Here is a 57671-nt window from a genome sequence, read left to right as displayed (position 1 = left end):
TGCCGGTCGTGGCGCCGCCGAAGCCGTGCCCCTGCGTCATCCACGTGTCCACGGTGACCGGTGAACAGCTCACCGTGGACGCGCCGTTCACGGTCACAGGACACCCCACCGCGCCGCTGCCCGCGCGGACCGGCACCGGCAGGCTCGCCGTACTGACCGCGCGGCTGCGCGGCGGCGGCGGACTGCTCACCTGGTTCGGCGCGCCCGCGCACCGCACGCTCGTGTTCACCGTCGGCAATCTGGGCTCGGGCGCCGTCAAGGACCCGGCCTTCGACATCGGCGCCTCGCACGGCGTCTACGCACCCCAGTGGGACCGCCAGCAGTGGCACGGCACGGTCGCGCCCGGCGGGAAACAGCGGATCGGCTTCCCGGTGGAGCTGGGCTCCGGCGCGCACGGCGCGTACACCGTACAGATGCGCTACGGCGGAAAGGTGCTGGTCACCGAGGCGTGGTCGGTCGGGCGGCCGTGGGGCGTCACCCTCTTCTGGATCCTGCTCTTCCTGGTCGTCCCGGCCGCCGTCTTCCGGCTCGGGATGCTGGCGGTCGACCGGCTCAGGCCCGGCGCGGTGGCCGCCGTGCCCGGCGGGCGGCCCGCGTGGCACCCGGCGACCGTACTGGCCCACCTGCCGCTGAAGGCCGCCGTCCCGCGCGGACGCCACGCGCCGCCCGGACCGCCGCCACCCGCCTCCGCGCCCCCGCGGCCCTCGTACGCGCCGGACGCGGGCCCGCTGCCCTGGTTCACCCACGGCGCCCTGCCCGCCCTGCGCGGCTCCGTGCCGCCGCGCTCTTCCGACTCCGGCTCCGGGCCCGGGTCCGGCTCCGGCTCCGGGTCCGGGCCCGGCTCCGACGAGAGCCCCGCCCCGAGCCCCCCTTCGAAAGGAAGCCCGTGACCATACGACGAAGCGCGTCCGCGGCCGTGGCCGCCCTGCTGCTCGGCGGCGGATCGGTGCTGATGACCGCGGGGGCCGCGCACGCCGCGGAATCCGACTTCGCGACCAGGTGCGTGCCCCCGGCCGCGTCAGGACTCGGCCCCATCGACGGCACCACCAAGGCCGACATCACCGCACCCGCCACCGCCAAGGTCGGCGACACGGTCACCGTCACCTGGAAGACCGTCCAGGCCGCCTCCAAGAACCCCGACATCATCGACCTGCCCGCCGACAAGGTGCAGCCGTCCGGCAAGGTCACCCTCGGCGGCGCCCAGACCGGCACCCTCGACGTCCAGGGACCGCGCCGGAATCCGGCCATCCCCAAGAACAGCGAAATGAAGCTCTCCGACATGACCGGCACCCTCAAGCTCACCAAGGCCGGTGACATCACCTTCTCCCCGGGCGCCTACACCATCAACGTCAGCTACCCGATCTCCACCGACACCGTCTGCACCCCCACGGCCGCCGTGCCGGTCGCCACCACGATCAAGGTGACGGAGGGGGACGCGACTTCCGGCGGTACGACGACGGGCGGCACGACGACCTCGGGCGGTACGACCACCGGGGGCACGTCCGGCAGCACGTCCGGCAGCACGTCCGGCAGCACGTCCGGCAGCACGTCCGGCAGCACGTCCGGTGGGACAGGCGGCGGGACGGGCGGCACCTCGTTCAAGGGGACGTCCGTGGACGTGCCGTACGCCTGCAAGACGCTGATCGGTGACAAGTCGGCCACCTCGAAGGTCGAGATCGACGCGGCGAAGGCGTCCTCCGGCTACGACCTCACCGTGAAGTTCGGCAACAGCGTGATGGACAGCCCGAGTCCGATCAGCAAGGGCATGATCACACCGAGTATCACCGTGCTGCTCAGCGGTGCCCAGACCGGCTCCCTCACGCTCACCGGCTCCCCGAACAGCACCGCCTTCGCCCAGAACGCGCCCATCACCATCGACGACATCAAGGGCCGCTTCGTGCCCGGCAAAACCGGCAAGGTCGGGCTGAGCCCCGGCACTCTCGTCATCAAACTCACCGACGGCGGCACCGCCGTCGCCACCTGCACGCCCACGAAGGCCGCCCCGGTCTCCCTCACCCTCGACACCACCGCCGCCCCCGGCGGCGGCACGACCGGCTCCACGACCACCGGCTCCACGACCGGCGGTTCGAGCACGACCGGCTCCACCACGGGCGGCGACCTCGCCGCCACCGGCTCCGACGCCAACGGCCCCCTCCGCGCCCTCGGTTACGTCGCCGCCACCGCCCTCCTCCTCGGCGCCGCCGTCCTTACCTTCACCCCCTGGCGCCGCTTCCTCCGCCGCTGACCCGCGCAGGACAGGCCGCGACACCAGCCGGGCGACGGGCTGTTGTCGCGGCCCGCGGGATCACGTAGCGTCGGCCGACGTGAACACCGGACCGGCGCTACGGGCGGCTGTGTGAGTGCGCCGTCGAGTACGACTTCAGCGGCGAGGGTGTCGCAGGCGGTGCTCGAACAGCTGGGAACACGACTGTGCCGACACGTCGTCGAACGATCCGGCCGATTCGGTTGTGACTGCCCGTCAAGCGAGGTTCCGCGGGAGCGCCCGCTGGAGTTTTCGTCCCGGTCAGGTGGGATCAAGCAGTCCTTCGGCTCTGGCCCACTCGATGAAGTCCGAGCCGTCGCACGGCAGAAACGCCTCCGCGTCCCGTAACGCGTCGACGACCGCGCAGGCTTGGTGCTCCGTGAGGAGGCCGCCGCGCAGGCCGTGGCAGATCAGTTGGAGCGTAGTCGAAACCGGTACCCCATGGGCGATCGCGACGTTCCGACCGGCCCGGTCGTCGATGACGGCGGTGCACCCGTGTAATTGGGCGTAAGCGAGAGTGGCTGCTTCACCAAGGTCCTTGGTGTCTCCCGTGCCGCCGCCGAGACGGTTGTGGAACGCACTGAACAATGCGAGGAATTCCAGCGAGTCGTCGTTGGATTCGGTCAGCCACGCCTGGGCTCCCACCAGGTGCAGACGGCTGTGGCGGGCGGCTCCGCGCCGGATCTCGTGCGCGACGGCGTTGGTCAGCAGGCAGGTTCGGCCTTCGACGAGTTTGGCCAGCACCTCCAGTTGACCGGAACGGGCGAAATAGTTCAGCGGCGAGCTGTCGAACACCAGGCTCGTGTCCGTCATGGCAGGAAGGCTCCGACTTCCCCGCGCAGCGCCTCCAGCGGAACCGGGTGGGGCTGGCCGAGGTCTTCCCTGTGCAGTTGCTTGTCCCGGATGATCTCAAGGGAGCGGGTGGCGGAGATCTTGTAGGTCCGGTAGGCGTGCACGGCTGCCGCTCTGACACCGGTGGGCACATGGCCCTCGGGCAGTTCTTCCACGACCTGTATCCCCGCCTCCATGTAGTCGGCGCGCGTGGGTGAGCTTCGATCGAGGCTGCGGTACTCGTCGCTGTCGATCGCTTCGTAGCCGCGCAGTTGGCGCAGGGCCACGGACCAACTCACCCGGTACTCGGCTGCCAGGACGATGACGGCCGGACGCAGTCTGTGCTCCTCGCGCAGTTGCCGGTAGCGGTCGGTGGCACCAGGCGGGAAGAGGAGGGCTGCGGCGAAAGCGTCGATGGCACGTTCGTGGTCGCTGGTGTCGACGCCCCAGTCGGCGGAGTAGGCGTCGGCGAGGATGTGGTGCCCGAATTCATGGGCCAGGGTGCTGCGTCGTCGGCCCGCGTCCAGGGTGCTGTTGATGACGGCGACTCCGAGGTCGCCCAGGGCCGCGTAGCACCCATCGACCCCCTGCGGCCCGATCGGGGCGGACCAGGCGTAAAGACCTGTCCGCTCCACACAGTTGGCCAGGTTCAAAAGCGGCTTGCCGGGGTCTGCTCCCAGCCGGGACCGGGCATCGCTCGCGGCCGCGAGGACGGCCGGGGCGTCGTCGGCGGTGAAGGGATCGACCGGTTCACCGCGGCTGGCCGTCCCGAGGGCCGCGGCGTCGACCAGCGTACGCAGATCACGCAGACAGTCCTCCAGTTCGTACTCGCCTGCTCTGTCGTCCCGCTGCGTCGGCTGGGCACGCCTGCTGGCCACGACCGGCGGGGGTGGAGTGACGAACCATGACAGGGGCCGGTCCAGCGCGGTACCGATGGCCGCCAGTTCAAGCGAGTTCAGCTTTCTCCCGCCGACTTCGATCTTCGCGATGGCGGACCGGTCCATGCCGGTGGTCTCCGCCAGTTGTTCCTGGCTGAAGCCACGGACGGACCGTGCCTCTGCGACTCTCGCGCCTACGTCGGCCCACGTCCACTCATCCATTGTTCCAATATCGCACAACGCGAAGGGCTGAAACCAGCGGGCGAGGCCCACCGGCCGGGAGCGCCGGCCCTTTCCGATGTGATGCGGTCCCGCTCGCGCGTTCCTCTGCCGTCTTCGCCCCTCGTCGTAAACCCTCCTGCGGCCCCCGGAATCCGGCCGCCGCAGGGGGCGCGGCGGGTGGCGTGGGGCGGCTCTTCGTACCACCGCCTCCCCGGCGCCCGGTGCGGACTACCATCAAGCCCATGACCCGCGTACTTCTCGCCGAGGACGACGCATCCATCTCGGAACCGCTCGCGCGCGCACTGCGCCGAGAGGGCTACGAGGTCGAGGTGCGCGAGGACGGACCCACCGCTCTGGAGACGGCACTGCTCGGCGCCGTCGATCTGGTGGTGCTCGACCTGGGCCTGCCCGGCATGGACGGCCTCGATGTGTGCCGCAGGATCCGTACCGAGGGACACACCTTCCCGGTGCTGGTCCTCACCGCGCGGGCCGACGAGGTCGACACCGTCGTCGGCCTGGACGCCGGCGCGGACGACTACGTCACCAAGCCGTTCCGCCTGGCGGAGCTGCTGGCCCGGGTGCGGGCGCTGCTGCGCCGCGGCACCACCGAGTCCACCCAGCCCGCCACCCACGGCGTCCGGATCGACGTCGAGTCGCACCGGGCGTGGATGGGCGACGACGAGCTCCAGCTCACCGCCAAGGAGTTCGACCTGCTGCGCGTGCTCGTACGTGACGCGGGCCGGGTCGTCACGCGGGAGCAGCTCATGCGCGAGGTCTGGGACACCACCTGGTGGTCCTCGACCAAGACGCTGGACATGCACATCTCGTGGCTGCGCAAGAAGCTCGGCGACGACGCGGCCAGCCCCCGCTACATCTCCACCGTGCGCGGCGTCGGCTTCCGGTTCGAGAAGAACTGACACGCTGGCTCCATGCGCCGCCGTCTGATCTCCTCCACGCTGGCCGTGGTGCTCGTCGTGATCGCCGTCTTCGGGATCTCGCTGGTCATCGTGGAGACCCGGACGATCGAGAGCAGCGCCCAGGAGAGCGTGGACTCCGAGGCGGTGCGCCTGGTCGGCATCGTGGAGAACCGCATCCTTGCGGGGGAGAGCATCACCGCCAAGGGCCTGGACCGGCAGATCGCCGCCGACCGTTACGCGGTGGTGCAGGTGCCCGGCCACCCCGAGGTGACGCTCGGCGACAAGCCCAAGGGGCGGGTGCTGGCGTCCCGGCAGTCCGGCGGCCACGGCGAGAAGGTGCTGGTCGAGGAGCCGCGCTCCAAGGTCAGCCAGGAGATCGGCCGCACCCTGCTGGTGATCCTGGCGGTCGCGCTGCTCGCGGTGCTGGCCGCCGTGATACTGGCCGTCCTCCAGGCCCGCCGGCTGGTCAGCCCGCTCACCGATCTCGCCGAGACCGCCGAGCGGCTCGGCTCCGGCGACCCGCGCCCCCGGCACCGCCGCTACGGCGTCCCGGAACTGGACCGGATCGCCGACGTCCTGGACGCAAGCGCCGACCGGATCGGCCGGATGCTCACCGCGGAACGACGGCTCGCGGCCGACGCCTCCCACCAGCTCCGTACGCCGCTGACCGCGCTGTCCATGCGGCTGGAGGAGATCGTGGCGACCGCCGACGACCAGGAGGCAGTCAAGGAGGAGGCGACGATCGCGCTCGGCCAGGTCGAGCGGCTCACCGATGTCGTGCAGCGGCTGCTGACCAACGCCCGCGACCCGCGCAGCGGCTCCGCCGTCGACTTCGACCTCGACGAGGTGATCAAGCAGCAGGTCGAGGAGTGGCGGCCCGCGTACCAGAACGAGAACCGGACCATCGCGCGCTCCGGCACCCGGGGGCTGCGCGCGGTCGGCACCCCCGGCGCGGTCGCGCAGGTGCTCGCCACGCTGATCGAGAACTCGCTGATGCACGGCGCGGGCACCGTCACCCTGCACACCCGCGTCACCGGCAACCAGGCCGTCGTGGAGGTCACCGACGACGGGCAGGGCGTGCCGCCGGACCTCGGCGGGCGGGTCTTCGAGCGGACGGTCAGCGGGCGCAACTCCACCGGGCTCGGCCTCGCGGTCGCCCGCGACCTGGCGGAGGCGGACGGCGGACGGTTGGAACTGCTCCAGCAGCGGCCCCCGGTCTTCGCGCTCTTCCTGTCCCGCGAGATCCCGTCACCGCCGCCCCGCGCGGACGTCGTGAGCTGAGGACGTCGTGAGCTGAGGACGTCGTGAGCTGAGGACGTCGTGAGCTGAGGACGCCGTGAGCTGAGGCGGCCGGAAGAGAAGCGGCCCGGTCGAGCGGGACGAGATGCGGCTCGCCGGAAGAGAAGCGGCTCAGTTGAAGCGGTCGTCTTCCCTGGCCGCCGCGGCCTGCCGGGCCCTGACAGCGGCGCTGGCGGTCGCACCGGACGCCTTCGGCCCCTTGCCGTCGGCCAGGAACGCCTCGGCCTGCTCCACGGCCTCGCGCGCGGGCAGCGCCCGGAAGACCCAGGTCCGGTAGGACCAGAAGCGGAAGAGCGTGGCCACGCCGATGCCGACGAATTTGAAGATGTTGGCCTGGAGCGAGCTGTCCCAGCCGAAGCCGTACACCGCCGTGTAGAGCACGCCGTTCTCGATCACCAGGCCGATGGCGCTGAAGAAGAGAAAGAGGCTGAGCTCCTTCGTGCGGCCCGCCTTGTCGCGGTCACGGTAGGTGAAGTACCGGAAGCCCACGTAGTTGAAGGCGATGGACACCACGGTCGCCAGGATGCTGGCCCGTACGGTCTGGAGCTCGGTGCTGTGCCGCACCAGGTTGAACACCCCGATGTTGACCAGCACACCGGCGGCGCCGACGACCCCGAACTTCGCGATCTCGCGGTACAACAGCCGCAGTCGGGAACGCAGCTCTCGCAGTCCGCTCATGGTGATCGCTCGGCCCTGTCTGTGGAAGGTGGGGGGCGGGTGCCGTCATGGGTGGGAACGGGGTGGAATCCGCTGAGAAACCGGGTGCCGAGGGGGCACGGTCGGTGCCCCTGCGTGTCGCCCCGTGTCTCCGTGTTGTCTCCACCACATGTTAACCGTGCCGTACGGAGCTACGTCGATCGGAGCCGGTCATTCGTGTCCCCGCGTGGCGGATACCCTGGTGGCACCCCCTAGGAGTACCAGCCCGCGCACCTCCGGCAGGAAAAAACGTGACATTCCCGGTAGTCGGCATGATCGGCGGCGGCCAGCTCGCCCGCATGACCCACGAGGCGGGCATCCCGCTCGGCGTCAGGTTCAGGATTCTCAGCGACACCCCTCAGGACTCGGCGGCCCAGGTGGTCGCCGACGTGACCGTGGGTGACTACCGGGACCTCGCGACCCTGCGGGCCTTCGCCCAGGGGTGCGACGTGCTGACCTTTGACCACGAGCACGTGCCGGCCGAGCACCTGCGCGCCCTGGAGGCGGACGGCGTCGTCGTACGCCCGGGGCCCGACGCGCTGGTGCACGCCCAGGACAAGGGCGTCATGCGCGCCCGCCTCGCCGAGATCGGCGTGCCCTGCCCGGTCAACCGCATCGTCACCGACCCCGCCGACGTCACCCGGTTCGCCGAGGAGCAGGCCGGGGGCTACCCCGTGGTCCTGAAGACCGTGCGCGGCGGCTACGACGGCAAGGGCGTGTGGATCGCCCGCTCCGAGGCCGACGCCGCCGAGCCCTTCCGCGCGGGCGTCCCGGTGCTCGCCGAGGAGAAGGTGGACTTCGTACGGGAGCTGGCCGCCAATGTCGTCAGGTCGCCGCACGGCCAGGCCGTCGCGTACCCGGTCGTGGAGTCCGTCCAGGTCGGCGGGGTGTGCGACACCGTGATCGCGCCCGCGCCCGGCCTGTCCGACGCCCTGTCCGCGCGGGCCCAGCAGCTCGCGCTGACCGTCGCGCGCGAGCTGGGCGTGGTCGGCCACCTCGCCGTGGAGCTGTTCGAGACCCGCGCGGCCGACGGCAGCTCCGCCATCCTGGTGAACGAGCTGGCGATGCGCCCGCACAACAGCGGCCACTGGACCATGGACGGCGCCGTCACCTCACAGTTCGCCAACCACCTGCGCGCCGTCCTCGACCTGCCGCTCGGCGACCCGCGCCCGCGCGCCCGCTGGACGGTCATGGCCAACGTGCTCGGCGGCGACTTCCCCGACATGTACGCGGCCTACCTGCACTGCATGGCCCGCGACCCGGGTCTGAAGATCCACATGTACGGCAAGGACGTGAAGCCCGGCCGTAAGGTCGGCCACGTCAACACCTACGGCGACGACCTGGCGGACGTGCGCGAGCGCGCCCGGCACGCGGCCGACTATCTGCGAGGAACGATCGATGAGTAACCCCGCCGCTTCCGCCGGGAGCCCGCTGGTCGGCGTCGTGATGGGCTCGGACTCCGACTGGGAGGTCATGGAGGCCGCCGCGCAGATCCTCGACGAGTTCGAGGTGCCCTACGAGGTCGACGTGGTCTCCGCGCACCGCATGCCGCGCGAGATGATCGCGTACGGCGAGCAGGCCGACGGCCGCGGCCTGAAGACCATCATTGCGGGCGCGGGCGGCGCCGCCCACCTGCCCGGCATGCTCGCCTCCGTCACCCCGCTGCCGGTCATCGGCGTGCCCGTGCCGCTGAAGTACCTCGACGGCATGGACTCGCTGCTGTCCATCGTCCAGATGCCCGCGGGCGTCCCGGTCGCCACCGTCTCGGTCGCGGGCGCCCGCAACGCCGGGCTGCTCGCCATCCGCATCCTCGCCGCCCACGACCCCGAACTCCTCACCCGGATGCGGGAGTTCCAGCAGTCGCTCAACGAGCAGGCGACGGAGAAGGGCAAGCGGCTGCGCGCGAAGGCGAAGGGCGCGGGCGGCTTCGGCTTCTGACCCGCAAGGCGCGTAAGCCCGTAGGCCCGTAGCCCCGCAAGGCGCGCCGCCCTCGGCTCCCGGCCGCCGACGCCAACACCCGCTCCCCACCCGGAGGTACGACGTGGACCACCTGACGCACGCCCGCGAACTGCTCGCCGCCCACCCCGTGGTGGACGGGCACAACGACCTGCCGTGGGCGCTGCGCGAACAGGTGGCGTACGACCTCGACCGGCTCGACATCGCCGCCGACCAGAGCGACCGGCTGCACACCGACATCCCGCGGCTGCGGGCGGGCGGCGTCGGCGCGCAGTTCTGGTCGGTGTACGTGTCGGTGGAGCTGACCGGCGGCGAGGCCGTCACCGCGACGCTCGAACAGATCGACGTCGTACGGCGGTTGGCCGACCGCTACCCGGCCGACCTGCGGCTCGCGCTGACCGCCGACGACATGGAGACCGCCCGTACCGAGGGCAGGATCGCCTCCCTGATGGGCGCCGAGGGCGGCCACTCCATCGACTGCTCGCTGGGGACGCTGCGCGGCCTGTACGACCTCGGCGTCCGCTACATGACGCTCACGCACAACGACAACACCCCGTGGGCGGACTCGGCGACCGACAAGCCCGTCGCGGGCGGTCTCACCGCCTTCGGCGAGGAGGTCGTGCGCGAGATGAACCGGCTCGGGATGCTGGTGGACCTCTCCCACGTCTCGCCCGACACCATGCGCGCCGCGCTGCGGGTCGCCGAGGCCCCGGTGCTCTTCTCGCACTCCTCGTCCCGCGCCGTCTGCGACCACGTGCGCAACATCCCCGACGACGTCCTGGCCGCGCTGCCCGCCAACGGCGGTGTCGCGATGGCGACCTTCGTGCCCAAGTTCATCCTGCCCGCCGCCATCGAGTGGACCGCGGCGGCCGACGAGAACATGCGCGCCCACGGCCTGCACCACCTCGACACCACCCCGGACGGCATGGCCGTGCAGCGCGCGTACGAGGCCGCCCACCCGCGCCCGGTCGCCACGGCGGCCACCGTCGCCGACCACCTCGACCACATGCGGGCCGTCGCGGGCGTCGACCACATCGGCATCGGCGGCGACTACGACGGCACGGCCTTCACCCCCGACGGCCTCGCCGACGTCTCCGGCTACCCGCACCTGATCGCCGAACTGCTCACCCGCGGCTGGTCCGACCCGGACATCGCCAAGCTGACCTGGCAGAACGCGGTACGGGTGCTGCGCGAGGCCGAGTCGGCCGCCGCGTCGATCCGCGCCCGGCGCGGCCCCTCGACGGCGACGATCGCGGCCCTGGACGGCCCGCGCGCCTGACCCCGTGGACGCGAAGGCGCCCGCTCAGAGCACCTTGCGCCGCACCAGCGCGCCCAGCGTCAGCGCGGCGGGCACCAGCGGCAGCCAGACCGTGACGATGCGGTAGCCGAGCACGGCGGAGGCGGCGGCGGTCGTCGAGGCGCCCGCCGCCACCAGGGCCAGGGCGAGCGCCGCGTCGACCGACCCGATCCCGCCGGGCGTCGGCACGGCTGCCGCCAGACACGTGGCGAGCAGATACGCGAGCGCGACGTGCGCGGCGGAGACCGGTATCCCCAGCGCGAGCGTGACCGCGGCGAGACCGGCGGCCTGGAGCGCGGGGAAGGCCAGCGAGCCGCCCCACAGCGCGAGCGCGCGGGACGGCCGGGTGTGCAGCGTGCGGGCGTCGGTGAGCGCCGCCGCCAGGAAGTCGCGGATCGTACGGCGCAGCGGCCGGAGCAGCGCCAGCGCGAGCGCCGCCGCGCCGAGCACGAGAACGGCCAGCAGCCCGAGGAGCAGCAGCGCGTTGCCGTCGGGCAGCAGGCCGCGCAGGTGCAGCGCGTGCGGGAAGAGCGCGAGCAGCACCAGCAGCAGCGTCACCCGGCCGACGGACTCCGCCAGCGAGTACAGCGCGAGGGCGGCCGACGAGCGGAGCAGCGGAAGCCCCTGGGTGCGCAGGAAGCGCAGATTGACCGCGCTCGCGCCGATCCCGGCGGGGGCGAGCTGTCCCGCGGCCGACGCGGCGAACTGCGTGGCCAACAGGCGGGCGGGCGGCAGCGGTTCGAGCACCGTGCCCTGCCGGGCCACGGCGTTGGCGACCCAGCCGAGGCCGGTCGCCGCGAGCGCGGCCAGCAGCCAGCCACGGTTGGCGGCCAGCAGGTCACGGCAGCCGGTCTCGATCAGCGACCAGTGCTGCGACACCCAGCCGCCGACGAGCAGCACGGGTATGAGCCCGGCGAGGGTGCGCCACGGCACCCGCGTACGCCGGCGGGCCGGTCGCCCGGCCGCTTCCCCGGCGTCCCCCTCGTCGCCGTCCCCCTCGTCGCCGTCCCCCTCTTCCCGCCCCTCGTCCCCCTGATGTATTCGTTCTCGCTGCTCCAGTGGTGCGGCTTCCCCCGGTGGTCGTCGCAGGGATGCCCGCAGCCGCAGTGGAGTTCGGAGCATGGCCACCGCTCTCGGTCGTCCCCGCCAGTCACGCGCCTACCGGATCGTAGTACCGCGAGCAGGATGCGACGGCCGGAATACGGCCGGGCGTCGGACGGCCGATGACCAGGGGGCGGAGCGGTGACCGCGCGGCGACGGCGGCGGGGCCGCCGGGGGACGGCGGCCGTTCAGCAGGCGCAGAGGCAGAACGGGTGCCCGGCGGGGTCCGCGTACACGCGCCAGTTGCGCGCGCCGTCCAGGTCGCCCTCCAGGAGCGTCGCGCCCAGCGCGAGCACCTGCTTCTCCGCGCTGTCCATCGCGGCGCGCTCCACGGCGATGTCGAGGTGGAACTGCTGGGGGCGCTCGGGGTCGGGCCAGCGGGGCGCCCGGTGGGCCGGGGCGAGCTGGAAGGACAGGCGCTGGCCGTCCTCGCGGTTGAGGTCGACCCAGTCGTCCTCCGACGCGTCGACCGTGCCGCCGACCAGCTCGGCGTAGAAGGCGGCCAGCGCGCGCGGGTCGGGACAGTCCAGGACGACCGCGCCCAAGGTGCCGATCATGACGGATTCCTCTCGTGTGGGCTGCCGTGCCACCGGCCGGTGCCGTGGTCGCAGGACAGCGGTGACCAGTACAGCGGTTACCAGTACAGCGGTCTCAGCCGGTAACGGTTACTTCATCATGGCGGAGTGGCGGTAACGTTTCAAGGGTGGAGCAGCCCGGAGAACGCAGTCCCGCGCCTGGACCGCTGCGGCTGGTCCAGGACCTGGTCAACACCGTCGACCTGGAGAGCGGCGACGACGCGCTGCGCACCCCGGCGGAGCTGGCCGCCTGGGCGGGGGAGCGCGGCATCGAGGGGCCCGGCTTCGGCCCCGGAGGGCTCGCCGACGTCCTGGTCCTGCGCGAGGCGCTGCGCGACGTCTGCCAGGCCCACGCGGGCGTCGACGTACCGCCCGCCACCCTGGAGGCGCTGGAACGCCTGCTGTCCCGCGCGCCGCTGCGTCTGACCGTCGATACCGAGGGCGCCGCCGCCGTACGCCCCGCCCCCGGCCTGACCGGACCCCCGGCCCTCACCGCCCGCGTCGCCGCCGCCGTCGTCTCGGCCGTCGCGGACGGCACCTGGCCCCGCCTCAAGGCGTGCGCGGCCGACACCTGCCGGTGGGTCTACTACGACCGCAGCCCCTCGGGCCGCAGCCGCTGGTGCACGATGGCGATCTGCGGCAGCCGCGCCAAGATGCGGGCGTACCGCAGCCGTACGCGCTGAGGCGCGTGCCGCCCGGCCGTTCCCTTCCGGTACGACGGGCCCGTACGGCGGCCCGTACGGCCGGTCATCCACGTGCACACGCACGAGGCACGTGCGCACGTACGAGGGCCCGTACGCGGTGGTGTCGCGTACGGGCCCCGCGGGTGTCGTCGGTTACGCGGAGGGGCGGCCCATCGCGCGGTAGGTCCAGCCGGCCTTGCGCCAGACCGCGGGGTCGAGCGCGTTGCGGCCGTCGAGGATGTGCCGCTCGCGGGCCACGTCGGCGAGGGCGGCGGTGTCCAGCTCGCGGAATTCCCGCCACTCGGTCAGGTGCAGTACGAGGTCGGCGCCGCGGACGGCGTCCAGCGGCGTGGGGGCGTAACGCAGGGTCGGGAAGAGCCGCTTGGCGTTCTCCATGCCCTTCGGGTCGTAGACCGTGACCTGGCCGCCCTGGAGGTGTATCTGGCCCGCCACATTGAGGGCGGGGGAGTCGCGGACGTCGTCGGAGTCCGGCTTGAAGGTGGCGCCCAGGACGGCGATCCGGCGGCCGAGCAGGCTCCCGCCGACCGCCTCGCGGGCCATCTCCACCATGCTGGTGCGGCGCCGCATATTGATGGAGTCGACCTCGCGCAGGAACGTCAGCGCCTGGTCGGCGCCCAGCTCACCGGCGCGCGCCATGAACGCGCGGATGTCCTTGGGCAGACAGCCGCCGCCGAAGCCGATCCCGGCCCTGAGGAATTTGTGGCCGATCCGGTCGTCGTGCCCGATCGCCTCGGCGAGCTTGGCGACATCGCCGCCCGCCGCCTCGCTGACCTCGGCCATGGCGTTGATGAAGGAGATCTTGGTGGCGAGGAAGGCGTTGGCCGCGGTCTTGACGAGTTCGGCCGTCGGGTAGTCCGTGACGATGAACGGCGTGCCTTCTGCGAGCGGTCCGGCGTAAACCTCCCGAAGGAGTGACTCGGCGCGCTCGCTGGTCACGCCGATCACGATCCGGTCCGGGTGCAGCGTGTCCTGCACCGCGAAGCCCTCGCGCAGGAACTCCGGGTTCCACGCCAGCTCCGCGTCCGCGCCCGCCGGGGCCGTCTCGCGCAGCCGCTCCGCCAGCCCGGCCGCGCTGCCCACCGGCACGGTGGACTTGCCGACCACCAGCGCGGGGCGCCGCAGATGCGGGGCCAGCGAGGAGAAGGCGTTCTCCACGTAGCTCATGTCGCAGGCGTACTCGCCGTGCTTCTGCGGGGTGTTCACGCAGACGAAGTGGACGTCGCCGAACTCGGCGACCTCCTCCCAGGAGGTGGTGAAGCGCAGCCGCCCGCTGGAGCCCTCGATCCCGGCCACATGTCTCGCGAGCAGTTCCTCCAGGCCCGGCTCGTACATGGGGACGCGCCCCTGCGACAGCATCTCGATCTTGCTCGGCACGATGTCGAGGCCGAGCACTTCGAAACCGAGCTCGGCCATCGCGGCGGCATGGGTGGCGCCGAGATAACCGGTGCCGATGACGGTGAGCTTCAGAGGCATGCGCAGAGCATAGTAGGGACCGCGCGGACCAAATAGTGGGTGGTCGGGGGGCCGGGGGTCCACAATGCGTGCAGATATCCAAGGGGTGGGTCGAGGGGTGGGGTGCAATCGTGGGTGACGCGAGCGGCAGAGGCGGCGGGACGGACGAGGGGACGGTCCCGACCGGAACGGACGTGACGACGCCGGATCAGCGGCGGGACCGGGGGCCGGACGAGGGGCGGTCGCCGGAACCGGAGGGGATACCGGGGCGGATACCGGGGCGGATATCGGCCGTCAAGCGCGAGCCGGGGTCAGAGCGGGGGTCCGAGCCGGAGCCGGAGCCGGGACTTGAGCCGGATGCGGAGGACGGCCTCGCGCCCGACGGTCCTGACGGCCCCGACAGCCCGGCGCGCACGACCCGGCGGCGCCGCCGTACCCGCCGCGTGCTGTACGCGGCCGTGATCCTGCTCTGCACCGGTGTGCTGCTGGTGGTCGGCACCGCCTACTGGGCCTTCCAGCACTACACCGGCCGCGTCGAGCGCATCCCGAACGCCTTCCCGACCGACGTACCGGCCGCCGCGCAGCCGCAGGCGTCCAAGAGCGGCAGCCAGACCTTCCTGCTGGTCGGCCTGGACGCCAGGTCCGACCTGCCGACCACCGGCAAGAACGCCAAGGCGCCGGAGTGGAAGCCGGGCGCCCAGCGCAGCGACACGATGATGCTCGTGCACCTGCCCGCCGACCACAAACACGCGTACGTCGTCTCGCTGCCGCGCGACTCCTGGGTGAGCATCCCCGGCCACGGCCAGGCGAAGCTGAACGCGGCCTTCTCCTGGGGCGGCCCGCCGCTGCTGATCGACACCGTGCAGCGGCTCACCAAGGTGAAGGTCGACCACCTCGCGGTGATCGACTGGAGCGGTTTCAAGAATCTGACCAACGCGGTCGGCGGCGTGGACATCACCGTCGACAAGACGGTCGACCGCCGCAACGGCCCCGGCGGGGTCTGGACGGCCGGCCCCCACCACATGAACGGCGACGACGCCCTCGACTACGTACGCGAGCGCTACGGCCTGCCGCGCGGCGACCTGGACCGTACGCACCGGCAGCAGAATTTCCTGCGGGCCGTGCTGTCCAAGATGCTCTCCGGCGGCACCTTCTCCAACCCGCTCAAGCTGAAGCGGACCCTGGACCAGGTGACGTCCGTGGTGAGCGTGGACGACAAGTTGTCCAACGGCGATCTGCGCGACCTGGTGTGGAACATGCGCGATGTGCGCTCCTCGGACATGGTGTTCATGAACGCGCCGATCTCCGGCTTCGACACCATCAAGAAGCAGTCCGTGGTGCTGCTGGACGCCAACGGCTCCTCCGAGCTGTGGCAGGCGCTCCGCAACGACACGATGAGCGACTACCTCGCGAACAACACCGTCGACCGGCTCGGCGACAAGGTGTCGTGAGGCGTTGCCGGGCGTCGGAGGGCGTCGGAGGGTGTCGTGAGGTGTTCCGCGGGTGTCATGAACGTCACGTAGGTGGCGCCGCGGGCGCGGGCCTAGGATCATTGGGTTACTTAACGGTAGTTAGCGCTGCACTCGGGGAGTGAGACACCTTGGCCGGATCCTCCGACTTCGACCTTTTCCGTACGTCCGAGGAGCACGACATGCTCCGGGACGCGGTCCGCTCCCTCGCGGAGGCGAAGATCGCGCCGTTCGCGGCCGAGGTGGACGAGCAGGGCCGCTTCCCGCAGGAGGCCCGTGACGCGCTGGAGGCCAACGACCTGCACGCGATCCACGTCCCCGAGGCGTACGACGGCCCGGGCGCGGACGCGCTGTCCACGGTCATCGTGATCGAGGAGGTGGCGCGGGTCTGCGCCTCCTCCTCCCTCATCCCCGCGGTCAACAAGCTCGGCTCGCTGCCCGTACAGCTCTCCGGCTCCGAGGAGCTGAAGACGAGGTACCTCGGCGCCCTGGCGCGCAAGGAGGGCATGTTCTCGTACGCGCTGTCCGAGCCCGAGGCCGGCTCGGACGCGGCGGGCATGAAGACCCGCGCGGTACGCGACGGCGACACCTTCGTCCTCAACGGCGTCAAGCGCTGGATCACCAACGCGGGCGTCTCCGAGTTCTACACGGTCATGGCCGTCACCGACCCCGACAAGCGCTCCAAGGGCATCTCCGCGTTCGTGGTCGAGAAGGGCGACGAGGGCGTCTCCTTCGGCGCCCCCGAGAAGAAGCTCGGCATCAAGGGCTCCCCGACCCGCGAGGTCTACTTCGACAACGTCCGCATCCCCGCCGACCGCATGATCGGCGCCGAGGGCACCGGCTTCGCCACCGCCATGAAGACCCTCGACCACACCCGCGTCACCATCGCCGCCCAGGCCATCGGCATCGCCCAGGGCGCCCTCGACTACGCCAAGGGCTACGTCAAGGAGCGCCAGCAGTTCGGCAAGGCCATCGCCGAATTCCAGGGCATCCAGTTCATGCTCGCCGACATGGCCATGAAGCTCGAAGCCGCCCGCCAGCTCACCTACGCCGCCGCCGCCAGGTCAGAACGCGTCTCGGCCGGCGGCAAAGAGGAAGACCTCACCTTCTTCGGCGCCGCCGCCAAGTGCTACGCCTCCGACGTCGCCATGGACATCACCACCGACGCCGTCCAACTCCTCGGCGGCTACGGCTACACCCGTGACTACCCCGTCGAGCGCATGATGCGCGACGCCAAAATCACCCAAATCTACGAGGGCACCAACCAGGTCCAGCGCATCGTGATGGCGCGAAACCTCCCCTAGGGCGGGGGGTGGTGATAGGCGGGTGACGGGGGTGAAGTGGGTGACGGGGGAGGGCGGTTCGGGGGGTTCAGTACAACGATCGGGGGAAGATCGCTATGTCCGACTATCCGGTGTAGTCCGGTGGTTCGGGCGGGGGGGATCGTCACCCGGCGCCGTTTAGCGGGCGGTTTGCGATCAATTGACAAGCGGACGCGGCGGCTTGTAGAGGTTTGAGGGCCACAGGTGGCGCGGGAGTTCGATCCCGCCCCTTGTGTGCCCTTTCCGCGCTTGTGATCCGATCCCGTGAAGGGAAGACGTGTCCATATCCCGCCGTACCGCAATCGCGGTGCGTACCATCGGCGTTGCCTCCGCCGCAGCCGCGCTCGCGCTGGGCGTTGCAGGCAACGCGTTCGCTTGCAACATCTCCGAGTTCTCCGCCCAAGCCTCGTGCGACAACGGCAAGGGCTCGATCGACGTCACCAACAAGGACTACTCCCACACGCTGGTGAACATCACCGTGTCGCAGGGGCAGACCGAGGTCGGTCACCAGGAGAACCTGACCGGGACGCGCCAGGGCGTCACCGTCAACTTCCCGGTCGACTGGTCGCCGTCCACGACGTACACGGTCACCGTCGTGAAGGCTTCCGGCCAGAAGGTCGGCACCACGGACGTGAAGACGCCGGAGACCGCGTGCAAGGTCGACACCCCGACCACGCCCGCGACCGACACGCCGACCACGCCGGCCACCGACACTCCGTCGGACACGCCGACCACGCCGGCGACCGAAACGCCGTCGACGGCCCCGTCCGACACCCCCACCGCGACGCCGAGCACCAGCGGCGCGGCGGCGGTTGACGACACCAACGCTCCCTCGCCCGCGGCCGGTGGCACCACCGACCTGGCCGAGACCGGCGGCGGCAGCAACACGGGCATGATCGCCGGTGTCGCCGGCGCGCTCGTGGTGGTCGGCGGCGGCGCCGTCTACGGCCTGCGTCGTCGTACGGCCGGTGCGCGTCACTAAGGTCACGATCCGGCCAACTACGCGTCGCTGAGGTCTCGTTCGTCACTGGCGTGTATCAATGCAAACCCTGCGCGTACCTGACAGGCAGCAGGCGATACGCTGCGACGCCGTCGTCATCCGACGGCGTCGCGGCAATCGTCCACACACCTGAAGCAGGGGGACCCTTTATGGCCATTCGCAAGTCCACGATGCAGGAGCAGGTGGCTCAGGCCATCGCGGAGATCAACCCGAGCGACCGTCCGATCGCCACGATCCACACGGTCACCGGACCGAGCCCGTGGCTGATCAACTCGCTCGGCCTGATCGCCCAGGCATTCGTGAAGTACTACTTCGTCACGGTCACCGAGCAGGCCGTGGTCTTCCACAAGGCGGGCCGCATGAGCTCCCGCCCGAAGGAGCTCGTCGCCGCGATACCGCGCGCCGAGGCCGCGGGCCTGGTGTCCGAGGTCAAGCGGAACGCCCTGTGGAGCTCGCTGAAGTTCCAGCTCCCCGGTGAGCCCAAGCCGACCCGGCTGAACGTGGCCCGTTACTGGCGCACCGAGCTCGACCAGTGGGTGCCCGCCGTGACCGGAGCCCCGGCCGCCGTCTGAGCCCGAGGCGTCCAGCCCGAGGCATCTGAGCCCGAGGTGTCAGACCCCGAGGTGTCAGACCTTCGAGGATCAGACCCCGAGGCAGCAGACTCCGTACCGTCACCAAAGGCCCCGGCCCCCGCAGCGACGATTCGCCGCGGGGGCCGGGGCCTTCGGTGTGTGCCGTCCCGTCGGCGCCCACCCGGCACCTACTTGGTGGCGGTCACCTTCTGGTCGTTCTTCAGCTCGTCGAAGAGCGTCTTCGCCTTCGTCATGTCCCACTTCACGGCGTCGCCGTCATTGGGCGTCATGTAGTTGGCGTTGCCGATCGGGACCGTGACGGAGTTGCCGTCGCCGCCCGTGACGCCCTTCATGGCCCAGAACATCGAGGCCAGGTTCATCAGGCTCATCTTCTTGTCGACGATGAGCGTGTCGAGCCCGGAGCCGATCACCGGGTAGAGCTTGAACGGGTTGAGGATCGTCGTCGGCGAGGCCGCCTGGTGGGCCAGCGTCGACAGGAACTTCTGCTGGTTGCGCATCCGGCCGAGGTCCTGGTCGGCCTCCTGGTGCCGCTGCCGGACGAAGGCCAGCGACTGCTTGCCGTTGAGCTTCTGGCAGCCCGCCGCGAAGTCGGCGCCCGACGCCTTGTCCTTCAGCGGCTTGTCCAGGCACATGTTGACACCGCCGAGCGCGTTCACCAGGTTCACGAACCCGGAGAAGCCGATCTCCGCGTAGTGGTCGATGTGCAGGCCGGTGTTGTACTCGATGGTGCGGGTCAGCAGCTCGGGGCCGCCGTCGGAGTACGCGCGGTTCAGCTTGTGCGTGGAGGCCGCGTACCGCTTGCCCGACTTCTGGCCGGTGAAGGCCGGGATCGTGACGTACGAGTCGCGCGGCAGGCTCATCATGGTGGTCCCGTTGCCGCCGGTGTGCAGGATCATCATGGAGTCGGTGCGCTGGCCGTCCGCGGCGCCGGTGTGCAGGTCCTTCTCGTCCTGCTTGGTCAGCCCCTCACGGCTGTCCGAACCGACGATCAGATAGTTGGTGCCCTTGCCCGTCGGCGGCCGGTCCTCGACCTTGCTCAGGTCGACCTCGCGGCGCACCTTGGAGTCGGCCCAGAAGTACGTGGAGACGGACACCACCAGCAGCGCCACGACCAGACCGAGCGCCGTGATGCCGATCTTCTTGCGGGTGCTCCAGCGGGGCCTGCGGGGGCCGGTGGCGGTCCCGCCGGGCGGGGGCGGGCCGAAGCCGCCTCCGCCCTGGCCGCCTCGGCCGGGGCCCGCGGGTCCCGCGGGGCCGGGACGTCGGACGGGCTGCGGCGGTACCCCGCCCGCCGCGGCGGCGGCCCGGCGCGGCGACAGTTCAGGGGGCAGCGGCGGCTCGGCGCCGCGGCGCTGCTCGGTGTCATCGCTCCAACCGTTCATGGTGGAAAGTGTGCCCGGCCTCGGGCGACGACCGGGAATCCACGGCGGTTCTGTAGCAGACCCGATGCATTCGGCCACCGGCCGCGACCGTTTCGCAACGGACATAAGGTTGCTGTCATGATCGATCGCCCCACCCCCGAGAGCCCGGCAGTCCCCGAGAGCCCAGCCGCCCCCGAAGCCCCGGCCACGCCTGAGGCCCTGGCGGCGCCTGAGGCCCTGGGGGCACCTGAGGCCCTGGCCACGTCCGATGTCCCCGCTCCCGACGGCGCGGCGCTCCCGGGCAAGCCGACCTCGGCGTCCCGCATCACGCTCTCGCACATCATGAGCGCGCACGACACCAATCTGCTGGGCACCGTCCACGGCGGCGTCGTCATGAAGCTGGTGGACGACGCGGCGGGCGCCGTCGCGGGACGGCACTCGGGCGGCCCCGCCGTCACCGGCGCGATGGACGAGATGATCTTCCTCGAACCGGTCAGGGTCGGTGACCTCCTCGCCGTGAAGGCCCAGGTCAACTGGACCGGCCGCACCTCCATGGAGGTCGGCGTCCGCGTCATGGCCGAGCGCTGGAACGAGTCGGGCGTCGCCAAGCAGGTCGCCAGCGCCTACCTCGTCTTCGTCGCGGTCGACGTCGAGGGCAAGCCCCGGCACGTACCGCCCGTCCTGCCCGAGACCGACCGCGACCGCCGCCGCTGGCAGGAGGCCCAGATCCGCCGCACCCACCGCCTGGCCCGCCGCCGCGCGATCGTGGAGCTGCGCCGCCGCCGCGCGGCCGAGGGCCTGGACGACCAGGGCGTGTCCTGAACGGTTCGGAAAGACGGCCGGGGGCCCCGGGGACGCACCCCGAGACCCCCGGCCGTCCGGCCCTCAGGCCGTTGAGCAGCCGATCCGGTCAGCAGCGGATCAGTTGAGCAGCCGGTCAGTTGAGCAACCGGTCCGATCAGCACCCCATCCGATCAGCGTCAGGTCCGGTCAGCGCCTCATCCGGTCAGCGCCCGGTCCGATCGGCACCTCATCCGGTCAGCACCCGACCTCGTCACCCGTCAGCGCGGAGTCCATCGTTCCCGACGCCCCGCCGTCGTCCGCCGTCACCGGCGTGACCGCCTTGTAGTCGGAGCCGAGGACCACCTTCATCGTCTTGCCCTGGCCGGGCACGGCCACCAGCTCGGAGCCGGGCAGCGCGGTGGCGAGGGACTGCGCGGAGCGGTCCCAACGGGGGTCGTAGCGGATCACGGTCCGCGCGCTGGGGTGCTCGGACGTCCCGGGGGTGCCGACGGTCGCGAAACCGGTGGCGGCCAGCGCCTTCTGCGCGGCGGCGGCCAGCCCGCTGGTGTCGGTGCCGTTCTGGACCGAGACCCTGATGGTCGCGGGGTCGACGTCCACCTTGACGCCCTTGTGCTTCCTGGCCGTCTTGTGGTGCACCGCCAGGGGCCGGTCCGCGCGGATCGCCGCCCACATCTTCCCGGCCTTGGCGGTGTCCCACTTCACGGTGGAGCCGACGCCCGGGACGGAGTAGTCCGTGTCGCTCAGCGGCACGGAGCCGAACTCCGACGAGCTGGCCGTGAGGCCCTTCATGCCCTCCGCGAGCGCGATCAGGTCACCCGCCTTGAGGTTCTGGTCGGCGCGCACCGACCCGAGCACGGTCGAGGCGACCCGGCTCAGCTCCAGCGGGTTGGCCAGCGTCCCGCCGCTGGTGATCTTGTGGATGACCTGGGCCACGAACCGCTGCTGCCGCTGCATCCGCCCCAGATCCGCCGCCGCGTCCAGATGCCGGGCGCGTACGTACTGGAGCGCCTGTCCGCCGTCCAGCTTCGTGGTGCCGACCGGCAGGTCGAGGCCGGTGTAGGAGTCCTTCAGCGGGCGCGTCGTGCAGACCGGGACGCCGCCGATGACGTCGACCGTCTTCATGAAGCTCGTGAAGTCGACCTCCAGGTAGTGGTCGATGTGCACACCGGTGATCTGCTCGACGGTACGGACGGTCAGCTTCGGGCCGCCGTCCGCGTACGCCTGGTTGATCTTCGCCGGGTGGGTGTCCGCCTGGACCTCGGCGGCGGGCGCGGCACCCGCCGTACCGGAGGCCGTGCCGGACGGCGTGGCCGAGGGTGCGGCGGACGGCGTGCCGGGCGGTGACGCGCTCGCCGGAGGGGACCCGGAGGACGACGCGTCCGCCGACGGCTGGTCCGGCAGGCGTACGTACGTATCGCGCGGGATGCTCACGATGCTCGCGTGCGAACGGTCCTCCGACAGGTGCACCAGCATGATCGTGTCGGTGCAGTGACAGGGCGCGCCGCCCAGGTGGTACGCCTTCCTCGTCGCCGGGTCCAGGCCGTCGCGGCCGTCCGTGCCGACCAGCAGGAAGTTGGTGCCCTTGGACCCGTCGGGACGCCCCTCCATCCCGCCGAAGGCGTCCACCCGGTCGATCGCGCCGCTGACCCCGTTCAGCACGGCGTGGCCCACCCCGCTCGCGGTGATGATCAGCAGGGCCAGGCCGCCGATGACCCGGGTGCTCCAGCGGATCGGCGGACGTCGGCGCGCGGGGGGCACTCGGGTGGGCGGCACAGGGAATCCCTCCGTGCGGTGACAGGGGCGTGCGGACCCGTTCAGGCTAGGGACAAATAGGACAGTAGGTCTTGACCCCACGCGCTGGGGTCCCCCATTAGCGGTAACGTTTGCCGCGATGAACGCCGCCGCTCCTGACCCCGCCACCCGTGCCGCCGCGCCGCAGAACCCCGCGCCCCCGGCAGTCTCCGTGATCATGCCGGTGCTCAACGAGGAGCGCCATCTGCGCGACTCGGTGCGGCACATCCTGGAGCAGGACTATCCGGGCGAGCTGGAGGTCGTCATCGCGCTGGGCCCGTCCACGGACGGTACGGACGCGATCGCCGCCGAGCTGACCGCCGCCGACCCGCGGGTCCACACGGTGCCCAACCCCACCGGCCGCACCCCCGCCGCGCTCAACGCGGCGATCAAGGCGTCCCGGCACCCGGTCGTCGTACGCGTCGACGGGCACGGCATGCTCTCGCCCGACTACATCGCCACCGCCGTCCGCCTCCTCGACGAGACGGGCGCGGCGAACGTCGGCGGCATCATGCACGCCGAGGGCGAGAACGACTGGGAGCGCGCGGTCGCCGCCGCCATGACGTCGAAGATCGGCGTCGGCAACGCGGCCTTCCACACCGGAGGCGCCGCCGCCCCCGCCGACACCGTCTACCTCGGCGTCTTCCGCCGCGAGGTGCTGGAGCGGCAGGACGGGTACAACGTGGAGTTCATCCGCGCCCAGGACTGGGAGCTGAACTACCGCATCCGCGAGGCCGGCCACCTCATCTGGTTCTCGCCCGAACTGCGCGTCTCCTACCGGCCGCGCCCCACCGTGCGCGCGCTCGCCAAGCAGTACAAGGACTACGGCCGCTGGCGGCGCGTCGTCACCCGCTACCACCGCGGCTCGGTCAACCTGCGCTACCTGGCCGCCCCCGTCGCCCTGTTCGCCAACGCGGCGGGCATCGTCGTCGGCGCGGCCGTCACCCCGTGGGCGCTGCTGGTGCCCGCCGCGTACGTGGCCGCCATCACCGTCGGCTCGCTCCCGGCGGGCCGCGGCCTGTCCTTCGGCGCCCGGCTGCGTATCCCGCTCGCCCTGGCCACCATGCACATGTGCTGGGGCTACGGCTTCCTCACCAGCCCGCGCTCGCTGGCCCGCCGGGTGATCGCCAGCCGCCGCCCCGCGGTGCGCGACGCGGAGTCGCGACAGCGGGGACAGCAGGACGGCCAGCAGGGACAGCAGGACGGGCAGGGCCAGCAGGACGGTCAGCAGGACGGGCAGGGCCAGCAGGACGGTCAGCAGGACGGGCAGGGCCAGCAGGACGGCCAGCAGACGGAGACGGCCCGCGCGGAGGCGTGAGCCGCTCCCCGCGCGGGCCGGTCGTACCGCCTGCCGGTCCCGCCCTCTCCCACCCGCGTGCTACCAGCGGTAGATCGGCAGCACCTCCATGCAGCCGGTCGTGTCCGCGCCGTTCACCGCCTCCGCCGTCGTCGGCACGGAACCGCTCTTCGGCAGCGTCTTGCTGAAGTCCGTACCGGTCTTCCAGTCCGCGCCGATGGTCAAGGTGATGGTGTCGACGTCCGCGGACGCCTTCACATTGCCCGCCGGGATCTTCAGCGCCTTGCCCACCGCCGTGGCGTCGGCCTTGCCCTGGTCACCGCTGCTCGTCGGATACGTCAGGGTGGTGCCGGGGCTCGGCTTGGTCTGCTGGCTCGCCTCCGCCTTGGTGAAGCCCGCGGTCTTGAGCGTGGTGGCGATACCGCCCGCGCGGTTCGGCGTGGCCACGCCGTCCGAGGTGCCCGCGGTGCCGTTGACCACGGAGACCGCGATGGTGTCGGAGGCCGCGGCGGCCGGGCCCTGCGGCGCGGTCGTGGCCGGTGTCGTGGCGGGCGCCCCGCTCGCCGGGGTCTTCGCCTTGCCGTTGCCGTCCATCGCCACGTCGTTGCGCAGCAGCGACCAGACCTGGGGCGCGTCCGCCGACGGGATGTAGTGCGCCAGCGGGGCCTTCGGGTCCGCGTCGTGCGGCATCGTCAGCATCGTGATGCGGTCCGACGGCACGGTCTTGAGCTGCATGCCCAGGTCGTACAGCTTCTTCGGGGTGCCGATCTCCTTGGAGACCTCGAACGCCTCCATCGCCGTGGTCGCGATCTTGTTGAGCTTGCCCGGGTCGGTGAAGAGGTTCTGGCTGCGCAACTGCCGGATCAGCGCGCTCATGTACATGTGCTGCGCCTTGGCCCGCGCGGCGTCACTGCCCCAGGCGTGCCGGGTCCGCAGCCACTTCAGCGCGGTCTCGCCGTAGATCTTCTGCTTGCCCGCCTTGAGGTGCAGGTGCGAGCCGCCGGGCTGGGCCGGGGTCGAGTGGTCGTCCACATTCTGCTTCACGCAGACCTCGACGCCGCCGACGACGTCGGCCATCTTCACCACACCGGAGAAGTCGATGGTCAGCCAGTGGTCGATGTAGACGCCGGTCAGATTCTGCACGGTGGCCAGGGTGCAGCCCGCGCCGCCGCGGCCGAGCGACGCGTTGATGATGTCGTTGACCGGCGCGAACTTCTCGTGCGTCTTGGGGTCGGTGCACGCCGGGATGTTGACGCGGGTGTCGCGCGGGATGCTGACCACGGACATGTTGCTGCGGTCCGCGGACAGGTGCGCGATCATGATCACGTCGGCGCGGGCGGCGTCGCCCACGGTGTTCTTGGCACCGCCGAGCTTCAGATCCTCGGGGTCGTTGCGGCTGTCGGAGCCCAGGATGAGGATGTTCATCGCCGTCTTGCCGGCGGCGTTGGCCTTCGTCTTCGCCACGGTCGAGCTGCCGCTGACGCGCTCGCCCTTGCGGATCTTGCCCGCCAGGTACTCGTAGTAGCCGTAGGCCGCGCCCGCCGAGCCGAGCACCGCGACCGCGGCGCCGATGGACACCCACTTCAGGACCCTGCGCTTACGGCTCTTCGTGCGCCGCCGTGAGCCGCCGCGCCGGTGACCGCCACCGCCCGCCGCGCCGCGCTGGCCCGGTATTCGCTCGGGTGGCTCCTGCCCGCCGTCGGAAGAGGCGGGGTCGGCGTCCGGTCCCGCCCCGGAGCCCGCGCCGTCGTCGCCGCCGGAGTCCGTACCTGATGGCGCGCCGGGCGCGTAGGCGCGGGCGTCGTCCCGGTACAGGCTCTCGTCCCATCCCCGGTGGTCCGGGTTGGGTGCCGTACCGAAGCCGTTCCCTCCCACTGTCCCGTCGCGCATCCCGAACCTCCCTGTGGCGCGCATCGTCATCACGGTGACCGGCCGCGCGCCTTCGCGCGGGGTGTACGGACGGTGCACGCCGACGCGCCGCCCTACCCGGGTCATACTGGGTCGCCCCACTGTCAGACGGCTGTGAGCGGCGAGGAGTTGCACCCGGAGATCGTCAATTAGCGGACGCCGGGACTCCGGCGCCCGCCCGGATCACATCAGAGGGTGACGGAGGTCACGGCGTTCGCCGCGTTCACCGGATTGACCGTATTCACCGCGTTCATCGCGTGCGCGACATCCGCGACGTCACTTCACGCACGCCGTGTCGGCGGCCTCGGTCTTCGGGAGGTCCGAGGGAGCCGCGGTGGGCGGGCCGATCGGGGTGCCGGGCGCCGTGAAGTCCTTGCCGAGGGTCAGCTTCATGTACGCGAGCGGCGCCGCGTCCGTCGCGCCCTGCTTCAGCGCGGAGGCGGGCAGCCCCATCATCGCGGCCAGCGAACGCGCCTGGTCGGCCTGGTTCGGCGCGTACTCCAGGACGGTCCTGGCGGTGGCGGGCGCGTTGCCGCCGTTCGCCGAGCGGTTGACGCCCTGGGTGTTCTGGAGCCAGTTGACGGTGCTCTGCGCCGCGCCGAAGGTCCCGCTGCCGTTGAGCACGTTGACGCGGGTGTCGTGCGGGGTCGCCTTCGGCCCGGTCAGCCGGGGGTCGGGCGTGGCGGACGGCTTCTTCACCGCGGTCAGCGACACGTCGTTCTTGATCAGCGCGAAGAGCTGCGGGGCCTTGACCGGGTCGACGACGACGGTGGCGTGCACCTTCTCGTTCGGGTTGTCGAGCACCGGCAGGGTGGTGAAGCTGATGTGCTTCTCGTCCACCTCGCTGAGGTCCTTGGCCAGGCTGGTGAGCTTGCTCACGCTGCCGATCGCGCTGTCCACGGTGAGCGCCTTGGTGGCCGCGTCCGCCAGCGTGAACAGCTTCTTCGGGTTGGTCAGCGTGCCGCTCGACTTGATCTTCCGGATCATCGCGCTCAGGAAGTTCTGCTGGAGCTTGATCCGGTCCAGGTCGCTCTGGTTCTTGAGCGCGTGCCGGGTCCGTACGAACTCCAGCGCCGTCTCGCCCTGGATGTTGTGCGGTCCCGCGCTCAGGTTCAGATGGGACTTCGGGTCGACCAGCGGCCGGGTGAGGCAGACGTCGACACCGCCGACGGCCGTCGACAGGGCCTTCACCGCCTCGAAGTTGACCATCATGAAGTGGTCGATCGGCAGCCCCGTCATCGCCGTCACCGCGCGCATGGTGCAGCCGGGGTCGCGGCCGTCCACGCCCAGGCTCTCGTTGAACTTGGGCGTGGTGAGCTGCGCGGGCGTGCCCGGAACCGTTTTGGTGCTGCCGTCCTTCTGCTTCGTCGGGCAGTCGGGGATGGAGGTGACGATGTCGCGGGGGATGCTCATCGCGGTCGCGTTGCTGCGGTCGGCCGACACATGGAAGAGGATCGTGGTGTCCGCGTGGCCGACGCTGCCCGCGTCGCCGTACTTCTTGCCGAGGCCGACCCGGCTGTCCGTGCCGATCACCAGGACGTTCATCGGACCGGTGTGCGTGACGTCCTTGCTGCCCGCGTTGCCGACGTCCACCGTCGTGATGTTGTTGTTGAAGTGCTGGTAGACGAGGTAGCCGCCGACGCCGACCGCCACCAGCACGAAGCTCACCGTGCCCGCGGTCCACAACAGGACCTTCTTCTTACGGGACTTCTTGGTCCTCGCCTTGCGACGGCTGGTCGGCGTGGACACGTCGGCCGAGCCGCCCCCCAGCCGCGCCGAGCCGGTGGTGGAGGTCGTGGCACCGGTCCTGGCCGCGAGGCGGGCCGCGCGCCGGCCGCCGGGGGGCGGGGCGGGGCTGTCCGTCGGGCCGGTCCCGGCCCCGGCCCCGGCCCCGGCCGCGTCGTCGTCTCCTGCGGTGGGAGCGGAGTCGCGCCCTTGGCCGCGCCCGGCGTCCCGCGGTGCGGGGGAGGCGTCGCGGTGACCGCTCTGCCCCGGCACGGTGGGCCTCGGCGCCGCGTCCGGCTCCAGCCGCAACTGGTACGTACCGGTCGCCGGGTCCAGGACCCACTGGTCCGCCGGGTCGATGTTCCTACGGCCTTGCGTGTCCACGGTCGCTCGGGTCCTCCATCCGGGATCGGCCGGATCGCTCACACTAGCCCCACAGTTCAGCGCCGATGCGCGCCCGTGACAAATCGAGCGCCCCTACAACCGGACAAAGCTGCCGATCCCGCCTGCCGACCAGGTGGACTCTTTAGCGGGATTTCACCCGCTCTTGCCACAGATGTCGCGGTCCGCGGTCGTCCCGCGGTACGTGGGGCCCGTGGGGGTGGTCGTGGGCGTGGCCGTAGAGGTCGAGCCCGCGGACGGGGTGCCGGGCGTACGCGTACCGCCTCCGCTGTCACCGCCGCCGTCTCCGCTGTCCGGCGCCTTGTCCGACACGTTCACCGGCCGGTCGTCGCGCAGCGTCTTGAAGAGGGTGTCGGCGGCGGGCTGGACGAGCTGGTCGCGGTTGATGTCGTTGACGTACTGCTCGCGCGGCACGGTCAGGAAGTGCACGTTCCCGGTCGGTATCTGCTGGAGGCTGTGCGCGAGGGTGTACAGCTCGCTCAGCGAGTCCAGGCCGGGGTCGGCGGTCAGCGACGAGGTGGCGGCCGACAGCAGCGGGTAGAGCTTGGTCGGGTTGAGCAGCACGCCGTTGCTGCTCACCTTCTTCAACAGCGAGGCGAGGAACGCCTGTTGGCGGTCCATCCGCATGGTGTCGCTGCCGTCGCCGATGCCGTGCCGGGCGCGTACGTATCCCAGCGCCTGCTCACCGTTGAGCGTCTGCCGTCCCGCGGGCAGGTCGAGGTGCGCGTACGTGTCGTGCACCGGCTCGGCCAGGCACACATCGACACCGTTCACCGCCCCGACCATCTTCTTGAAGCCGTTGAAGTCCACGATCAGGTGATGGTCGACGCGGATGCCGGTCATCTTCTCGACCGTACGGATGGTGCAGGCCGCGCCGCCCGACTCGAACGCCCAGTTGAACTGCTCGAAGCGCTCGTGGTCCTCCTTGCCGCTCGGCAGGGTGCAACGCGGCACGTGCGTCATCAGGTCACGCGGGAGGCTGACGGCGGTGGCGCTCTTCCGGTCGGCGGATATGTGCAGCAGGATCGTGGTGTCCGAGCGCTGAGTGCCGCTGTCCTGGCCGTACTTGCTGTTGCCGTTCCCGCGGTTGTCCGAACCGATCAGCAGGATGTTCTGGGCCTCCGTCGGGCCCTGCGTGGGGCGCTCGGAGGCGTGCACCTTCAGGTCGTTCTCGGTCGCGGTGTCGGTCGTGATGTTGCCGTTGAGCCGCTGGTAGAGGTACCAGCCGGTGCCCGCGCAGGCCAGTACGAGTACGGCGGTGCACAGGGCGACGACCTTCAGCCAGCGCCAGTTCTTGGGGGTGGCGGGCTCCTCCGCCGGGGCGGCGGCGGGGCCTTCGACCGGCGGCGTATCCGTCTCCGTATCGGCGGCCGGCTCCGCGGCCTTTTCCGTAGCGGCGTCCGGTTCCGTCCCCGCGTCCGCGCCCGCTTCGGCCTCGGCTTCGGTCTCGGCCTCTGGTTCTGCCTCGGCCTCGGCTTCGGCTTCGGTCTCCGCCTCTGCCTCTGCCTCTGCCTCTGGTTCTGCTTCCGCTTCGGTCGTCGGCTCGGCGGGCTCGTCCGACCGCGCCTTCTGTGTGCCGGACGCGTCGTCGGAGCCGTCGGAGGCGGGGGGAACGGAGTCACCCTGCGGAGGCTCTGCTGGCGTGGTCACGTCGGGGCCCGTCTCTCGGAAGTCGCCGGTTACCGGGGACAGGCTTGCGATTACCCGCCCGGCATTCGTTCAGACAGCCGAATACGGTGGTTGGTTGCCTGGGTACCCGAAATCCACAGACAGCTGTTGACGAGCTGTGACGGAAGTGACGACAGAGGCGTCCGGCGAGGCCGGGGCGCGTGACCGCTACAGAGATACGGTGACGCGCTCGGCGTCCTTCCGCTTGGCCAACTGCTCCTCGGGCAGCCGGTCGAGGTGGCGGCAGAGCACCACGGAGGCGTCGGCGGCGAGCGGCGCGAGCAGCCCGGCCGCGAGCCCGTCCCACGTGTCGAAGGACAGCGGCGACAGCAGCCGTCCGCCGCGGCCGAGCCCGAGCGCCGCGGCCGACGCGCGCGCCTTGGCGACGACCTCGGACGCGGTCAGCACACCCCCGCCGTCCGGCAGTACGAGCGCGGGCGCGTCCGGGCCGACCGGCGCGTAGGGCGCGAAACGGTCGCCCTGGCTCGGCACCTCCACCGCGTAGTCGACGAAGCCCGCGGGCGGCTGCGGGAAGCGTCCGCCCAGCGGCCGGAGCGCGAGCGCGACCCGCTCGCCGCCGCAGGCCCGCGCCGCGTCCAGGGTGTCCGGGCCGCTGACCACCAGGTCGGCACCGGCCGGATCGCCGCCGGGCGCCACGACGACGCCCGCCGAGAAACCGGCCAGCACCCACACGGCCGTCTGCCAGTGCGCGGGCAGCAGCAGCGCCAGCCGGTCGCCGGGCTGCGCGCCCAACTCGTCCTGGAGCAGATTCGCGGTCTTCGCCACCCAGTTCCCGAAGGTCGCCACCGACAACTCGACGCGTTCACCCGTCGCGTCGTCGTAGAAGGTGACCAGCGGGCGGCCCGGATCACCGCGCAGCGCGGCGTCGAGCAGCCCGGCGGGAGTCGCGGGGCCCTGGGGAGTGCGGGGCGTGTCGGGCGTGTTGGCGGTCGGCGTCACGCGTGTCAGGCTACCCCCAGCGATCACCACGGCCTGTGCCCGTACGGGTGCGGGGGCCGGTTCCCCGTGCGGCCGTCTCGCGTGGCGTCCCCGCCCGACTCGGCTCGTCCGACTCGGCCCGTCCGACTCGGCTCGTCCGTACGGGTGTCAGTGTGGCGGCGCGGCCGACTGTCCGTCAGTTCGTGAATACTCATCTTTACGGCTTATGTCACTATGCTTGCCATGCGAGCACACCCCGCCTCCGCCGTCAGCGCGGAGCGCCCCGTGGAGAGCCCTGCGGCAACCGAAGCGATCCTCCTGGTCGGGGGCAAGGGCACCCGGCTCAGGCCGCTGACCGTGCACACCCCGAAGCCGATGGTCCCGGCGGCCGGAGTCCCGTTCCTCACCCACCAGCTCGCGCGCGCCAGGGCCGCCGGGGTCGAGCACGTGGTGCTCGCCACCTCCTACCTCGCCGAGGTCTTCGAACCGCACTTCGGCGACGGCTCGGCGCTCGGCCTGCACCTCGAATACGTCACCGAGACCGAGCCGCTGGGCACCGGCGGAGCCATCCGCAACGTCGCCCACCGGCTGCGCTCCGCGCCCGGCGACCCCGTCCTGGTCCTCAACGGCGACATCCTCACCGGCCTCGACATCCCCGCCCTCGTCGGCACCCACCGCGCCACCGGCGCCGACATCTCGCTGCACCTGACCAAGGTCGCCGACCCGCGCGCCTTCGGCCTCGTCCCCACCGACGCGGACGGCCGCGTCACGGCCTTCCTGGAGAAGCCGCAGACGCCGGAGGAGATCGTCACCGACCAGATCAACGCGGGGTGTTACGTCTTCACCCGCTCGGTCATCGACACCATTCCGGCCGGGCGGCCGGTCTCCGTCGAACGCGAGACCTTCCCCGACCTGCTCGCCGCCGGCGCCCACCTCCAGGGCATGGTCGACTCCACCTACTGGCTCGACCTCGGCACCCCGCAGGCGTTCGTCCGCGGCTCCGCCGACCTCGTACTCGGCCACGCGCCGTCCCCCGCCGTCGCGGGCCTCGGCGGCGACCACCTCGTCCTGACCGGCGCCCATGTCGCCGCCGACGCCAAGCTCTCCGGCGGCACCTGTGTCTCCACGGGCGCCGTCATCGGGGCCGGCGCCCGCGTCGACGGCAGCACCGTGCTGTCCGGCGCCACCGTCGAGCCCGGCGCCGTCGTCCGCGACTCGCTCGTCGGTATCGGCGCCGTCATCGGCGCCCGCACCGTCCTCGACGGCGCCGTCGTGGGCGACGGCGCGCACATCGGCCCCGACAACGAACTGCGCGACGGCGTACGGATCTGGTGCGGAGCCCGGATTCCGGCGGGCGCGGTGCGGTTCTCGTCGGACCAGTAGGGCGGGGGGCTCAGCTTTACGGGGGCGGGGCGGCGGGCGCGTCGGAGGGGGCGGATACGCTCGCCGGGTGCCTCTCCCGCGACCCCGACCCGCCTCCACCACCGCCACCGCCGCTTGCGCGGCGTCGGTGTCATCGGCGGCTCCCGCGGCTCCGCGTACCCGGTCCTGGTCGCCTGCCGGGCCGCTCGACATCCGGCTCACCCTCAACCCGCTCTGCCGCGGTTACGGCGACCCCGCCTTCCGGATCGACCCGGACGGCACCGTCTGGCGGGCCAGCCGCACGCCCAACGGCGCGGGCACCCTCCGCCTGACCGGAAGTCCCGCCGTGATCGAGGCCCACGCGTGGGGGCCCGGCGGCCAGTGGCTGCTCGACGCGCTGCCCGCGCTGCTCGGCGCCGACGACGATCCGGCCGCGTTCACGCCCCGGCACCGGCTCGTGCACGCCGCGCACCGGCGCCACCCCGGTCTGCGGCTGACCCGTACCGGGCTCGTCCTCGAATCGCTGATCCCCTCCATCCTGGAACAGAAGGTCACCACCACTGAGGCGTACCGGGCCTGGCGGCTTCTGCTCCACCGCCACGGGGAGGCCGCGCCGGGGCCGGCGGGCGCCGAGCGCATGCGCGTCATGCCCGACGCGCGGGGGTGGGCCCTGGTCCCGTCCTGGGACTGGCACCGGGCGGGGGTCGACAACAAGCGCGCCTCCACCGTCCTGCGGGCCGTCCGGGCCGCCTCCTCGCTCGAAGGGCTCACCGCCCTTCCACCCGGCGAGGCGGCCACGCGGCTCCAGACGGTGCCCGGGATCGGGCCCTGGACGGCTGCCGAGACGCTTCAGCGCAGTCATGGGGCCGCCGATGCCGTGACGGTCGGGGACCTGCACCTGCCGCATCGGGTCGGGTACGCCCTCACGGGTGAGCGCCGCTCTTCCGATGAGGTCATGCTCGGTCTTCTCGCGCCCTACGCGGGGCAGCGGCACCGTGCCGCCCGCCTCATCCTCCTCAACTCTCCCGCCCCGCCCCGCCGCGCCCCCCGCCTGGCCCCCAACCCTCCTGGCCGCTAGCCCTCTTGGCCTTTGTCTTTCCCGCCCGCCCACCCGTGCGGGTGTTTTCTCGTCTGCGGGTGCCGCTTGTGCCTGGTCGGTGCCGGTCCGGGGCACCTCCTCGAAATGCGGCTACCTGGTACCTGTGTATCCGGTGCCGTTCTTGTCACCGCATTTCTGCGGGGGCACCCCGGCCCGTCCCCTTCCGGTACGTCGGCGTCCGCCTGTCCGGTGGGGGTTTCCGGGGGAGGGGGGTTCTTTCGGCGAGCCGCCCTGCGCCGGTGCCCCCTCCCGGTGAGTCGGAATGCTCGGGCCTTTCCTCCAAGAGCCCCACAAAACCCCTGCGGCGAGCCCCACACCCGCCCTGAGGACCAGGTGGCCCCTTAACCCCCCTAGCCCCCCACCCCCTCCGGCGGCCGTCAGCTTGCGGGCCCGAGCCGAACCGTCGAACCCCGCAAGACCCGGGCCCCGCCCCCTTCACCCGAACGAAGAGCCGGGCGGTACATGGCCCACCCCCCGGCCCCCCTGTCCAGCCCACCCGCCCGGACGGCCGCTGGCGGAGACGCCCGGCCCCCACCCACCCCCCTCCCAGCACCCCCACCGGCGGCCGGACGCCGACGTACCGGAGCCCACCCCCCCGCCAGCACCCTCACCGGACCGTCGGACGCCGACGTACCGGAGCCCACCCCCCCCCCCCCCCCCCCCCCCCCGCCCCGGCGGCCCCCCCCCCCCCCCCCCCCCCCCCGGCGGCGCCCCCCCCGGGGGGGGCCCCCCCCCCGGCCCCGGGGGGGGGGGGCGCCCCCCCCCCGCCCCCCCCCGCCTCTGCGCCGTCTTCCGGCCCCGCCCGTCAGCCTTCTGACGGCCCGTCGGACCGCCCGGCGGCCTCCGGAGCCATCGCCCAGCGGATCGTCCTGGTCAGACCGTGCCCCGCGAGCCGGACGCCGGTCGCTTCGGTGATCGGCAGATACGGCAGCCGCAGCGGGCTGCGGGCCCACGAAGGAAGCAGCCCCACCGCGCCCGCGGCCAAGATCGCGTACGGGCCGCGGGCGGCCCACGGCAGCGGCGGGTCGAGCAGCAGGAAACGCGCCGCGTCCCGCGCCTCGGCCGTGGACCGCAACTCCGGCCGGTACGCGGCGAGCCGGGCGGTCAGCGCCGCCTGGTCGCGCGGCGGGTCGAGGACACCGAGGGCCTCCGCGACCCGCGCGGTGTCCGCCACGTAGGCGTCGCAGCCCGCGGCGTCCAACGGCCGCGCCCCGTACCGCTGATGAGCGCGCAGGAAACTGTCCACCTCGGCGACGTGCACCCAGCCCAGCAGATGCGGATCCGACGCCCGGTACGGCTCCCCCTCCGCGGTCGTGCCGCTGACGCGCTCGTGCACCGCCCGTACCTGCTCGACGGCCTGCCGCGCGTCCTCGGCGGTGCCGAAGGTCGTGACCGCCAGAAAGGTGCTGGTGCGCTGGAGACGGCCCCACGGATCTCCCCGGTAGCCGGAGTGCGCGGCGACCGCGGCCATCGCCAGCGGATGCAGCGACTGCAACAGCAGCGCACGCAAGCCCCCGATGAACATCGACGCGTCACCGTGCACCACGCGGATCGGCCGCTCGGGGCCGAACCACCGTGGCCCCCGCGCGTCCTGGATCCGCGCCCGGTTCTTCGGCCCCGAGGGCCCCGCCACCCGCGCCAGCAATTCCGCGCGCAACCGCTGCCGCACGGCTGCGACGCCGGGAATGTCCAGAATACTGACGGCCATGTCGCCACTGTACGACTCGGGCGTGAACGCGGTCGCGCGGGGAGGTGTCGGCGAGGTCCCGCCGGAGATGATGTGGGACGGAAACAGGCGGCCGGACCCCGGCGGTACCCGGGCGCGGCGGCCCACGGACGGAAGCACCTGCGCGGGAGAGGCGGAACGCGATGACGACGGCTGAGGCGGGCGCGCTCGGGGACGGGCTGCGCATCGAGCGGGCGCGAGCGCTGGACCCCGGAGCGGCGCACGCGCTGCTGGCCCCGCTGGTCCGGGGCGGCGCCCCGCTCGGCTGGCTGGAGCCGCCCGGCACCGACGAGGTCACGGCCCTCCTCGACCGGGTCCTGACCGCGGTACGGGCCGGCGACGGGTCGCTGCGCGCCGCGTATCTCGGCGAGGACCTGGTCGGGTTCGGCTACTGGCTGCGGTACACCCGCCCCACCCACCGCCCCCACGCCGACCTGGAGCGGCTCGCCGTGGACGGCGCCGCCCACGGCCACGGCATCGGCCGCGCCCTGACCGCGGCGCTCGTCGCCGACGCCCGCCGGGCCGGGATCGAAGTGCTCACCCTCGACGCCCGTGGCGACAACACCCGCGCCATCGGCCTCTACGAATCACTGGGCTTTCGTGAGTACGGCCGCCTGCCGGACTTCGTGGCGGTCGGGCCGCGCCGCTACGACAAGGTGTTCCACATGCTCGACCTGCGCCCCGGCCGCCACGGCGGCGGCGCGGAGGACGCCGCTCAGGGCAGCCGCAGCGTCACGTAACGGATCGTGTCGCCCGGCAGCAGATACCGCTCGACCTCGACGAAGCCCTGCGTGAGCGCGAAGCGCAGCCCGTCCTCATTGGACTCCAGCACCACCGTCTCGACGGCGCCCGGCCGCAGCTCCCGCGCGTGCGCGAGCCCGCGCGCGTACAGCTCCCGGCCGAAGCCCCGCCCCCGGTGTGCGCTGAGGACCCGCGCGATGACCGTGACCACCGGCTCGTCGTCGGTCGGCGGCCGTACCGTCGTGTTTCCGACCAGGACGTCGCCGAGGTAGGCGACCTCCAGGAGGTGGCGTCCGCTGCGCTCCCGGACGTCGTCCAGGGACAGCGGATGCGTGGGGATGACCGTGTTGTGGACGGCGCGCCAGTCCTGGACGAAGGCGTCGGGGCGCACGCGTTCGATGCGAAGTGTGCTCACCTGCACAGCGAAGCGGGCGCGCCCCGAGGCGTCAACCGTGATTCGGGGCGCGGCCCGCGGCTCAGGCGGTCGACGTCCAGCGGATCTGCGTGCTGCACAGGGACACGACCAGCGCCGAGGCGGCCACGGCGCCCAGGCCCCAGACCAGACCGGTCGCGTTGGCGATGAAGCCGATCACCGGCGGCCCCGCGAGCAGCCCCGTCGTGCCCATCGTCGCGACCAGCGTCAGCGCGTCCGAACCCTGACCGGCCGCCGCCACGTACACGCACGGCGTCACGGCGGCGATGCCCAGGCCGACCGCGGCGAAGCCGATCAGCGCCGGGACCACGCCGCCGCTGAGCAGCGCGATGGCCAGGCCCGCCGCGGCCAGGGCGCTGCCCGCGCGGACGATCAGGCCGTCACCCCAACGGCTGCGCCAGCCGTCGGCGAAGAGCCGGGCGAGCACCATCATGACCGAGACGACGGCGATGCCCATGGGCGCCAGTTCGGCCGAGGCCTTGGCGACGTCCTTCATGTAGATCGCCGACCAGTCGTTCATCGCACCCTCGGTGACCGTGCCGAAGGCCATCGCGCAGCCCATCCACAGGGTCATACGGGCGGGCAGCGTCCACTTGCCGCGGCTCTTGGCACCCCGCTCCTCCGCGACCGCGACCGCGTCCTCCTTCTGCTCCCGCGCCTCGGCCGCCTCGTCCTTGGCCGCGATTTGCTCTTGCGTCAGCAGCCCGGTCCTGGCGTACGCGGTCAGCAGGAGCAACAGGACGGCGGCGGCGCCGAAGTGCACCGCCATCGTCGAGGTGACGGTGTTCATTCCGGAGGCGAGCAGGGCCGCGCCGAGCGAGCCGCCGCTGAAGGTCGCGTGCAGCTTGGCCATGGCGTTGCGCCGATGGACGGCCTCCAGCGCCGCGCCCTGCGCGTTCATCGCCACATTCAGGCAGGCCACGAGCACCCCGTCACAGCCCATGACGAGCAGCGCGACCGGGTAGTTCGGCATGACGGACAGCGGGATGAGCAGCAGCGTCAGGCCGACGGCCGAGAGCAGCGACAGCAGCCGCGAGCCCAGCCGCCGCATCAGCATCGCCACCAGCGGGAAAGCGGCGGCGGCGCCGATGCCGGTGGCCATCAGCAGCAGCCCCACCTGCGCGGCGGTCAGGTCCAGATGCGCCTTGATCGCGGGCAGCCGCGACGCCCAGGTGGCGTACTGGAAACCCAGCGAGAAGAAGAGCGCCCCGATCGCCAACTGCCCGCGCCGGAACGGATCGTGAACGTGCAACACAGGCGTTATCCCACTTCGTTTCGCGTTGGTGCCCCGCTCAGCAGGCCGCTGGTCGGCGTCGGACTCTCGACGGTCGGCGCGGTCGGCAGCGCCATGGACATGTACACCGAACCGGCCCCGTAACTCTCGGAGTTCACGACCTCCTTCTGGGCGGCGAAGCCGTTCGCCGCCCAGAAGGTGTGACTGCCGCCGACCGCGACGAGCGACATCTGCTCGTATCCCTGCCGGAGCGCCCGCCCGGTGAGGTGGTGCAGCAGGCGTTTGCCCAGGCCCCGGCCGCGCAGATCCTCGGCGATGACGAGGTCGTGCACATGCAGATTGCGCGAGCGGAAGACCACCTCCTCGCCGCGGGCGAGGTCGGGCGCCTGCGAGACCGGGTACGGCAGCGCCAACAGGTAACCGGCGAGCCGCTGTTCGACGTCGAGGACGAAGCACGTCGTCGGCGACGCCCACGCCTTCGACTCCAGCGCGGCCCGCCCCTCGGACAGACCGAGGGAGGTGTAGGCGGCGGCTTCGAGCGCGACGAGGTCTGCCCAGTCGCCGTCGCCGACAGGGCGGACGCGCGCGTGCTCCGTCACCGCGCGCCGGGGTGTCTCGCGGTCGCTCACCTGTCGTGCTCCTTCCGCGGGCGGCCCGGCCCGTCGCCCGCGCCGCGTACGCACACGTACGGCAGCGGGCTGAAGCCGTTGAACCCCTGGGTCATGTAACTGACGGCGTAGGCACCGCTGGACAGCACCCACACCGGGTCGCCCGACACGACCGACTCGGGTACCGGGACCAGGCTGTGCTCGCGCGAATAGGCGTCGTCGCTGTCACAGGTCGGACCGGCCACGGTGGCCTCGACGCGCGGGGTGTCGGGGTGGGTGGGGAAGACCAGCCGGTACTGCAACTCGTCCATCTCGTACAGGCCGTTGAACTTCCCGCAGCTCAGGTAGAGCCAGCGGTGGGCCGTGCCGTCCGCCGTGTGCCGGGTGGACAGCCGCGAGACGTGCGCCCGGACGGCCCCGTGGTCGGCGACCAGATGGCGGCCCGGCTCCATCACGAAGCCCAGGCCGTCGCCCGCCGCCTCCCGGCACCGCTGCATGCCCTCGCGGATGACGGCGAAGATCTTGTCGATCGGCGGGTCGAGCGGCCTGCCGCGCTTGTCGAGATAGCCGAGCGCGGGCAGGCCGCCGCCCAGATTGACGTACCGCGGCGGCATACCGCGCTCGCCGAGCACGGTCAGCGTGTCGACCAGTTGCTCGAACGCCCGCTGCCACGCCTCGGCCGTCATCTGCTGCGAACCGACGTGCACGGAGAGCCCGGCCGGCCGCAGCCCGGACTCCCGCGCCTTCTCCAGCACGGCCACGGCGTCCTCGGCCGAGCAGCCGAACTTGTTGCTCAGACCCCAGAGCGCTCCGTCACCGTCGGTCGCCAGCCGGCAGAACACCCGCGAGCCGGGGGCGTGCGCCGCGACGGCGGCGACGTCCTCCAGGCTGTCGGTGGCGAAGTCCCTGACACCGAGGCGATAGGCCGCCGCGATGTCCCGGTCCGACTTGACGGTGTTGCCGTAGTGAACTCTCCCGACCGCGACGCCGGAGCGTACGGCCTGCTCGATCTCGTTGATACTCGCCGCGTCGAATCCGCTGCCTTTCGCGACAAGACAGGCGAGCACTTCGTCCACGGGACAGGATTTCATGGCGAAACGCACCGCGATTCCCGGCAGCTCGCGCAGCAGGGAATCGTAGCGTTCCTCGATACCGCTGAGATCGAAGACGATCCGGTCCTCGGCGCTGGCCGAAAGAGCGGCGAACAGTGAGGCGTTCTCGTGCGTCATGTGCGGCGTCAGCCAGGCAGCCGCTGGAGTGTGTCGAGACCCGTTTCCCTGCTCGCCCGAATCATCGCCGACCATGTTTCCGTCAACAATGCGTAGTCCTCGATGTCCCCGCGGGCCTCGTCCAGCAACCGCTCGCGCCGCTCCGTGAGCGAGTCCGCGAATTCCGCGTACCTGCCGCCGAGCTTGCGGTAGGACCGGTCGAGGATGTCCAGCCGCTCCACATTCTCCGCACGGTCCAACAGAGCGCTGTCCCGCAGCAATTCGGCGACCGCGGCCACTCGTATCCGGTGGTCGTCGTCCAGCAGCGCGGAACCGGCCTCGGCCATCCGGTCGTACACGGCGTTGAGATACAGCATCGACAGGAAGAATTTGGCGAAGCGCAAGTGATACGCCATGAACCCGGCGTCCGTCTTCCGCTCACCGGTGTAGTAGTTGACGATGTTCCGGTTGTGCAGGACACCGGGCAGCGTCGCGTCGTGGACGAGGTGGATCAGGAAGTAGTCGCTTCCGATCGTGTCCGTCGCGGGCATCAACGGGACCTGCTCGTGGACCCCGTGGAAGGCGATGTTGCACATGTCGACCCGCATCGGGTCGACCAGGGTGAGCGTCGAGTGGTCGCCCGCGAAGGGCTCGTGGCCCGCGCCCTTGAAGGACTCGTCGACCAGTTCGCGCTTCTTCCGCGACGACCAGTGGACCGGCGCCCACAGCCCGACCACGTCGTAGTAGGCGTCGCGGTCGAGCCGGTGCATCTCCTCGATGTCGACGGACATCTCGCCGATGAAGGAACTGCCCACCATGGAGACGGTCTTGCCGGTGTGCGCGTCCGCCAGATCGGTCTCGGTCACCCCGGCCGCCGCGTCGCCCGCCCGCTTGCCGAGCGACAACAGCTCATGGTGGACGGGGAAGACCGGCAGACCGTCCACGGACTGGTAGCGGCTGTCGGAGTCCCTGCGGTGCACGGACTCGCAGCCCAGCGCCGCGGCGATCAGGAACGCGCGGTTGGTGCAGGCGCCGTACGAGAGCCCGGCGGGCAGCATCAGATCGAGCAGCAGCTCGGGCTTGTCCGGCGCGGCCCGCTCGATGACCCGCCGCAGGAAGTCGCGCTGCTCCGCCTCGCCGAGGTGGTGCACGACGACGCCCGGTACGGCCGGCAGACCGCGCACGACCCGAGTGTGCTGCTCGCGGGCTCCGGCGTCGGAGGAGTCCAGGACCAGCAGACGCACCTCGACGTCGAAGTGCGTGGCGGCGTGGGCCGCCTCCTCGTGCACCGCCGATATCGTTGTCGCGCAGGGCCTGTTGGTGGGCAGCGTCAGGCAGATTCGGCGCATGTCCGCTCCCCGGTCCCCTGCTCCGCGGACGGCTGCTTCCAGGAGTCGCGGCCCAGCAGCTTGGCGCCCAGGTCGGTCAGCTCCGCGGGTCCGTACCGCAGGGACTCGTGCCGGGTGGCGTCGCCGACCAGCGTGCCGTTCCACTCCGGAGTGCTGAGCGTCCGCCAGGAGTTGACGCGCGAGTCCCGCAGCTCCTGGTGGGACTCCAGGGCGGGCATCATCGAGAGGTACTGGGCGGCGCGGACGCCGCTCTGCGAGGTGTTGGGCGCGACGCCGTGCGCGAGCAGCCCGTTCCAGATCAGCAGGTCACCGGCCTTGAGATCGGGCTGGATGACGGGGTATTCGGCGCGGTCGACGCTCGGCCGGATCGGGTCGCGGTCCTCCGGCTGGAGCGCCTTCCACTCCTCGAACCGGTGGAAGAGGTCGGGTGCGCACTGGAAGCCGCCCTGGTCGGGCTTGGTGTCGTTGAGCGCGATGATCCCTTGGACGCGCTGCGGGAGCACCTCCAGCGTGGTGTCGATGTCCCAGTGCAGCGTGATGTCGAAGCCGCGCTCGGTCGGCGCGATGTGGGCGCGGTCCCGGTTCTTGATGTTGGGCGGGTTGAGGTTGAGCCGGTCCAGCGTCACCCACAGCTCTTCGCAGTCCCATACGTCGACGAAGGCGTCGTAGACGCGCTGCGACTGCCGGCTGTCCCACATGAGCTGGTGCTGGTAAGCCTCGACGAAACCGTAGATGTGCAGTTCCCTGTCGAGATCCGAGCGGAACTCCCGCTCCTCGTACCAGGTGTCCGGGCGGGCAGGATCAAGTCCCTGGAAATTCCAGGCGAATTCCAGGAGCTCGTCGGCCGCGACGGCGGGTATCGCCTGTCGCACCACGACGTATCCGTAGGTCTGCCAGAAAGTGAAGTCCTCTTCCGACAGCACACGGAGTTTCTGTGTCTTGCGGAGGTTCCGCAGCGGAGTCGGTGTGAGGTAGGTCTCGCCGTCCGAGCTGAAGTACGGGCGTTCGGAAGAGGCTCGAAAAGAATGATCAGGCGCCGACAAAGCAGTCGCTCCAGGGTTCGGTTCTCTGATGCGGATCGCCCCCGGGCTTTCCTTCGGCCGGGACGGATCGGCCGTGTGGGGACAGGCAATCGCGTCCGGTGCCGAGAGTGGTTCTGGGCGACCGCCACTACATGTGCCTACGCCAAAGCACGGCGGAACCGTGCGTTGCCGTCGGTGGGCGAGTGGGTGCGTACGGCAACGGACGTTCGCAACTTGCCCATCATTCATGGCACTACGCCGCGCTTGTCGCTCGCTGAACTCGCGTCCCACTAAAATGGATTAGACCAACCGCCCATGTCAACCGTGGAGTTGACGTGTCGCGCCGTCCGAAGGCGGCGATTCGGCCACCTCGTCGCCGTGCGCGATCCGGGCCCTACCACGGGTGACGCGGCTTCCCCGGCGGCGACGGACCAGGTCAGGCGCGGTCTCCCGGACGCCCCGGCCGATGTGGCCGGTGTACGTGCGTCAGGCACTTGACACCCCAGATCACGCTGGGCGAGTATCCGGATGGTCTGTACCAATGTCCGCCGTGTCACAAATGCGTTGGCTCTACGTGGAAGGCCCAGTTGATGTCCTCCAGCACGCCCGACAAGGAGCTGCGACGACTCGCGCTCTCCGTTCTCCAGCCCGGCTTCGTGGGGACGGAGGCGCCGGAGTGGGTGCTGCGGGCCATCGGTGACGGCCTGGCCTCCGTCGTCCTCTTCTCGCGCAACATCGCCTCGCCCCAGCAGGTGGCCCGGCTGACCGCGCAACTGCGCGCCGAGAACCCCGCGTTGATCATCGCGATCGACGAGGAAGCCGGGGACGTCACCCGTATCGAGTCCTCGACCGGCTCCACCCGGCCCGGCAACTTCGCGCTCGGCGCCGTGGACGACCCCGACCTCACCGAGTCCGTCGCCCGCGACCTCGGCCGCCAACTGCACGCCGCCGGCGTCAGCCTCAACTACGCGCCCAGCGTGGACGTCAACTCCAACCCGGACAACCCGATCATCGGGGTGCGCTCCTTCGGCGTCGACGCCGGTCTGGTCGCCCGGCACGCGGGCGCCTGGATCCAGGGCCTCCAGTCGGCCGGAGTCGCCGCCTGCGCCAAGCACTTCCCCGGTCACGGGGACGTCGCCGTCGACTCCCACCACGGCCTGCCCAGCTACGACGCCGACCTCGCGACCATCGCCGCCCAGGCCCTGCCGCCCTTCGAGGCCGCCGTCCGGGCGGGCGTGCGCGCCGTGATGAGCGGTCACCTCCTCGTGCCCGCCTACGACCCGCACGTTCCGGCCACCCTCAGCAGCCGCATCCTCGACGGGCTGCTCCGCAAGGAACTCGGCTTCGACGGCCTGATCGTCACCGACGCCATCGAGATGGGCGCCGTCACCGACCGCTACGGCATCGACGGAGCCACGGTGAAGGCCGTCGTCGCGGGCTGCGACGCGGTCTGTGTCGGCGGCGAGAACTCCGGGGCCGACACCGTCGACCTGCTCACCGACGCGCTCGCCGACGCCGTACGGTCGGGCGACCTCACGCAGGCGCGGCTGGAGGAGGCGTCCGAGCGGGTCCGCGCCTTCGCCGAGTGGTCGACCGGCCTGGCGCGGGCGGTTCCGGTCAATCCGGTCAGCGGCGACATCGGTTACGTCGCCGCCCGCCGCGCCATACGCCTCGGCGGCTCCGCGGGCGACGTCCTCCCGCTGACCGCGCCCCCGCACGTGGTCGAACTGGTGCCGTCCACCAACCTGGCCATCGGCAAGGAGACCCCCTGGGGCGTCGCGGCCCCGCTGCGCGAGCGGCTGCCCGGCACCACCTTCGTCCGCGTCCACCACCAGGAACTCGCCGCCGACGCCGCCCTCCTGGAGTCGTACGCGCTCGCGCCCGCCGCCGGGCGCCCGCTGGTCGTCGTCGTCAGGGACGCCTCCCGCAACAAGTGGATGGGCCGCGCGCTCGCCGAACTCGCCGGGGCACGTCCCGACGCGATCGTCGTCGAGATGGGCCTGCCGGGCGACTCCGTCCAGGGCGCCGCGCAGATCTTCACCCACGGCGCGACGGCCGCCTCCGGTGTCGCCGCGGCGGAAGTCCTGGTGGGCGCGCGGTAGTCGGGCCGGGCCCCGGCGGGGTCCGCGCCTTGGGCTGGTCCGACGACCACCGGGGGATACTTGGCCCGAGGCGTCCGCGGCCGGAGACTCCGGTACGCGGCCACCGCGGTCCGAGGGGGAGCCATGATGCGGACGATGTTCGATCGTGACGATCTGTCGCCGCCGGACCGGCTGGCGGCCCTCAACGAGCTGTTCGTCACCAGCGAGCACCCGATGAGCCTGTCCAGCCGGGAGGCGGAGGACTTCAGGGCGTCGGCCAGGACCGTCGACCTCGCGGCGGTGAACGTGGTCGAGCTGAGGGTCTCGCCCTCGCAGGTCGTCCGCACGCCGAAGATGGTCCGCCAGGCGGATCCGGAACTCCTCTGCCTGGCCATGGCGCCCTCGGGCAAGCTCGTCATGAGCCAGCTCGGCCGCGAGGCGGTCCTGGAGGCGACGGACATCGTCCTCTACGACAGCTCGCGCCCCTTCGGACTCCAACTCGGCGCGGGCGGCGAGCCCACCACACTCGTACGCGTCCACATCCCGCGCGCACAGCTCGGACAGCCCGCCGACCGGATCGAACGCCTGCTGGCCCGGCCCCTGCCGGGACAGGCCGGATTCGCGGGCATGCTCGTGCACTTCCTCACCGGCCTGACCACGCAGGCGGCCTACCGCCCCGACGACCTCGGGCGGCTGGCCCGTATATCCGAGGACCTGCTCGCCGCCGTCGTCGCCCACCACCTCGACGCGGAAGCCGCCCTCCGCGAGGACTCACGCGGACGCACACTCCTGCTGAGCGTCGAAGCCTTCGTCCAGCAGCATCTGCACGACCCCGACCTCTCGCCGACCCACATCGCCGACGCCCTGCACGTCTCCGTCGGCTACCTCCACCGGCTCTTCACCACGCGCGAGACCACCCTCGCCGCCTGGATCCGCCGCCTCCGCCTGGAGCGCGCCCGCCGGGACCTGCGCGACCCCGCCCTCCGGGATCTCCCCATTCACCGCATAGCCGCCCGCTGGGGATTCAAGGACCACTCCACCTTCACCCGTTCCTTCCGCACCGCCTACCACCTCTCGCCCCGCGACTACCGCCACGCGACGGGGAGCAGCGAACCGTAAACGGCTGGGCTCAGCGGCACCATGTCGTGCCGCATGCCTGAGGACGCCATGCCTGAGGACGCCATGGCTGAGCGCGCCATGCCTGAGCGCGCCTCTTACGCGTCAGGACCGCCCCCGTCCCCGTCCCCGTCCGCCGCGGCGATCTCGCCCAGCGGCACGGGGAAGGCCAGCGGGCGGGTGGCCAGGCCGCGGTGGTCGGCGGCGGTGGCGGGGCGGCCGGTGAGGGCGGCGCTGATCGCGGTGGTCGCGAAGCTGCACACGCGGCCCTGGCACATGCCCATACCGGGGCGGGCGAGCTGCTTGAGGGTGCGCGGGTCGTCCGCGCCCAGCGTGCGGTGGGCCTCGTCGAGCGCCGCGAAGGTGACCTCCTCGCAGCGACAGACGACCGTGTCGGGCGTGAGCCACGCCGTCCAGTGCGCCGGGACCGGATGGGCGGTGTGCATCGCCGCGGCGAAGCGGCGACCCCGCCGGATGCCCGACCGCAGACGGCGTACGGCGCCGCGGTCGTAGGACCGGCCAAGGTCGGCGGCCACGGCGAGCCCGCTCAACCGGCCCTCGCGCAGGGCGAGCGCGGCGCCCCCGACCCCGGTGCACTCCCCGGCGAGGTAGACGCCGGGCACGCTCGCGCGCTGCCACGCGTCCACCACCGCGACCAGTGAGCCGTCCACGTCCACCCGCGTCCGCGCGCCCAGCGCCAGCGGCAGTTCGAGAGCGGGGGTGAAACCCCAGCCGAGCGCCACCAGATCCGCCGCGACCTCGGTGGCGCGCGCGGTGACGGGGCGGCCGTCGCGGCCCAGCGGCGCCACCCGGACCGCGCGGACGCGCGTCCCGCCGAGGATGTGGGTGACGACGGTCCTCGTCCGGTACGGGATACGGTGGCGCGCCAGCAGCGCCGCGTACCGCGCCGCCTCCACCGCCTTGGCCGGTTCCCGCGCCGCGCCGCCGGCCTCGCGCAGCCAGCCGCGCAGCGCGTTCGCCTCGCAGACCAGGGGTACGTCCGCCCCGGCCGCGGCGAGGCCCGTCGCCACCGGGAGCAGGAAGGGGCCGGTCCCGGCCACCACCGCCCGCCGCCCGGCCAGGGTGCCGTCCGCCTTGAGCAGCGCCTGCACGCCGCCCGCCGCCATGACACCGGGCAAGTCCCAGCCGGGAATGGGCAGTTGGCGGTCGTATCCGCCCGGACAGAGCACCAGGGCGCGCGCGGCCACCGTCACGGCCGGTGCGCGGGCCGTGTCGTGCGCAGGCCGGGTCCTGAGAATGAAGCCGTCGGCCCCGCGCTCGGCCCGCCAGACCTGCCGGCCGTACAGCGTCCGTACCCCGGCTCGGGACAGCCGCTCCGTCAAGTCCGCGTACGTGCCCAGGTGGTGGTATCCCTCGTCGGCGCGCGGTCCCCCCGGTCCGTGCCGCCAGAACTGGCCGCCGGGGCGCGCCGCCGCGTCGACCAGGACGACGCTCAGCCCTGCCTCGGCGGCGGTCACCGCCGCGGCCAGCCCCGCGGGACCCGCGCCGACCACCGCGACCTCGGCCCGCGCGACCTCGGCCTCCGCCGTCGTGGCGACGCCCGTCATCGGTCGGCGCCTTCGTATGTGGCGGGCGCCGTCTCCAGCCGCATGCCGTCGGCCGCCGGCACCTGGCAGGCGCGCTGGTCGCGGTGGCCGTCCACGGTGATCAGGCAGTCGAAGCAGACACCGATCCCGCAGAACAGGCCGCGCGGTCGGTCCTCGACGCGGGTCGACCGCCAGGCGACGATGCCCGCCGCCATCAGGGCGGAGCCGACGCTTTGGCCCTCGCGGGCAGAAACGGGCCGGCCGTCGAGGAACACGGTGCAGGGCGCCGCGAGGTCGTCAGCGTGAGGGGGCACGGGGTTCCTCCTGCGGTTCCTCGGTGGCCGGGCTGGTGTCGAAGCGCTCGGGGGCGAAGGGCGCGAGGTCCAGCGGTACGGCCTGGCCGGTCAGCGCACCGACGAGCAGGCTGGCCGTGCCCGCCGACAGACCGATCCCGGCGCCCTCGTGCCCGCAGGCGTGCCACAGCCCCGGCGCCCGCGGGTCGGGGCCGATCACCGGCAGGTGGTCGGGGCAGTAGGGGCGGAAGCCGACGTAGGAGCGCAGCGCCGGGACCGAGGCCAGGAACGGGAAGAGCGCGATGGCCTTGCGGGCCAGCGCTGCGGGGACGGCGGGGGACAGCCGCCGGTCGAAGCCGACGCGTTCGCGCGAGGAGCCGATCAGGACGGTGCCCGCGCGGGTGCCCTCCACCACGGGCGACGTCTGGAGTGCGGCGTCACCGCTGGCCACATCGGCGACGTACTCGGCGGCGTAGACCTTGTGCCGGATGACCAGGGGGAGCGGCCGGGTGACCAGGACGGCGCCGCGCCGGGGGAGCACCGGCACCCGTACTCCGGCCAGCGCCGCCACGTCGCCCGCCCACGGGCCCGCCGCGTTGAGCACGGCCGGGGCGTGCACCGGACCGCGGTGGGTGTCGACGCCGGTGATCCGTCCCCCGGACGTGCGGAAACCGGTCACCTCCGTGCCGGTCCTGACCCGCGCGCCCGCCTCACGGGCCAGGCGCAGCAGGTGCGCGACGACGAGCACGGGCTGCACCTGGGCGTCCTGCGGGTAGAACGCGCCGGAGACCAGCTCCCGCGACAGCAGCGGTTCGTAGCCGGGCAGTTCGTCGCCGGACACCTCGACCGCCTCGACGCCGAGGGTGCGCTGATGCCGTACGAGCGTGGCCAGCGTCCCCGAACCCTGCGCGGTGGCGGCCACGACGAGACCGCCCTTGGGCTCGTACTCCCACAGGCCGGCGTGTTCCGCGAGGTCGTCACGCCACACGCGCAGCGAGAGCAGGGCCAGATCGAGTTCGGGGCCCGGCTCCTTGTCGGAGACCAGCAGATTGCCCTCGCCCGCGCTGGAAGTGCCGCCCGCCAGCGGACCGCGGTCCAGGACCGTGACGTCGAGACCGGCGCGCGCCGCGAAGTACGCGGCGGCGGCCCCGATCACGCCCGCGCCGATGACGACGAGGTCCGCGGTGTCGGACGCCGTGGCCGGGCGCGGCGCCGTTCGCGACGCGGGCGGGTGCGGTGTGCGCATGGCGGCCTTCCCGGTCGCAGGTCAGGGGCGGGGGCGTGGGGTTCACGGTCGGGTGCGGACGCGGGGTCCACCGGCGGGTGCGGGCGGGGGTCCACCGGCAGGGCACTACAGGAGGAATCCCGCGGGAAAGGGGTCGTCGGGGTCGAGCATGTACTGGGCGGTACCGGTGATCCATGCCCGCCCGGTGACGGTCGGTACCACCGCGGGGACGCCGCCGACCTCGGTCTCCTCCACCAGACGGCCGACGAAGCGGGTGCCGATGAACGACTCGTTCACGAAGTCGGTGTCCAGCGCGAGCTCCCCGCGGGCGTGCAACTGCGCCATCCGCGCGCTGGTCCCCGTACCGCACGGGGAGCGGTCGAACCAGCCGGGGTGGATGGCCATGGCGTGCCGGGAGTGGCGGGCGGTGGAGCCGGGCGCGGTGAGATAGACGTGGTGGCAGCCGCGGATGTCAGGGCGCTCCGGATGGACCGGTTCGTCGGCCTCGTTGATCGCCGCCATGACGGCCAGGCCCGCCTCCAGCAGCCGTCCGCCCTCCCGCCGGTCGAAGGGCAGGCCGATCCGCTCCAGGTCGACGACGGCGTAGAAGTTGCCGCCGAAGGCGAGGTCGTAGCCCACCTCGCCGAGGCCGGGCACGGTGACGGTCCGGTCCAGCGCGTGCGCGTAGGAGGCGACATTGCGCAGCGTCACCGACCGGGCGGCGCCGTCCTCGACCGCCACCTCCACGGTGACCAGCCCCGCCGGGGTGTCCAGCCGGATCACGGTGACCGGCTCGCGGACCTCCACCATGCCGGTCTCGACCAGCACGGTCGCCACCCCGATGGTGCCGTGGCCGCACATGGGCAGCACCCCGGACACCTCGATGAACAGCACGCCCCAGTCGGCGTCGGGCCGGGTCGGGGGCTGGAGGATCGCACCGCTCATCGCGGCGTGCCCGCGCGGCTCGTACATCAGCAAGGTGCGCAGATCGTCCTTGTTGGCCATGAACCACGTACGCCGCTCGGCCATGGTGCCGCCCGGCAGGACGCCCACGCCGCCGGTGATCACACGGGTCGGCATGCCCTCGGTGTGGGAGTCGACGGCGTGGAAGACGCGCCGCGCCCTCATCGGCAGCCCTCCGCGACCGCGGCCTTCGTCAGCTCGGTGATCCGCGCGGCGACGTCGTCGGGCAGCGGACCGCGCGGCGGACGGCAGGGGCCGCCGTACCGTCCGGCCACATCCATGGACAGCTTGATGGCCTGGACGAATTCCGTCTTGGAGTCCCAGCGCAGCAGCGCGTGCAGCGAGCGGTAGAGGGCGATTCCGGCCGGTACGTCGGCGGGGTCGTCCGACGTGATCAGGCGGAACATCTCGACGGTGGTGGCCGGGAAGGCGTTGGTGTAGCCCGCGATCCAGCCGACCGCGCCCGCGAGCCCCAGCTCCAGCACCATGTCGTCGGCGCCGACGATCAGGTCCAGGCCCGGCGCCGACTCGGCCAGCAGATAGGCGCGGCGCGGATCGCCGCTGAACTCCTTGACCGCCACGATCAGATTCTCGGCGTGCAGTTCGGCGAGCAGGTCGGGGGTGAGGTCGACCTTGGTGTCGATGGGGTTGTTGTACGCGACCACGGGCAGCCCGACCCGCGCGGCCTCGCGGTAGTGGGCGACGACGTCGGAGCGCGAGGCCCGGTAGGAGTTGGGCGGCAGCAGCAGGACGGAGGCGGCGCCGGCCTCCGCCGCCCGCTCGATCCACTCGCAGACCTCCCGTGACCCGTACGCGGCCACGCCGGGCATCACCCCGAACCCCTCGGGGGCCGCCTCGATCGCGGTCCGCATCACGCGGGTGCGCTCGTCGATACTGAGGGTCTGGTACTCGCCGAGCGAACCGTTGGGGCACACGCCGTGGCAGCCGCCGTCGGCCAGGAACCGGACGTGCTCGCCGTACGCGTCGAGGTCGACCGAACCGTCGGGGCGGAACGGGAGCGCGGTGGCGACGTAGACCCCGTGCCAGGGCTGCGCCTGGGTGTCGGGCATGCGGTTCTCCTCACGGGAAGGGCGGACGCGCCGCCTCGGCGGTGCGAGGACGACGGGGGCCGGGCGGGCGAACGAGGGCTCGCGGGCCGCGCGTTGGGCGCCTGGACGCTGACGGGGGCGCCGCGACGGGAGCCCGGATCGGTGGTGCGCAACGGGCTACGGACCGGCCGCCGGGACCGTGGGCGCTGCGCTGTCACAGTAGCTGTGCAATGGCACTGACGCCAGACCCCGACGGATCTTCGAGCGAACAGCGCGAGGACGTGCGCCTTTGCCCCTTTCGTTCCCGGCTCGCGCGTCCGTGGATATCATTGCGCCGCACAATGAAACCTCATTGACCCTCCGCCCTGTCGCCGCCGTACCCCGCCCGGCTGTCATCCTGACCTCGGACAGGCGATGCGCCGGCCGAGCGGCGGGGCGCGGGAGAGCCGAAGGGCGGGGCACGTGAGCGGTGGGCAGAGCGTCGACGGCCGGGAGACCCAGCGGGACCGGGTGCGCAACGAACTGCGCGCCGCCGTGGTCTCCGGGGACCTGATCCCGGGCGCGGTCTACTCCGCTCCCAGCCTGGCGGCGCGCTTCGGCGTGTCCTCCACCCCGGTGCGGGAGGCCATGCTCGACCTGGTCAAGGAAGGGCTCGCGGTGGCTCAGCCCAACAAGGGCTTCCGGATCACCGAGGTCTCCGACCAGGACCTGGACCAGATCACCGCCGTCCGCCTGCTGATCGAACCGCCCGCCGTACGCGCCGTCGTCCCGCTGGTCCCCGCCGCCGACCTGCCCCTGCTGCGTACGCTCGCCGAGCACATCGTCGTCGCCGCGCGCGCCGGTGACCTGGTCGGATACGTCGAGGCCGACCGGATCTTCCACCTCACGCTGCTGGGCTACACCGGCAACCGGCACCTGGTGAACGTCGTCGCGGGTCTGCGCGCGCGGACCCGGCTGCTGGGCCTCGCGCCGCTGCTCGCCGACGGCAGCCTCGTCGAGTCGGCGATGGAGCACCACCAGCTCACGGACTTCGTGGAGTACGGCGACGCGGTGGGCGCCGAGCTGATGATGCACCGGCACATCGGGCATGTCCGGGGGCTCTGGGCGGCGCGCTGACGTCCCTTCCGTCCGCGTAACACAGGTTTTACCGGGCGGATCGGACGAAATTTTCTCCCCGCCCGGCGGCGCTCCGCGCGGGCTCGGCCCCGTGCGGCCCGGGGGAGTCAACTCGCAGGTGGCGGGCGGGCGTTGAGCGCCCGGACGACGATTTCCCGACCCGCTCGCGAGCCCGGTCGGATGGCTTGAACGGTGCCCTGTGCGTCGTCGCCGATTCAAGAACTTCGTGATCGACCGTTGACCGCACCCTTGTCGCTCACTTAGCGTCCTGCTCACCCCAGTGGAAGCCAAGTTCCAATGAATGGAAGTTCAGGTGAACGCTGTGAACCCGGACGATCCGTCGGCCCTCGACGCCCGATTGACCGATGTCAGCAAGACCTACCCCGGCGGCGAGACCGCGGTGACCAGCATGAACCTCGGTGTCAGGCGAGGCGAGTTCTTCTCGCTCCTGGGACCGTCGGGATGCGGCAAGTCCACCACGCTGCGGATACTCGCCGGTCTCGAACAGCCCACGGAAGGCACCGTCGCCATCGCGGGCAAGGACATGACCGGAGTGCCGCCCAACAAGCGGCCGACCAACCTGATCTTCCAGAGACTGGCGCTCTTCCCGCACCTCACCGTGGCCGAAAACATCGCTTTCGGTCCGAAGATACGCCGCCAGTCACGGGCGGAGATCCGGTCGACCGTCACCGACATGCTGGACCTGGTCGACCTCGCGGGGTACGCCAACCGCAAGCCCGCCCAGTTGTCCGGCGGCCAGCAGCAGCGGGTGGCGATCGCCCGCGCCCTGGCCAACAAGCCCGCCGTACTGCTGCTCGACGAACCCCTGGGCGCGCTGGACCTGCGGCTGCGGGTGCAGATGCAGCGCGCCCTGAAGCAGATCCAGCAGGAGTCAGGGACCACCTTCGTCTTCGTCACCCACGACCAGACCGAGGCGTTCACCATCTCCGACCGGATCGCCCTGATGAACCAGGGCCGTGTGGAGCAGGTCGGGCGGCCCGACGAGCTCTACGACCGCCCTGCCACCGAATTCGTCGCCACGTTCCTCGGCGACACCAACATCATCCGCGGCGCCGTCGCCGACCGGGTGCTGCGCGCGGACGGCTTCACCTGCCGCACGCCGGGGCCCGGCACGGCGCTGTCGGTCCGGCCCGAGGCCATCGCCATGCGGCCCCGGCTGACCAGCGACTTCGACAACCGCTTCACCGCCCGCGTCACGGACCTGACCTTCCAGGGAGCCAGCATCCGCTTCCAGGTGGCCGTGGCCGACTCCAGGCAGGAACTGGTCGTACAACTCCCCGCCAAGGACGCACGGGGGATCGCCACGGGGGACGAGGTCGAGATCGGCTGGCCGTCCGACGCCGCCGTCATGCTCGGCGCCGACTCCTAGGACTCGTCCGCGCGACGGGCCACCGGGCCTGTCCGCGCGACAGTCCCGGCCGAGCGCGGGCCCACCACCAGAAGTGCTGTGACCACCCAGGGAGAGACCATGCACAGCAACACGGGCAGATCGAACGGGGACAAGGCGGCGGCGGCCGGAGCCGCGTCGCCCGCAGGGGAAGGCACCGGCCGTACCCCGGTGTCGCGGCGCTCGCTGCTGACCGGCGGCGGCGCGGTGGCGGCCGGACTGTTCCTGGCCGCCTGTGCCTCGAACAAGCAGCCCGGCACGTCGGCGAGTTCGGGCGCGGGCAAGGGAGCGGGCAAGAAGCTCACCATCACCATGACCCCCTTCGCGGGCGCCGATCTCGGCCTCATGCCCAGGGAGTTCGCCAAGGAGTACCAGGACAAGCACCCCAACGTGCAGATCAAGATCGACGACACGCTCAACCTCGCCAAGCAGACCGCCGCTTACCAGGCGAACCCGCACAAGCCGCTGAACAACCTGGTCTTCTCCAACGGCGGCGCGACGGCCACCGGCAAGGCCACCGGTATGTACCTCAAGCTGGACTACAGCAAGATCCCCAACACCTCGCAACTGCACGCCCAGTTCGTCGAGCGCGACCACTGCGGTGTGGTGTTCGGCGCCGACCAGATGGGGCTGGTCTACAACACCAAGACCTACCCCAAGGGCTTCGCGTCCTGGACCGACCTGTGGTCGCCCGACCAGCGCGGAAAGCTCTGTTTCTTCACCATCCCCTGGTGGGCCATCGGCATGGCCGCCAAGCTCAACGGCGGCGGCTGGGACAACATGGACCCCGGCTTCAAGCTGTGGATCGAGCACGCCAAGAACATCCGCACGATCGTGACGGCCAACCCCCAGTTCCTCAACGTGCTCTCCACCAGCGAGGCCCCGCTGACCTCGCACTACCTGGGCACCTCGACGGCCTGGCACGCCCAGGGCGCGCCGCTGGGCTTCAGCCGCCCCACCGAGGGCGCCTTCTTCGACCCGGTCGGCGTCAACATCAACTCCGGTTCCTCCGACGACCAGCTCGAGGTCTGCTACGACATCGTCAACGAGATGCTCCAGCCCAAGTGGAACCAGCGCTGGGTGGACACCTCGGTCGAGATCCCCGCCTCCAGCACCTCGAAGCTGACCCCGAAGCTCCAGGCCATCCCGGCCATCGCCGCCGGCGCCGACCAGAAGTTCGTGGACGTCGACTGGGACACCGTCGGCAAGAACATGGCCGCCTGGACCGCGCGGTGGAACGAGGAAGTCGTCTCCAAGATCTGACGGCCCCGTTCGTACGACTCAGTTCCGACGGCTCCAGTTCTTACGGCTCAGCTCTCACGGACCGGTTCCGACAGCCCGGTTCTCACGGCTCAGCCCCGACGACGTCCACCCCACGACCGGAAGGACCTGCACGATGGCGGACAACCCTCCAGGCGGCATACGAGAAGCCGCCCCGGTGAACGGGGCGGCGACGGCCACGGCGGAGCGCCCGGCCCCGGAGAAGCCGGGACCCCGCCAAGCGCAGCCCAAAGCCTTCACCGGCAAGGGCCGCGACCGGCGCACCGCACTCCTCCTGCTCGCGCCCAGCATCGTGCTGCTGCTCGCGGTGTTCGCCTTCGCCATGGAGTCGCTCGTCGAGTACTCCCTGCAGAAGTACCAACCCGGTGGCGTCAACACCACCAACACCCTGGCCACGTGGACGAAAGTCCTCACCAGCTCCTACTACTGGTCGGTGATCTGGCAGACCGTACTCGTCGGTCTGCTGGTCACCGCGATCACCGCGGTCGTCGGCTACCTCACCGCCCTGGCACTGCACCACACCAAGCGGACCGGCTGGCGCAACGCCGGATACGCGGTGGTCTTCTCCTCGCTGGTCTTCTCCGGCATCGCCAGCGTCTACGCCTGGCAACTGCTGCTCGGCCAGGAGGGTTTCCTCAACTCCGCGCTCGGCCTGTTCGGCATCGGCCCCGTCCATCTGCTCTACGAGCGCAGCGCCGTCGTCATCGCCCTCGTGCACACCCTGCTGCCGCTGATGGTCCTGCCGATCAGCAGCACCTTCCGGCAGATCGACGGCACCCTCGCCGACGCGGCCGACGACTTCGGCGCCTCCCGCTGGCGCACCTTCCGCTCGATCACCCTGCCGCTGAGCGCGCCGGGCCTGATCGCCGGATGCCAGCTCACCTTCGCCCTGACCATCTCCAGCTTCACCGCCCCCAGCCTCCTCGGCGGCGGGCGGGTCGCGACCCTGTCCACCAGCATCTACTCCCTGGTCGGCACCACGGACTATCCGGGCGCCTCCGTCTGCGCCCTGGTGCTGCTGATCCTCGCGCTGGTCTCCACCGGAGCGTTCGTCCTCCTCCAGCGCCGGTTCGCCGAGGCCGACCAGGGCGGAGTCACCATCAGCCCCTCGCCGCCCCGCGGCATCCGCGGACTCGGCGTGTGGATGGCCGTGCTGTACGCCTTCCAGCTCGTGCCCGCCGCGATCGTCGTGATCAGCTCGCTGTCGTCGGTCTCCTACGGGGTATGGCCGCCGCCCGGCTTCTCCACCCGCTGGTACACCAACCTCTACCACCAGGACGGCGTCATGGACGCCTTCGTCGGCAGCCTGTGGATCGGGGCGCTGGTCGCGGTGCTCGCCGTCCTGCTCGGCTCCGCCGGCGCGGTAGCCCTGGTCCGCTACCGCTTCCGGGGCAGCGGGGTGGTGCAGTCGGCGCTCTTCTCACCCGTCGTGGTGCCCAAGATCGCCTTCGGCTTCGCCGTGTTCATGCTGCTCGCCCGGGCTGGTCTGCCCTCCGGCAGGTGGGCGGTGGTCCTCGCCCACACCGTGGCGACCGTGCCGTTCGTGATCGTGCTGCTGTCCGCCGCCCTGACCCGGGCCGACCGCACCCTGGACTACGCGGCGATCGACCTCGGCGCCTCGCCGCTGCGCGCCTTCCTCCGCACGACGCTGCCGCAGATCGCGCCCGCCCTGCTCATCAGCGGCGTCTTCGCCTTCCTCGTCAGCTTCAACGAGATCGACCTGTCGATCTTCCTGCTCACCTCCGACCAGCAGACCCTGCCGGTGTGGATGTACGGCTACCTCAACAACTACCAGGACCCGACCCCCGCGGCCCTGTCCACGATCATGACCGCGCTGTCGGTGCTCGTCGTCGGACTCGGCGCCCTGCTCCTGCGTGTCGTCCAGCGCGGCCGACGACTGGAGCTGTGACCGACCGCCACCACCGCATCGGGCCACGCCGCACCCGCGTCCGCGTACCCGCACACCACCCGCCTTCGTACGACCAAGGAGACCCCCGATGGCTGAGCTGTTCCCACGGCTGCGCCACGTCTGCGACCTGGACGCCGCCTACCTGCGCGAATACTCAGGACTGCACGACGAGTACGACGGCACGATCGTCGACCTGTCGCCTGCCGGGGTGGCCTCGGCGCTGGCCGCGCTGGGCGGTCCCGCGCTGGACGACGCGCACGACGAAGCACAGCTCGCCGCCACCGAGAACGCGATGCGGACCCGGTTCGGCCGTATCCGTCAGCACCGCTGGGACCCCTGGGTCCACATCGAGGCGCTGGACCTGTCGCCGTACGACCGGCCCTACGACGACGAGGCGGTACGCGTGCGGGCCAGGCGCCGCCACCTGCGGCTCTGGCCGGACGCCGTGGACAACGCGATCGAGGCGCTGGACGAACTGTCGTCCTCCGTCGCCGGGATGTTCCTGCCCGCGGCGCGCGGAATGGCCGCCGAGGTCCGCGCCGACGACGGCGAGGACGGCGTACGGGCCCTGGCCGCGCTGGAACGGCTGACCGCCCACCTCGAACGCGCGGCGCGCGAGGCCGCTCCGGCAGCGGGACTCGGCAGGGCCGACCTCACCGCGCTCCTCGGCTGCGAGGACCGCGTCCCGGTGGACCTGGACGAACTGGCCGCCATGGCCGACAGCGAGTACGCGCGGATGAGCGACATCCTGGACGACGCCGCGGCCCGGCTCGACCCCGCGGGCGCCGACGACCCGGCCGCCAGGACCCGGCGGCTCAGCGCCCGGGTACGCGCCGACCACGGCGACTTCCCGCGCATCCTCGCCGACACCCAGGCCCAGGTCGCGCTGGCCGCGCGCTTCGTGCGCGAGCGCGAACTGGTGCCCGTCGTCGACGAGGCGTGCGTCATCGAACCCAGCCCGCCCGCGCGGAGTTGGGCCGCGGGCCGGGTGAGCTGGACCGCGCCGTGGGAGACGCGCGGCCACTCGCTCTTCCACGTGACCGGACCCTCGCCGCACTGGTCGCTCGACGACCACCGCGCCTGGCTGTCCCGGTTCAACCGGCCCGCGATGGCCGTGATGGCCGTCCACGAGATCGGCCCCGGCCACTGCAGCCACGCCCTGATGATGGGCAAGGTCGACCGGCCGATCCGCAAGACGCTCTGGTCCGAGCTGTTCTTCGAGGGCTGGGCGCACTACGCCGAGGAGATGATGTGGGAGGAGGGCTACCAGGACGACAGCCCCCTCTACCAGTTCGGCATGGCGCAGGAAGCCATGATGCGGGTCGTCCGCGTCCAGGCCGCGCTCGGCATCCACACCGGCGCCCTCACCCTCGACGACGCCATCGCCCTCTTCGAACGCAAGGCGTTCCTGGCGGGACCGGCCGCGCGGGCCGAGGCGCTGCGCGGTGTGTGGGAGCCGACCTACATCCGCTACACCTGGGGCAAGGTCCTCATGCGGCGGCTGCGCGACCAGGCGAAGACCGCGTGGGGCAGCGGCTTCACGCTGCCGCGCTTCCACCGTGAGCTGATGGCCTTCGGCTCCCCGCCGGTCGGCCTGGTGGCCTCCGCGATGGGCATCGGCCCGGCGCCGCTCCCGCAGCCGGGGCCGGGCGCACCGGCGGACCAGGGGAGCGGACCGGCATGACGGCGGGCCAGCGGCCGGTCGTGGACCGGGCACTCGAACAGGGGCGGAAGGACTCCGCCCACGGCGGCACCGCCATGGTCTCCGCCATGCACCCGGCCGTCGCCGACGCGATGCTCGACGTCCTGCGGCGCGGCGGCAACGCCATGGACGCGGTGCTCACGGCCGTCCCCCTGCAAGGCGTGGTCGAACCGCAGATGACCACCCTGGCCGGTGGCATGTCCGTGCTCTACTACGACGCCGCCCGGCGCGCCTACGACTACATCGACGGCGAACTCGACCACACCCGAGACAGCCCGCCGGTCTCCGCCACCTGGGACCACTACGTGACGGTGGACGGCGCCCTGGGCGCCTCCTCCGGCCGCCGCGTCGCGGTCCCCGGCGCGGTCGCGGGCATGCACCTGGCCATGGAACGCCACGGCAGCATCCCCTGGGCCGACTACTTCGCCCCCGCCGTCGAGGTCGCCGCCGCCGGGTTCCCGATGTACTCCTTCCTGTACGGCGAGGCATTCGAGGCCGCCGCGGGCCGGTTGGCGGCGCACCCTTCTGGCCGCGCCGAATTCCTGCCCTGCGGCCACGTACCGCCCGTCGGGGAGCGGCTGGTCCGCCCGGCGCTGGCCGAGACGATGCGGCGGATCGCCGCCGACGGCCCCGACCACGTCTACCGCGGCGCGTGGGCGTCGCGCTTCGTGGCCGCGGTCCGCGAGACCGGCGGCACCGTGACCGCCCGCGACCTCGACGACTACACCG

48 protein-coding genes and 1 pseudogene (2 of these 49 cut by a window edge) are annotated in these 57671 nt (G+C 71.9%); 25 read left to right on the top strand and 24 right to left on the bottom strand.

Going from position 1 to position 57671, the window contains the following annotated elements:
• Nucleotides 1-890, top strand: the 3' portion of a protein-coding gene (locus tag ACIO6U_RS06365) for a hypothetical protein (RefSeq protein ID WP_401716065.1). It extends 376 nt beyond the left edge of the window; the window shows 890 of its 1266 coding nt (coding positions 377-1266); its start codon lies beyond the left edge, outside the window; the stop codon is at nt 888-890.
• Nucleotides 887-2245 (top strand): hypothetical protein, encoded by a 1359-nt coding sequence (locus tag ACIO6U_RS06360; protein ID WP_401716062.1) that lies wholly within the window; start codon nt 887-889, stop codon nt 2243-2245. The genes ACIO6U_RS06365 and ACIO6U_RS06360 overlap by 4 nt, the downstream gene beginning before the upstream one ends.
• Before the next feature lie 279 nt (nt 2246-2524).
• Here the strand turns inward: ACIO6U_RS06360 and ACIO6U_RS06355 are convergent, their stop codons facing one another.
• Nucleotides 2525-3076 (bottom strand): hypothetical protein, encoded by a 552-nt coding sequence (locus tag ACIO6U_RS06355; protein ID WP_401716060.1) that lies wholly within the window; start codon nt 3074-3076, stop codon nt 2525-2527.
• Nucleotides 3073-4194: a helix-turn-helix domain-containing protein gene (locus ACIO6U_RS06350; RefSeq protein WP_401716058.1), complete on the bottom strand. Its 1122-nt coding sequence runs from the start codon at nt 4192-4194 to the stop codon at nt 3073-3075. The genes ACIO6U_RS06355 and ACIO6U_RS06350 overlap by 4 nt, the downstream gene beginning before the upstream one ends.
• A gap of 242 nt (nt 4195-4436) precedes the next feature.
• On the opposite strand from ACIO6U_RS06350, the gene ACIO6U_RS06345 reads away from it, so the two are divergent.
• Nucleotides 4437-5111: a response regulator transcription factor gene (locus tag ACIO6U_RS06345; protein ID WP_188285980.1), complete on the top strand. Its 675-nt coding sequence runs from the start codon at nt 4437-4439 to the stop codon at nt 5109-5111.
• A gap of 12 nt (nt 5112-5123) precedes the next feature.
• On the top strand, nt 5124-6392 hold the full coding sequence (locus tag ACIO6U_RS06340) for an ATP-binding protein (RefSeq protein WP_391051534.1): 1269 nt from the start codon (nt 5124-5126) through the stop codon (nt 6390-6392).
• A 129-nt stretch (nt 6393-6521) separates the two neighbouring features.
• Here ACIO6U_RS06340 and ACIO6U_RS06335 read toward each other — a convergent pair whose 3' ends face one another.
• Nucleotides 6522-7088 (bottom strand): GtrA family protein, encoded by a 567-nt coding sequence (locus ACIO6U_RS06335; protein WP_355347007.1) that lies wholly within the window; start codon nt 7086-7088, stop codon nt 6522-6524.
• Nucleotides 7089-7378: 290 nt separating this feature from the next.
• On the opposite strand from ACIO6U_RS06335, the gene ACIO6U_RS06330 reads away from it, so the two are divergent.
• The 3 genes from ACIO6U_RS06330 to ACIO6U_RS06320 all read left to right on the top strand — a co-directional run bounded on the left by ACIO6U_RS06330 (nt 7379) and on the right by ACIO6U_RS06320 (nt 10341).
• Complete coding sequence (locus ACIO6U_RS06330) at nt 7379-8512, top strand: 5-(carboxyamino)imidazole ribonucleotide synthase (RefSeq protein ID WP_401717112.1); 1134 nt, start codon at nt 7379-7381, stop codon at nt 8510-8512.
• Entirely contained in the window at nt 8505-9044 is a 540-nt protein-coding gene (gene purE, locus ACIO6U_RS06325) for a 5-(carboxyamino)imidazole ribonucleotide mutase (RefSeq protein ID WP_401716054.1), read from the top strand. Before ACIO6U_RS06330 ends, purE begins: the two co-directional genes overlap by 8 nt.
• 103 nt (nt 9045-9147) lie before the next feature.
• The gene (locus tag ACIO6U_RS06320; RefSeq protein WP_401716051.1) at nt 9148-10341 is read left to right on the top strand and encodes a dipeptidase; all 1194 of its coding nucleotides are present in this window, start codon (nt 9148-9150) and stop codon (nt 10339-10341) included.
• 24 nt (nt 10342-10365) lie between these two features.
• Here ACIO6U_RS06320 and ACIO6U_RS06315 read toward each other — a convergent pair whose 3' ends face one another.
• Nucleotides 10366-11292: a lysylphosphatidylglycerol synthase domain-containing protein gene (locus ACIO6U_RS06315; protein WP_355347019.1), complete on the bottom strand. Its 927-nt coding sequence runs from the start codon at nt 11290-11292 to the stop codon at nt 10366-10368.
• Nucleotides 11293-11648: 356 nt separating this feature from the next.
• Nucleotides 11649-12017, bottom strand: a complete 369-nt coding sequence (locus ACIO6U_RS06310; RefSeq protein ID WP_355347022.1) for a VOC family protein — start codon at nt 12015-12017, stop codon at nt 11649-11651.
• A 146-nt stretch (nt 12018-12163) separates the two neighbouring features.
• On the opposite strand from ACIO6U_RS06310, the gene ACIO6U_RS06305 reads away from it, so the two are divergent.
• The gene (locus ACIO6U_RS06305) at nt 12164-12718 is read left to right on the top strand and encodes a CGNR zinc finger domain-containing protein (RefSeq protein WP_391051526.1); all 555 of its coding nucleotides are present in this window, start codon (nt 12164-12166) and stop codon (nt 12716-12718) included.
• Nucleotides 12719-12871: 153 nt separating this feature from the next.
• Here the strand turns inward: ACIO6U_RS06305 and ACIO6U_RS06300 are convergent, their stop codons facing one another.
• Nucleotides 12872-14212 (bottom strand): UDP-glucose/GDP-mannose dehydrogenase family protein, encoded by a 1341-nt coding sequence (locus tag ACIO6U_RS06300; RefSeq protein ID WP_355350043.1) that lies wholly within the window; start codon nt 14210-14212, stop codon nt 12872-12874.
• A gap of 173 nt (nt 14213-14385) precedes the next feature.
• Between ACIO6U_RS06300 and ACIO6U_RS06295 the strand changes: the two genes are divergently transcribed.
• From ACIO6U_RS06295 to ACIO6U_RS06280, 4 genes are all read left to right on the top strand, one after another.
• Nucleotides 14386-15642 carry an LCP family protein gene (locus tag ACIO6U_RS06295; RefSeq protein WP_401716046.1) on the top strand — a complete coding sequence of 419 codons (1257 nt, stop codon included), beginning with the start codon at nt 14386-14388 and terminating at the stop codon, nt 15640-15642.
• Between the two features lie 149 nt (nt 15643-15791).
• The gene (locus tag ACIO6U_RS06290) at nt 15792-16964 is read left to right on the top strand and encodes an acyl-CoA dehydrogenase family protein (RefSeq protein WP_401716042.1); all 1173 of its coding nucleotides are present in this window, start codon (nt 15792-15794) and stop codon (nt 16962-16964) included.
• Between the two features lie 295 nt (nt 16965-17259).
• Complete coding sequence (locus ACIO6U_RS06285) at nt 17260-17964, top strand: LAETG motif-containing sortase-dependent surface protein (RefSeq protein ID WP_391162248.1); 705 nt, start codon at nt 17260-17262, stop codon at nt 17962-17964.
• A 167-nt stretch (nt 17965-18131) separates the two neighbouring features.
• The gene (locus ACIO6U_RS06280) at nt 18132-18554 is read left to right on the top strand and encodes a hypothetical protein (protein ID WP_355350031.1); all 423 of its coding nucleotides are present in this window, start codon (nt 18132-18134) and stop codon (nt 18552-18554) included.
• Nucleotides 18555-18742: 188 nt separating this feature from the next.
• Here the strand turns inward: ACIO6U_RS06280 and ACIO6U_RS06275 are convergent, their stop codons facing one another.
• Nucleotides 18743-19957 (bottom strand): LCP family protein, encoded by a 1215-nt coding sequence (locus ACIO6U_RS06275; protein WP_355350028.1) that lies wholly within the window; start codon nt 19955-19957, stop codon nt 18743-18745.
• Between the two features lie 321 nt (nt 19958-20278).
• On the opposite strand from ACIO6U_RS06275, the gene ACIO6U_RS06270 reads away from it, so the two are divergent.
• The gene (locus tag ACIO6U_RS06270) at nt 20279-20758 is read left to right on the top strand and encodes a hotdog domain-containing protein (RefSeq protein ID WP_391051690.1); all 480 of its coding nucleotides are present in this window, start codon (nt 20279-20281) and stop codon (nt 20756-20758) included.
• A 216-nt stretch (nt 20759-20974) separates the two neighbouring features.
• Here the strand turns inward: ACIO6U_RS06270 and ACIO6U_RS06265 are convergent, their stop codons facing one another.
• Nucleotides 20975-22513, bottom strand: a complete 1539-nt coding sequence (locus tag ACIO6U_RS06265; protein WP_401716038.1) for an LCP family protein — start codon at nt 22511-22513, stop codon at nt 20975-20977.
• Between the two features lie 118 nt (nt 22514-22631).
• Here ACIO6U_RS06265 and ACIO6U_RS06260 point away from each other — a divergent pair.
• Nucleotides 22632-23678, top strand: a pseudogene (locus tag ACIO6U_RS06260) (glycosyltransferase family 2 protein); the annotation flags it as partial.
• Nucleotides 23679-23909: 231 nt separating this feature from the next.
• Here ACIO6U_RS06260 and ACIO6U_RS06255 read toward each other — a convergent pair.
• The 4 genes from ACIO6U_RS06255 to ACIO6U_RS06240 all read right to left on the bottom strand — a co-directional run bounded on the left by ACIO6U_RS06255 (nt 23910) and on the right by ACIO6U_RS06240 (nt 30491).
• Nucleotides 23910-25718, bottom strand: coding sequence for an LCP family protein (locus tag ACIO6U_RS06255; RefSeq protein WP_355350019.1), 1809 nt, complete (start codon nt 25716-25718; stop codon nt 23910-23912).
• Between the two features lie 294 nt (nt 25719-26012).
• Nucleotides 26013-27845 (bottom strand): LCP family protein, encoded by a 1833-nt coding sequence (locus ACIO6U_RS06250; protein WP_401716034.1) that lies wholly within the window; start codon nt 27843-27845, stop codon nt 26013-26015.
• 153 nt (nt 27846-27998) lie between these two features.
• A complete protein-coding gene (locus tag ACIO6U_RS06245) occupies nt 27999-29513 on the bottom strand; it encodes an LCP family protein (protein WP_401716031.1) in 1515 nt (504 codons plus the stop codon).
• Between the two features lie 186 nt (nt 29514-29699).
• Entirely contained in the window at nt 29700-30491 is a 792-nt protein-coding gene (locus ACIO6U_RS06240) for a TIGR03089 family protein (protein ID WP_391162243.1), read from the bottom strand.
• A 222-nt stretch (nt 30492-30713) separates the two neighbouring features.
• Here ACIO6U_RS06240 and ACIO6U_RS06235 point away from each other — a divergent pair, with 222 nt between their 5' ends.
• Together ACIO6U_RS06235 and ACIO6U_RS06230 are read left to right on the top strand one after the other, a co-directional pair.
• On the top strand, nt 30714-31853 hold the full coding sequence (locus ACIO6U_RS06235; RefSeq protein WP_401716027.1) for a sugar phosphate nucleotidyltransferase: 1140 nt from the start codon (nt 30714-30716) through the stop codon (nt 31851-31853).
• 67 nt (nt 31854-31920) lie between these two features.
• Entirely contained in the window at nt 31921-32910 is a 990-nt protein-coding gene (locus tag ACIO6U_RS06230) for a DNA-3-methyladenine glycosylase family protein (RefSeq protein WP_401716024.1), read from the top strand.
• A gap of 826 nt (nt 32911-33736) precedes the next feature.
• On the opposite strand, the gene ACIO6U_RS06225 is transcribed toward ACIO6U_RS06230, so the two are convergent.
• The gene (locus tag ACIO6U_RS06225; RefSeq protein WP_401716021.1) at nt 33737-34639 is read right to left on the bottom strand and encodes an oxygenase MpaB family protein; all 903 of its coding nucleotides are present in this window, start codon (nt 34637-34639) and stop codon (nt 33737-33739) included.
• Between the two features lie 161 nt (nt 34640-34800).
• Between ACIO6U_RS06225 and ACIO6U_RS06220 the strand changes: the two genes are divergently transcribed.
• Nucleotides 34801-35397 (top strand): GNAT family N-acetyltransferase, encoded by a 597-nt coding sequence (locus tag ACIO6U_RS06220; RefSeq protein WP_401716020.1) that lies wholly within the window; start codon nt 34801-34803, stop codon nt 35395-35397.
• Here the strand turns inward: ACIO6U_RS06220 and ACIO6U_RS06215 are convergent.
• The 6 genes from ACIO6U_RS06215 to ACIO6U_RS06190 all read right to left on the bottom strand — a co-directional run bounded on the left by ACIO6U_RS06215 (nt 35373) and on the right by ACIO6U_RS06190 (nt 41273).
• Nucleotides 35373-35813: a GNAT family N-acetyltransferase gene (locus ACIO6U_RS06215; RefSeq protein WP_401716017.1), complete on the bottom strand. Its 441-nt coding sequence runs from the start codon at nt 35811-35813 to the stop codon at nt 35373-35375. The genes ACIO6U_RS06220 and ACIO6U_RS06215 overlap by 25 nt on opposite strands.
• 61 nt (nt 35814-35874) lie before the next feature.
• Entirely contained in the window at nt 35875-37086 is a 1212-nt protein-coding gene (locus tag ACIO6U_RS06210) for an MFS transporter (RefSeq protein ID WP_401716014.1), read from the bottom strand.
• 5 nt (nt 37087-37091) lie between these two features.
• On the bottom strand, nt 37092-37694 hold the full coding sequence (locus tag ACIO6U_RS06205; protein WP_355348379.1) for a GNAT family N-acetyltransferase: 603 nt from the start codon (nt 37692-37694) through the stop codon (nt 37092-37094).
• On the bottom strand, nt 37691-38902 hold the full coding sequence (locus ACIO6U_RS06200; protein ID WP_401716010.1) for a type III PLP-dependent enzyme: 1212 nt from the start codon (nt 38900-38902) through the stop codon (nt 37691-37693). The genes ACIO6U_RS06205 and ACIO6U_RS06200 overlap by 4 nt, the downstream gene beginning before the upstream one ends.
• 8 nt (nt 38903-38910) lie before the next feature.
• Nucleotides 38911-40230, bottom strand: coding sequence for a DUF6271 family protein (locus ACIO6U_RS06195; protein ID WP_401716007.1), 1320 nt, complete (start codon nt 40228-40230; stop codon nt 38911-38913).
• Nucleotides 40212-41273 carry a phytanoyl-CoA dioxygenase family protein gene (locus ACIO6U_RS06190; RefSeq protein ID WP_355348388.1) on the bottom strand — a complete coding sequence of 354 codons (1062 nt, stop codon included), beginning with the start codon at nt 41271-41273 and terminating at the stop codon, nt 40212-40214. Before ACIO6U_RS06190 ends, ACIO6U_RS06195 begins: the two co-directional genes overlap by 19 nt.
• A 569-nt stretch (nt 41274-41842) precedes the next feature.
• On the opposite strand from ACIO6U_RS06190, the gene ACIO6U_RS06185 reads away from it, so the two are divergent.
• The gene (locus tag ACIO6U_RS06185; RefSeq protein ID WP_391049952.1) at nt 41843-43354 is read left to right on the top strand and encodes a glycoside hydrolase family 3 N-terminal domain-containing protein; all 1512 of its coding nucleotides are present in this window, start codon (nt 41843-41845) and stop codon (nt 43352-43354) included.
• Nucleotides 43355-43489: 135 nt separating this feature from the next.
• Nucleotides 43490-44452 (top strand): helix-turn-helix domain-containing protein, encoded by a 963-nt coding sequence (locus tag ACIO6U_RS06180; RefSeq protein WP_401716004.1) that lies wholly within the window; start codon nt 43490-43492, stop codon nt 44450-44452.
• A 95-nt stretch (nt 44453-44547) separates the two neighbouring features.
• On the opposite strand, the gene ACIO6U_RS06175 is transcribed toward ACIO6U_RS06180, so the two are convergent.
• The 5 genes from ACIO6U_RS06175 to ACIO6U_RS06155 all read right to left on the bottom strand — a co-directional run bounded on the left by ACIO6U_RS06175 (nt 44548) and on the right by ACIO6U_RS06155 (nt 49547).
• Nucleotides 44548-46017 carry an FAD-dependent oxidoreductase gene (locus ACIO6U_RS06175; protein WP_401715998.1) on the bottom strand — a complete coding sequence of 490 codons (1470 nt, stop codon included), beginning with the start codon at nt 46015-46017 and terminating at the stop codon, nt 44548-44550.
• Entirely contained in the window at nt 46014-46310 is a 297-nt protein-coding gene (locus ACIO6U_RS06170) for a (2Fe-2S)-binding protein (protein ID WP_355348400.1), read from the bottom strand. The genes ACIO6U_RS06175 and ACIO6U_RS06170 overlap by 4 nt, the downstream gene beginning before the upstream one ends.
• On the bottom strand, nt 46294-47535 hold the full coding sequence (locus ACIO6U_RS06165) for an NAD(P)/FAD-dependent oxidoreductase (protein WP_401715995.1): 1242 nt from the start codon (nt 47533-47535) through the stop codon (nt 46294-46296). Before ACIO6U_RS06165 ends, ACIO6U_RS06170 begins: the two co-directional genes overlap by 17 nt.
• 105 nt (nt 47536-47640) lie before the next feature.
• A complete protein-coding gene (locus ACIO6U_RS06160; RefSeq protein WP_391049962.1) occupies nt 47641-48642 on the bottom strand; it encodes a proline racemase family protein in 1002 nt (333 codons plus the stop codon).
• Nucleotides 48639-49547 (bottom strand): dihydrodipicolinate synthase family protein, encoded by a 909-nt coding sequence (locus tag ACIO6U_RS06155; protein ID WP_401715992.1) that lies wholly within the window; start codon nt 49545-49547, stop codon nt 48639-48641. The genes ACIO6U_RS06160 and ACIO6U_RS06155 overlap by 4 nt, the downstream gene beginning before the upstream one ends.
• Before the next feature lie 441 nt (nt 49548-49988).
• Here ACIO6U_RS06155 and ACIO6U_RS06150 point away from each other — a divergent pair, with 441 nt between their 5' ends.
• From ACIO6U_RS06150 to ACIO6U_RS06125, 6 genes are all read left to right on the top strand, one after another.
• Entirely contained in the window at nt 49989-50642 is a 654-nt protein-coding gene (locus ACIO6U_RS06150; protein ID WP_391161793.1) for an FCD domain-containing protein, read from the top strand.
• 313 nt (nt 50643-50955) lie between these two features.
• Complete coding sequence (locus ACIO6U_RS06145; protein ID WP_391049967.1) at nt 50956-52032, top strand: ATP-binding cassette domain-containing protein; 1077 nt, start codon at nt 50956-50958, stop codon at nt 52030-52032.
• 99 nt (nt 52033-52131) lie between these two features.
• Nucleotides 52132-53313 (top strand): substrate-binding domain-containing protein, encoded by a 1182-nt coding sequence (locus ACIO6U_RS06140; protein WP_355348418.1) that lies wholly within the window; start codon nt 52132-52134, stop codon nt 53311-53313.
• 133 nt (nt 53314-53446) lie between these two features.
• A complete protein-coding gene (locus tag ACIO6U_RS06135; protein WP_401715988.1) occupies nt 53447-55240 on the top strand; it encodes an ABC transporter permease in 1794 nt (597 codons plus the stop codon).
• A gap of 88 nt (nt 55241-55328) precedes the next feature.
• On the top strand, nt 55329-56924 hold the full coding sequence (locus ACIO6U_RS06130) for a DUF885 family protein (protein ID WP_401715985.1): 1596 nt from the start codon (nt 55329-55331) through the stop codon (nt 56922-56924).
• Nucleotides 56921-57671: the 5' portion of a gamma-glutamyltransferase family protein gene (locus tag ACIO6U_RS06125; RefSeq protein WP_401715982.1), read on the top strand. The gene runs 899 nt beyond the window's last position; the window shows 751 of its 1650 coding nt (coding positions 1-751); its start codon is at nt 56921-56923; the stop codon falls past the right edge of the window. The genes ACIO6U_RS06130 and ACIO6U_RS06125 overlap by 4 nt, the downstream gene beginning before the upstream one ends.

This window comes from Streptomyces sp. NPDC087422 (genome assembly GCF_044744145.1).
Classification (GTDB): domain Bacteria; phylum Actinomycetota; class Actinomycetes; order Streptomycetales; family Streptomycetaceae; genus Actinacidiphila.
The sequence above is the reverse complement of the archived record's forward strand: the minus strand, read 5'-3'. Positions and strand labels throughout refer to the sequence as shown.

Excerpts from the sequence above, each read along its gene's own strand:
- ACIO6U_RS06355 (WP_401716060.1), bottom strand. The coding sequence starts at position 3,076 with ATGACGGACACGAGCCTGGTGTTCGACAGCTCGCCGCTGAACTATTTC.
- ACIO6U_RS06350 (WP_401716058.1), bottom strand. The coding sequence starts at position 4,194 with ATGGATGAGTGGACGTGGGCCGACGTAGGCGCGAGAGTCGCAGAGGCA.
- ACIO6U_RS06345 (WP_188285980.1), top strand. The coding sequence starts at position 4,437 with ATGACCCGCGTACTTCTCGCCGAGGACGACGCATCCATCTCGGAACCG.
- ACIO6U_RS06340 (WP_391051534.1), top strand. The coding sequence starts at position 5,124 with ATGCGCCGCCGTCTGATCTCCTCCACGCTGGCCGTGGTGCTCGTCGTG.
- ACIO6U_RS06335 (WP_355347007.1), bottom strand. The coding sequence starts at position 7,088 with ATGAGCGGACTGCGAGAGCTGCGTTCCCGACTGCGGCTGTTGTACCGC.
- ACIO6U_RS06330 (WP_401717112.1), top strand. The coding sequence starts at position 7,379 with ATGATCGGCGGCGGCCAGCTCGCCCGCATGACCCACGAGGCGGGCATC.
- purE (WP_401716054.1), top strand. The coding sequence starts at position 8,505 with ATGAGTAACCCCGCCGCTTCCGCCGGGAGCCCGCTGGTCGGCGTCGTG.
- ACIO6U_RS06310 (WP_355347022.1), bottom strand. The coding sequence starts at position 12,017 with ATGATCGGCACCTTGGGCGCGGTCGTCCTGGACTGTCCCGACCCGCGC.
- ACIO6U_RS06300 (WP_355350043.1), bottom strand. The coding sequence starts at position 14,212 with ATGCCTCTGAAGCTCACCGTCATCGGCACCGGTTATCTCGGCGCCACC.
- ACIO6U_RS06280 (WP_355350031.1), top strand. The coding sequence starts at position 18,132 with ATGGCCATTCGCAAGTCCACGATGCAGGAGCAGGTGGCTCAGGCCATC.
- ACIO6U_RS06275 (WP_355350028.1), bottom strand. The coding sequence starts at position 19,957 with ATGAACGGTTGGAGCGATGACACCGAGCAGCGCCGCGGCGCCGAGCCG.
- ACIO6U_RS06270 (WP_391051690.1), top strand. The coding sequence starts at position 20,279 with ATGAGCGCGCACGACACCAATCTGCTGGGCACCGTCCACGGCGGCGTC.
- ACIO6U_RS06255 (WP_355350019.1), bottom strand. The coding sequence starts at position 25,718 with ATGCGCGACGGGACAGTGGGAGGGAACGGCTTCGGTACGGCACCCAAC.
- ACIO6U_RS06235 (WP_401716027.1), top strand. The coding sequence starts at position 30,714 with ATGCGAGCACACCCCGCCTCCGCCGTCAGCGCGGAGCGCCCCGTGGAG.
- ACIO6U_RS06225 (WP_401716021.1), bottom strand. The coding sequence starts at position 34,639 with ATGGCCGTCAGTATTCTGGACATTCCCGGCGTCGCAGCCGTGCGGCAG.
- ACIO6U_RS06220 (WP_401716020.1), top strand. The coding sequence starts at position 34,801 with ATGACGACGGCTGAGGCGGGCGCGCTCGGGGACGGGCTGCGCATCGAG.
- ACIO6U_RS06200 (WP_401716010.1), bottom strand. The coding sequence starts at position 38,902 with ATGACGCACGAGAACGCCTCACTGTTCGCCGCTCTTTCGGCCAGCGCC.
- ACIO6U_RS06195 (WP_401716007.1), bottom strand. The coding sequence starts at position 40,230 with ATGCGCCGAATCTGCCTGACGCTGCCCACCAACAGGCCCTGCGCGACA.
- ACIO6U_RS06185 (WP_391049952.1), top strand. The coding sequence starts at position 41,843 with ATGTCCTCCAGCACGCCCGACAAGGAGCTGCGACGACTCGCGCTCTCC.
- ACIO6U_RS06180 (WP_401716004.1), top strand. The coding sequence starts at position 43,490 with ATGTTCGATCGTGACGATCTGTCGCCGCCGGACCGGCTGGCGGCCCTC.
- ACIO6U_RS06175 (WP_401715998.1), bottom strand. The coding sequence starts at position 46,017 with ATGACGGGCGTCGCCACGACGGCGGAGGCCGAGGTCGCGCGGGCCGAG.
- ACIO6U_RS06165 (WP_401715995.1), bottom strand. The coding sequence starts at position 47,535 with ATGCGCACACCGCACCCGCCCGCGTCGCGAACGGCGCCGCGCCCGGCC.
- ACIO6U_RS06160 (WP_391049962.1), bottom strand. The coding sequence starts at position 48,642 with ATGAGGGCGCGGCGCGTCTTCCACGCCGTCGACTCCCACACCGAGGGC.
- ACIO6U_RS06155 (WP_401715992.1), bottom strand. The coding sequence starts at position 49,547 with ATGCCCGACACCCAGGCGCAGCCCTGGCACGGGGTCTACGTCGCCACC.
- ACIO6U_RS06140 (WP_355348418.1), top strand. The coding sequence starts at position 52,132 with ATGCACAGCAACACGGGCAGATCGAACGGGGACAAGGCGGCGGCGGCC.
- ACIO6U_RS06135 (WP_401715988.1), top strand. The coding sequence starts at position 53,447 with ATGGCGGACAACCCTCCAGGCGGCATACGAGAAGCCGCCCCGGTGAAC.
- ACIO6U_RS06130 (WP_401715985.1), top strand. The coding sequence starts at position 55,329 with ATGGCTGAGCTGTTCCCACGGCTGCGCCACGTCTGCGACCTGGACGCC.